This is a genomic window from Terrabacter sp. AAH1 (genome assembly GCF_054456855.1).
Window position 1 is genome coordinate 111174 of sequence record NZ_JBTJJV010000003.1, and the last position, 54399, is coordinate 165572.

The following is a 54399-nucleotide window of genomic DNA, read 5'->3' on the forward strand; positions in this document are numbered from 1 at the left end:
ACGAGACGGACGTCCCACCGCACGTCCGGCAGGGCCGCCGCGGCCAGGGCCTTCTCGACCGCGTCGGAGATGCCGGCCTTGTTGGCTTCCGCGATGTCGTTGTCGAGCGAGTCGACGACGTGGACGACGACGAGATCCGTCCCGCGGTAGGCCGCCTGGCGGGCGCCCTCCTGCAGGGCGAGGTCGCTCGAGCTGCGGGTGTGGTGGGCGACAGCGACGCTCATGACGTCACCCCGCTCACTTCTGCAGCTCGTGCGACAGCTCGGTCAGCTCGTCCCCGCCGGCCATCTGCCGGGTCAGCTCGTCGAGGGCGACCTCGGACCGCTTCTTGTCCAGCACGGCCTGGCCGAGCTTGAGGATGACGAAGTGGTTGCCGACGAGGTACGCGTGGTGCGGGTTGTGCGTGATGAAGACGACGCCGAGGCCGGCGTCACGGGCTGCCGCGGTGTACTTCAGCACGACGCCCGACTGCTTCACGCCGAGGGCGGCGGTGGGCTCGTCGAGGATGAGGACGCGAGCGCCGAAGTAGACGGCGCGGGCGATCGCGACGCACTGGCGCTGGCCGCCCGAGAGCGTGCCGATGGGCTGGTTGATGTCCTTGACGACGACGCCCATCTTGCGCAGCTCCTCGTCGGCGATGCGCTTCATCTCGTTCACCTTCATCGGCGCGAACGGCCAACGGCCGGCAACCAGCTCGGAGCCGAGGAAGAAGTTTCGCCACACCTCCATGAGCGAGACGACGGCCAGGTCCTGGTAGACGGTCGCGATGCCGTGCGAGAGCGACTCTCGTGGCGAGGAGAACGAGACCTCCTTGCCGTCGACCTTCATGGTGCCCTCGTTGTGCGGGTGCAGGCCGGCGATGATCTTGATGAGGGTCGACTTGCCGGCGCCGTTGTCGCCGAGGACGCAGGTCACCTCGCCTGCGTTCACCGTCAGGTTGATGCCCTTGAGGGCGCGGATCGCGCCGTACGTCTTGCCGACGTTGGTCATCTGGACAAGGGGTTCGCCCCGGTGCAGGGTGCTGTCCGCGTGGTCGGCCAGGGTGTCGGTCATGTCAGCCCACCTTCCGGGCGGTCGAAAGCTTCTTGACGTAGAGGTTGACCATCACGGCGAGGAGGAGCATGACGCCGAGGAAGGCCTTGAACCAGTTGGGGTCCCAGCCGGCGTAGACGATGCAGAGGCTCGTCATGCCGAAGATGAACGCGCCCAGAGCCACGCCCAGCGCGTTGCCGTAGCCGCCGGTGAGCAGGGTGCCGCCCACGACCGCGGCGATGATGTAGAGGAACTCGTTGCCGACGCCGTTGCCCGCCTGGAGCGTGTTGAAGTTGTAGAGATAGTGCATCCCGGTGAACCAGCCGAGGAAGGCCACGGTCATGAAGAGGCCGATCTTGACCCGCGTCACGGGCACACCGACCGCTCGGGCCGAGTCGGCATTCCCACCGACGGAGTAGATCCAGTTGCCGATCTTGGTCCGCTGGAGCAGGTAGGCGGACACGCCCGCGAACAGGAACCACCAGATGACCGTGATCGAGAGCGTGACCGAGCCGATCTGCCACTCGTGGGCGAAGACCCAGCTGAGGGAGCCGTAGCCGGCCATCTGGTTGATGTTGGGGCTGGACACCGAGCCGGTGACGAGCTTGGTGACGCCGAGGTTCGCGCCCTGGAGCACGAAGAAGGTGCCGAGGGTGATGAGGAAGCTCGGTATGCCGGTCCGCATCACCAGGTAGCCGTTGAGGAACCCGATGGCGAGGCACAGCACGAGCGACAGGATCGCGCCGACCCAGAGGTTGATCCCGAGCTGGTAGCAGAACATCGCGTTGAAGAGCCCCGCGGTGGTCACCACGACACCGGCCGAGAGGTCGAACTCGCCGCCGATCATCAGCATGCCAACCGCGACGGCGACGATGCCGATCGTCGAGGACTGGTAGAGCACGGTGAAGAAGGACGCCGGGGTGCGGAAGGCCGGCGCGGCGACGAGGAAGAAGATGAAGATGACGATCGCCGCGACGAGGGCGCCGATCTCGGGTCGTGCGAGCAGGCGGTTGGACCAGCCGAGCGTGACCCGGTTGGAGGTCTCGACCGGGGCCGAGGGTGTCGGGTCCGTCTTGACGGGAATGGTGCTCATGACAGCTCCAGTGCTGTTCGGCGGGGGCCGGGCCGCACCCGGGCGAGCCCGGGCGGCCCGGCCCCCTGGAGGCGGTTAGCGAGTGTTCTGCTTGATGAACGGGAGGACCTGCGCGATGTTCGTCTTGTCGACGAAGGAGGGGCCGGTCAGCACGGGCTGGCCGCCACCGAGGACGTTGCCGTTCTTCTTGAAGAGGTAGAGCTGCGTGACTGCCATGTAGCCCTGGAGGTACGGCTGCTGGTCGATGAACCACTCGATCTTGCCGTCGCTGACCGCCTGTGCTGCATCAGGGTTGGTGTCGAAGGTCCCGACCTTGACGGTGGCACCGGCGGTCTGTGCCGCCTTGACCGTGTCGAGGGCCTGCGGTGCGCCGAGGGTGATGACCCAGTTGATCGACTTGTCCTGGGTCAGCTTCGCCTGGATCGCGCTGGTGACCGCCGCGTCGTCGGCGCCGTTGACCTGCAGGTTCTCGGTGTTCGGGAAGGAGTCCTTGACGCCCGCACAGCGGTCCTCGAGGGCCACGGATCCGGTCTGCTGAATGGTGCAGAGGATCTTCGTGGCGCCCGCGGCTGCGGCCCGCTTGCCCGCCTGCTGGCCGGCCAGCTTCTCGTTGGACGCGAAGTGCGTCAGGGCGCCCGCCTTCTGGAAGAAGTCGATGCCCGAGTTGAACGTGTCCACGGGGATGCCGGCGTCGACGGCCTTCTTGATGGTCGGGATGAGCGCGTCGGGCGTGACCAGCGTGGTCGCGATGCCGTCGACCTTGGAGTCGATCGCGTTCTGGATGAGGACCGCCTGCTTGCTGGCCTCCGGGTCCGACGAGTACTTGAGCGTGGCGCCGGTGTCCTTGGCGGCCTGCTGCGCGCCGGCCTTGATGCGGTCCCAGAAGGTGTCGCCAGGGGTCTCGTGCGTGATCATCGCGAAGGTGTAGCCGCTGTTGCCGCCACCACCGCCGCCGCCTCCAGTGGACGTGGTGGCGGGAGCGCCGCCGCCACTGCAGGCGGCGAGGACGAAGGCGGCGGCCGTGACCGTGCCGGTGGCGGCGATCAGTCTCTTCCGAGTCCGAGTCGGAGTCATCGTTGATTCCTTTCGTTGCGTCGCGTGGCCCGGTCGCCGGAGTGACGCGACGATCTGTGACGGGGGCTCCCGTCGATCAGAGCTCTGTTGTCCCGCCGGCGGTGCGGCGGGCTCTCGGGGGCGAGATGTCGCCCAGCGATTGGAGGATGCCCCCGCCAGCAGCGTCATGTCAAGAGATTGATCAAACATCAGAATGTCCTAACATTTGCTTGACATGACGACGGTCGGCGCTGGACGATCGGTGTCACCAAGCCGAGACACCCAAGGGAGTGTGCACATGCGCATCGGACTGGCCGGAGTCGGCCGCATCGGGGCGTTCCACGCCGAGACCCTCCGCGACCTCCCCGAGGTCGACGAGGTCGTCGTCGCAGACCTGGACGCCGACGCAGCCCGGGCGGTCGCCGAACGGCTGGGCATCGCGTATGCCGCCTCGCCGGCCGAGCTGCTCGCCCAGGGTGTCGACGGCTTTGCCATCGCCACCGCGACTCCTGGCCACGCGCCACTCCTGCGCCTCGGCCTCGAGGCAGGTGTGCCGACCTTCTGCGAGAAGCCCGTCGCCGCCACGCTCGACGAGACGATGGACCTCGCCAAGCTCGTCTCGCAGTCGAGGACGCCCGTGCACGTCGGCTTCCAGCGCCGCTTCGACCGCGGCTACCAGCGGGTCCAGCAGGCTGTGGCCGCCGGCGAGCTCGGCTTCCTGCACAGCATCCGCGCGCAGACGCACGACCAGGCGCCGCCGCACGCGGCCTACATCCCGACGAGCGGCGGACTGTTCCGCGACTGCTCGATCCACGACTTCGACATCATCCGGTTCGTCACCGGCCGCGAGGTCGCCTCGGTCTACGCCACCGGCGCCAACAAGGGTGCGCAGTTCTTCACCGAGGCCGGCGACGTCGACACCGCCGCCGCGGTGCTGACGCTCGACGACGGCACGCTCGTGTCCCTCTCGGCGACGCGCTACAACGGCGCCGGCCACGACGTACGCATGGAGGTCCTCGGCAGCGAGGGCACCCTCGGCGTCGGCTACGACGACTCCCTGGCCGTCACCTCCGCAGAGCCCGGCGCCACCTACCCGTCGGGCCCGCGCCACTGGTCGTTCATGGAGCGCTTCCTGCCCGCCTACCGCGCCGAGCTGACCGCCTTCGCGGCCGTCGCCCGCGGCGCCCTGGCCTCGCCCTGCACCGTGGGCGACGCGCTCCAGGCGTTCCGGGTCGCGGAGGCGTGCGAGCTGTCGCGCCACGAGGGCCGGCCCGTGTCCCTCGACGAGATCCCGAACCTGTGAGGACGTCGCACCGATGAGCACCCAGCCCCCCACCTCGACGGGCGCGGCAGCCTCGACCGGCGACGCGGCATACGACGTCGTCGCCATCGGTCGCACAGGCGTCGACATCTACCCGCTCCAGCACGGCGTCGGCCTCGAGAAGGTGCGCACCTTCGAGAAGTTCCTCGGCGGCAGCGCCACCAACGTGACCGTCGCCGCCGCGCGCCACGGCCACCGCGTCGCCCTCATCACGCGCACCGGCAAGGACGCGTTCGGCCGCTACATCCACGAGGCGCTGCAGGACTTCGGCGTCGACGACCGCTTCGTCAGCGCCGTCGACGGGCCGCCGACGCCCGTCACCTTCTGCGAGGTCTTCCCGCCCGACGACTTCCCGCTCTACTTCTACCGCTACCCGACCGCCCCCGACCTGCTCGTCGAGGCCGACGAGATGCCGCTCGAGGCGATCCGCAGCGCCGGCGTCTACTGGTCGACGGTCACCGGTCTGTCGCAGGAGCCGAGCCGCGCCGCCCACTTCCGCGGCTGGGAGGTGCGGGCACGCCGCACCCACACGGTGCTCGACCTCGACTACCGCCCGATGTTCTGGAACGACCCCGCCGAGGCGAGCGAGCAGGTCGGCCGCGCCCTCGAGCACGTCACGGTCGCCGTCGGCAACCGCGAGGAGTGCGAGGTCGCCGTCGGCGAGACCGACCCGCAGCGGGCCGCCGACGCGCTGCTGGAGCGCGGCGTCGAGCTCGCCGTGGTGAAGCAGGGCCCCAAGGGTGTCCTGGCCGCGACCCGCGACGAGCGTGTCGAGGTCCCTCCGTTCCCCGTCGAGGTCGTCAACGGTCTCGGGGCCGGGGACGCCTTCGGCGGTGCCCTCTGCCACGGCCTCCTCGAGGGCTGGGACCTGCGCCGGGTCCTCGAGTTCGCCAACGTGGCCGGCGCGATCGTCGCCGGCAAGCTCGAGTGCTCGACCGCCATGCCGACCTCGGGCGAGGTCGAGGAGCGCCTCGCCGGCGCCCACTCGCACGCCAACCCGTTCGCCGCCGTCGCCGAGGAGGCACGATGACCACCACGCACCCGCCCACGAGTCCCGGCCTCGGTGCGGGAGTCGCGGTCGCCGACCTCACCGAGATCCGGGTGCGCGAGCCCGGCCGCATCGCCGCGGCGTGGGCCGCCCGCGAGCACCGCCCGCTCGTGCGCGAGGACGGTCGCATGCTGCTCGTCGCCGCCGACCATCCCGCTCGAGGGGCTCTCGGTGTGCGCGGCGCCGGTGCCGCGATGGCCAGCCGTAGCGACCTGCTCGAGCGCCTCGTGACCGCGCTCGGCCGTCCGGGCGTCGACGGCGTGCTCGGCACCCCGGACGTGCTGGACGACCTGCTGCTCCTCGGCGCGCTCGAGGGCAAGGTCGCGATCGGCTCGATGAACCGCGGCGGCCTCCAGGGCGCCAGCTTCGAGCTCGACGACCGCTTCACCGCCTACACCGCCGCCGAGATCGCGCGGCGTGGGCTCGACGGCGGCAAGATGCTGACGCGCATCTGCCTCGACGACCCGGGCACCGTCGCGACGCTCGAGGCGAGCGCCCGCGCCGTCACCGAGCTCGCCGAGAGGGAGCTCATGGCGATGGTTGAGCCCTTCCTCTCGACGCGCGAGGGTGGGCGGGTGGTCAACCAGCTCGACCCCGACTCGACGATCAAGTCCGTCCACATCGCCGCAGGACTCGGCGCCTCGAGCGCGCACACGTGGCTCAAGCTGCCCGTGGTCGACGAGCTCGACCGGGTCATGGACGCCACGACCCTGCCGACCCTGCTGCTCGGCGGCGACCCGCAGGGCGATCCCCAGGACACGTACGCGTCGTGGGGCCGCGCGCTCGACCTGCCCGCCGTGCGCGGCCTGGTCGTGGGCCGTGCCTTGCTCTTCCCGCCCGGCGGCGACGTCGCCGCGGCGGTCGACATCGCAGCCGGCCTCGTCCACGACAGGGGGGCGGCATGAGCTGGCACCACCCCTTCGGAAGCACGTCGCGCGACGGCTGGGACGTCGTCGTCGAGCCGGACTCGTCCGGCTGGGAGCACACGGGGATGTATGCCGGCCGCCTGGCCGACGGCGACACCCGCACTCTCGAGGCCGGGCACCGCGAGCACGTCGTCGTTCCCCTCGCCGGCTCGGTGCACGTCGCCGTCGCGGGCGCGTCGGGTGAGCACGAGGCGAAGCTCGCCGGCCGCCCGTCGGTCTTCGCCGGAGCCTCCGACGTCGCCTACGTCCCGGCCGGTTCGTCGCTCACGGTGACGGCGGCGGGCGATGCGCGGGTCGCGGTGGTCTTCGCGGTCACCGAGACCGCTGAGGCGCGTTTCCCCTTCCGCCACGTCGCCGCCGACGAGGTGCCCGTCGAGCTGCGGGGCGCGGGCATCGCATCTCGCGAGGTGCGCAACTTCGGCATCCCGGGGGTGCTCGAGGCCGACTCGATCATCGCGTGCGAGGTCATCACGCCGGGTGGCAACTGGAGCTCGTGGCCACCGCACAAGCACGACGAGGAGCGGGCCGGCGAGGAGACCGCACTCGAGGAGATCTACTACTTCGAGGTCGCCCCCTCGGCCGGTTCGCCGGCCGCCGCCGGCACCGACCCCATCGGCTACCAGCGGGTCTACGGCACGGAGCACCGCCCCATCGACGTGCTCGCCGAGGTGCGTGACGGCGACGTCGTGCTCGTGCCGCACGGCTGGCACGGCCCGGCCATCGCCGCCCCGGGCTACGACATGTACTACCTCAACGTCATGGCCGGTCCCGGCGAGGAGCGGGCCTGGCTCATCTGCGACGACCCGGCCCACGGCTGGGTGCGTGAGACCTGGGCGGACCAGCCCGTCGACCCCCGACTTCCCCTTGGAGGCACCCGATGACGCGCGCGCAGACCGACACGACGGCGAACGGAGAGACGGTGCGGCTCACCGTGGCGCAGGCCGTCGTGCGCTTCCTCGCCAACCAGTGGAGCGAGCGTGACGGTGAGCGGCAGAAGCTCTTCGCCGGATGCTTCGGCATCTTCGGTCACGGCAACGTCGCCGGACTCGGTCAGGCGCTGCTGCAGAACGAGCTTGCCGATGGGGAGGAACATCTTCCGTACGTCCTCGCCCGCAATGAGCAGGCGATGGTGCACACGTCGGTGGCGTACGCGCGCCAGAAGGACCGCCTCCAGACGTGGGCCTGCACGGCCTCCGTCGGCCCCGGCTCGACGAACATGCTCACCGGCGCCGCGCTCGCGACGATCAACCGACTGCCCGTGCTGCTGCTGCCCTCCGGCACCTTCGCGACGCGCGTCAGCGCACCAGTGCTCCAGGAGCTCGAGCTGCCGTATGCCGCCGACGTGACGGTCAACGACGCCTTCCGCCCGCTGTCGAAGTTCTTCGACCGCGTCAGCCGGCCCGAGCAGCTGCCCTCGGCGCTGCTCGGTGCGATGCGCGTGCTCACCGACCCGGTCGAGACGGGTGCGGTGACGATCTCACTGCCGCAGGACGTGCAGGCCGAGGCCCACGACTGGCCGGTCGAGCTCTTCGCACCGCGGACGTGGCGAGTCGCGCGTCCGCTGCCCGAGGCCGTCGACGTCGCCGACGCCGCAGCCGTCATCCGCTCGGCGAAGCGGCCGCTCGTGGTCGCCGGCGGCGGCCTGCACTACTCCGGTGCCGAGGAGGCCCTGCTGGCCTTCTGCGAGGCCACCGGCATACCGGTGGGGGAGTCGCAGGCCGGCAAGGGCTCCCTGCCGCACGGCCACCCGCAGGAGATGGGGGCCATCGGCTCGACCGGCACGAACGCCGCCAATGCCCTCGCAGCCGAGGCCGACGTCGTCATCGGCATCGGCACCCGCTGGAGCGACTTCACGACCGCATCGCGAACGGCCTTCCAGGACGGCGGTGTCCGCTTCGTCAACATCAACGTCGCCCGCTTCGACGCGGGCAAGCACTCAGGGCTCTCGGTCGTCGCGGACGCCCGTGAGGCACTCGTCGCGCTGACCGCGGCGCTCGACGGGTTTGCCGTCGACGACGCCTACCGGTCCCGCCAGGCCTCGCTGTGGTCCGACTGGGACGCCTCGGTCGAGGCGGCCTTCCACCCGGCGCCCGAGGTGACCGACCGGCTGGCGGACGGACTGCTCACCCAGGGGCAGGTGCTCGGCGCGGTCAACGAGCTGACCGACCCCCGCGACGTCGTGCTGTGCGCGGCCGGCTCGATGCCCGGCGACATTCACAAGCTGTGGCGGGTGCGGGACCGCAAGGCGTACCACGTCGAGTACGGCTACTCCTGCATGGGCTACGAGGTGCCGGCGTCCATCGGCATCCGGCTCGCCGACGAGACGCGCGACGTCTTCGCGATGGTCGGCGACGGTGGCTACCTCATGATGCCGACCGAGCTCGTCACCGCCGTGCAGGAGCGCGTCAAGGTCGTCGTCGTGCTCGTGCAGAACCACGGCTTCCACTCGATCGGCTCGCTGTCGGAGTCCTTGGGATCGCAGCGATTCGGCACGTCCTACCGGTTCCGTGGCGAGCAGTCCGGTCGCCTCGACGGCGACGTGCTGCCCGTCGACCTCGCCGCCAACGCCCGCAGCCTCGGGGCCCACGTCATCGAGGTGCACTCGCTCGACGAGCTGCACCAGGCGATCAAGGAGGCCAAGGCGTGGCCGTCCGACGGCGGTCCCGTCGTCATCCACGTCGAGACCGACCCGCTGGTGCACGCACCCGACAGTGCGTCGTGGTGGGACGTCCCGGTCTCGGCGGTCAGCGACCTCGAGTCGACGCAGACGGCATACGGCGAGTACCTCGACCACAAGGCCACCCAGCGCCACCTGCTCTCTCCGCCCCGCGCGGACTGAAACCCCTGGCCGACAAAGGAGTTCGCCCCTCATGAAGCTCGCCATCGACCCCTACATGTTCCGCGAGGCTCCCCTGCTCGAGCTGCCCGGCCTCGTCGCCGACCTCGGCTACGAGTGGATCGAGCTGTCGCCGCGCGACGACTTCATCCCGTTCTTCAACCACCCCCGTGTGGACGACGCCGGCGTGGCCGCGTTCCGCAGGGAGCTGACGGCTGCCGGCGTCGGTGTCTCGTCGGTGCTGCCGCTCTTCAGGTGGAGCGGCCCCGACGAGGAGGACCGGCAGGCAGCCGTGCGCTACTGGAAGCGCGCCATCCAGATCGCGTCCGACCTCGGCGTCGACACGATGAACTCCGAGTTCAACGGCAACCCGCGTGAGGCGGCGGCCTGCGAGCGGCAGTTCTGGAAGTCGATGGACGAGCTGCTGCCGGTCTTCGAGAAGGAGGGCATCCGCCTCGTCCTCGAGCCGCACCCGGACGACTGGGAGGAGGACGGCAAGCGCGCCGTCGACCTCATCAAGGGGATCAACAGCCCGAACGTCAGCTTCCTCTACTGCGCGCCCCACACGTTCCACCAGGGCAACGACTGCGACGGGATCATGGACAAGGCCGGCGACCTGCTGACGATGGTCCACGTCGCCGACGCCTACGACCACACGGCGTCGTCAGGGCTGCGCTACATCGTCAACCCGCCCGGCTCGCAGGTCACGGTGCACCAGCACCTCGACATCGGACAGGGCGAGGTCGACTTCGAGCAGTTCTTCCGCGGGCTCGAGCGCATCGGTTTCGACGGCATCGTCACCTCGTGCGTCTTCGCCTGGGAGGACCGCGCCCGCGAGTCGAGCGAGTACATGCGCGACACCATCCGCTCCTACCTCGACAAGTGGTCGACGCCGCCCACCTTCGTCTCCCCCTGACCGCACACCCTGTCTCACCCGAAGGACCCACCATGAGCACGACCACCCGTATCACCCACCTCATCGACGGCCAGTCGTGGACCGGCACCGCCGAGCGCACGTCGCCCGTCTTCAACCCCGCGACCGGTGAGCAGACCGGCGTGCTCGACCTCGCCTCCGCGGCCCTCGTCGACGAGGTCGTGAAGTCGGCCGCCTCGGCCTGGGAGTCGTGGGCCGACGCCTCGCTCGCCAAGCGCGCCCAGGTGCTCTTCGCGTTCCGTGAGCTGCTCAACTCCCGCAAGGACGAGATCGGCGCGCTCATCACCGCCGAGCACGGCAAGGTGCTGAGCGACGCCGTCGGCGAGGTGACGCGCGGCCTCGAGGTCGCCGAGTTCGCCTGCGGCATCCCGCACCTGCTCAAGGGTGGCTTCAGCGAGAACGCCTCGACGAACGTCGACGTCTACTCGATCCGCCAGGCCGTCGGTGTCGTCGCCGTCATCTCGCCGTTCAACTTCCCGGCCATGGTGCCGCTGTGGTTCATCCCGATCGCCATCGCCTGCGGCAACTCCGTCGTGCTCAAGCCGTCCGAGAAGGACCCGTCGGCGGCGCTCGCCATCGCCGCCCTCTGGAAGGAGGCCGGCCTGCCCGACGGCGTCATGCAGGTCGTGCACGGCGACAAGGAGGCCGTCGACGCGTTGCTGACGCACCCGGACGTCAAGTCGGTGTCGTTCGTCGGCTCGACGCCGATCGCGAAGTACGTCTACGAGACGGGCACCGCGCACGGCAAGCGGGTGCAGGCCCTCGGCGGCGCGAAGAACCACATGCTCGTGCTGCCCGACGCCGACCTCGACCTCGCCGCCGACGCCGCCGTCAACGCCGGCTTCGGCTCGGCGGGCGAGCGGTGCATGGCCATCTCGGCTCTCGTCGCCGTCGAGCCGATCGCCGACGAGCTCGTCTCGAAGATCCGCGACCGCATGGGCAAGCTCGTCACCGGCGACGGCACGCGTGGCGCCGACATGGGCCCGCTCGTGACCAAGCAGCACCGCGACAAGGTCGCCGGCTACCTCGACTCCGGGGTGGCGGACGGTGCGACGCTCGTCGTCGACGGCCGTGAGAGCGACTTCGACGCCGACGGTGACGGCTACTTCCTCGCCCCGACACTCTTCGACAACGTCAAGCCCGGCATGTCGGTCTACGACGACGAGATCTTCGGTCCGGTGCTGTCGGTCGTTCGTGTCCACTCCTACGACGACGGTTTGAAGCTCATCAACTCCAACCCGTACGGCAACGGCACCGCGATCTTCACCAACGACGGCGGCGCGGCCCGCAAGTTCCAGCGCCAGGTCGAGGTCGGCATGGTCGGCGTCAACGTGCCGATCCCCGTGCCTGTCTCCTACTACTCCTTCGGCGGCTGGAAGAACTCCCTCTTCGGCGACACCCACGCCCACGGCATGGAGGGCGTGCACTTCTTCACCCGCGGCAAGGTCGTCACCTCGCGCTGGCTCGACCCGAGCCACGGCGGTCTCAACCTCGGCTTCCCCCAGAACGACTGACCCCCAGCCGAGCCTCACGCGTACGTACGCGTTCACCGCACTTCCCCTCGAAAGGACCCCGAACGATGGCCGAGTCCAAGGCCCGCAACACCGACGAGCGTTACAGCAAGCTGACGATCGGCGTGTGTCCCGACCAGTGGGGCGTGTGGTTCCCCAATGATGACAAGCAGATCCACTGGGAGACCGCGCTCGACGAGATGGCCGAGGCCGGCTTCTCGGTCATGGAGACGGGCCCCTTCGGCTACTTCCCGAAGGACGCCGCGCGCCTCAAGGAGGAGATGGACAAGCGCGGCTTCCGTGTGGTCGCCGGCACAGGCTGGGGCATCCTGCACAAGCCGGAGGCGTGGGCCGACACCGAGAAGACGTTCCGCGAGATCGCCGAGACGCACGCAGCGGTCGGCGCGGAGTACATCGTGCACCTGCCACCCCTCTTCCGTGACGACAAGACGTGGGAGTTCACCGACGACCGCACGCTGTCGACCGAGGCGTGGAATGCGTACATCGCCAACGCCGACAGGCTCGGTCGCATCATGAAGGAGGACTACGGCCTCAAGATGGTGCTGCACCCGCACGGTGACAGCCACATCGAGACCCCCGAGGACATCGACCGCATCTTCCAGGCGACCGACCCGGAGTACGTGGGCTTCTGCCTCGACACCGGCCACGTCGTCTACGGCGGGGGCGACCCGGTCGAGCTGTGCCGCAAGTACCCCGAGCGCATCTCCTACGTCCACATCAAGGCGATGGACGAGGGGCTCGTGAAGCAGGCCCACGACGAGGACTGGCCGTTCGGCCTCGCTGTCGCCAAGGGCTGCTCGGTGCGCCCGCCGGCCGGTGCGCCCGAGATGCCGCCGCTCATCGAGGCCCTCGCCGACCTCGGCAAGGAGCTCTACGTCGTGTGCGAGCAGGACATGTACCCGTGCGACCCGTCCTACCCCCTGCCCAACGCGATCCAGACCCGCGAGTACCTCGCCTCCATCGGCCTCGGCCAGCTCTGAGCCTCGCGGCTCGGGCCTCACTGACGAAGGAGTCAGACGAATGACTGTACGTATCGGGATGATCGGCCCCGGTGGCATGGGCCAGGCCCACATCGACCGCATCCACACCGTCATCGCCGGCGGTCGTGTCGTCGCCGTGGCCGACGTCGACGAGGTGCGCGCGAAGGAGGTGGCCGCGCGGATCGACGGGACGGCATACGCGACCTCCGCAGAGCTCATCGCGTCTGACGAGGTCGACGCCGTCATGATCTGCAGCTACGGGCCGGCGCACGAGGTCGACGTCCTCGCGGCGATCGCCGCGGGCAAGCCGGTCTTCTGCGAGAAGCCGCTGACGCCGACCGCCGAGGCCGCGCTGCGGATCATGGAGGCCGAGCAGGCAGCCGGGCGCCGTTTGGTGACAGTCGGTTTCATGCGTCGCTTCGACCGCAGCTACCGCCAGATGAAGGCGCTGCTCGACTCGGGCGAGCTCGGTGAGACGCTCATGGTGCACTGCGCGCACCGCAACCCGACCGTGCCCGAGCACTACACGTGGGACATGGCGATCAACGACACCGCCATCCACGAGGTCGACACGATGCGCTGGCTCCTCGGCGAGGAGTTCGTGTCGGCGCGTGTCGACAAGCCGAAGAAGACGTCGCTGCGCTTCGAGCACCTGCAGGACCCGTTGGTCCTCATCCTCGAGACGGAGTCGGGGGTGCGCGTCGACGACGAGATCTTCGTCAACTGCCAGTTCGGCTACGACATCCGCTGTGAGGCCGTCGCCGAGAAGGGCACGGTGTCGCTGGCCGACCAGAACGCCGTAGAGGTGCGCGACGGCTCCGGCCACCGCAACTCGATCGCGCGCGACCACAACGACCGCTTCTGGGGAGCGTTCGTCACCGAGGTCCAGGAGTGGATCTCCGCCGTGGCTCGCGGCGAGCACACCGGGTCGACGTCGTGGGACGGGTATGCCGCCGCCTGCGTCTGCGACGCCGGCGTCCGCGCGCTCACGGACGACGGGGTCGTCAAGGTCGAGATGATCGCGAAGCCCGACTTCTACTCCTGACGAGGTGCCCCCGCGGCCGTCCCCCAACGTTCGACTCGCGTGGACAGATGGTCCGGGCGTGGATACTTTGGGCAGATCGTCGCGGGGGCGGTCAGCCTCCGCGGTCCGATCGAGAGGGCCGTCCCATGTCTCGTCACGTGAACCCTTGTCCCTCAGTCCCGTCGGACCGGTCGGCCTGACGTGGCCGGTGCGGGCCCGGAGCTGAAGCGGGCGCTCAACCAGCGGCAGCTGACGATGATCGCCATGGGCGGCGTCATCGGCGCGGGCCTGTTCGTCGGGTCCGGGACCGTCATCCACGACACCGGTCCGGGCGCGTTCATCACCTACGCCCTCTGCGGAGTCCTCATCATCATGGTGATGCGGATGCTCGCGGAGATGGCGGTGGCCAACCCCTCGACCGGATCGTTCGCCGACTACTCCCGCAAGGCCCTCGGCGACTGGGCCGGCTTCTCCGTCGGGTGGCTCTACTGGTACTTCTGGGTCATCGTCGTGGGCTTCGAGGCGGTGGCGGGAGCCAAGGTCATCAACTTCTGGCTCCCGGGCGTGCCGACGTGGGTGCTCAGCCTCGTGCTCATGCTCCTCATGACGGGCACCAACCTCATCTCGGTCTCGTCCTTCGGGGAGTTCGAGTTCTGGTTCGCCGGGATCAAGGTCGCGGCCATCATCGTCTTCCTCTTCTGCGGCGCACTGTTCGTCCTCGGGATCTGGCCCGACGCCGACCTCGACTTCGGCAACCTCACCGCGCACGGCGGCTTCTTCCCCAACGGTGGACTGGCGGTCACGGCGGGCGTCGTGACGGTGATCTTCTCGATGGTGGGGGCCGAGATCGCGACCATCGCCGCCGCAGAGTCGGACAACCCGGAGCGGGCGGTCTCCAAGGCCGCGAACTCGGTCATCACCCGCATCGCCATCTTCTTCGTCGGCTCGATCTTCCTGCTCGCGGTGATCCTGCCGTGGAACTCGGCCACCCTCGAGGCGTCGCCCTACGTCGCGGCCTTCCAGCAGATGGGCATCCCGTACGCCGACCACGTGATGAACGCGGTCGTGCTGACCGCCGTGCTCTCGTGCCTCAACTCGGGCCTCTACACCGCCTCCCGGATGCTCTTCGTCCTCGCGGCCCGCAGGGAGGCGCCGGCGTCGATGGTGTCGGTGAACTCCCGGGGCGTGCCGACGGTCGCGATCCTGGCGTCGTCGGTCGTCGGGTTCCTTGCCGTCATCATGGCCGCGGTCTCGCCCGACACCGTCTTCTCGTTCCTGCTCAACTCGTCCGGCGCCGTCATCCTCTTCGTCTACCTGCTCATCGCCGTCTCGCAGATCATCCTGCGCTACCGGGCCGACGCTTCGACGCTCAAGGTGAAGATGTGGCTCTTCCCCGTGCTCTCGGTCATCACGGCACTCGCCATCGTCCTCGTCCTCGTGCAGATGGGGCTGACGGCGGACGTGCGCATCCAGCTCGTGCTGAGCCTCGTGTCGTTCGGCGTCGTCCTCGTCCTCTTCTTCATCAACCGCGCCCGCATCGCGCGCCTGCCCGAGCGGGTCGCGCCCGAGCACACCGGTGAGGCCCGGCGCGTTCTGGTCCTCGCCAACCAGACGCTCGAGTCCGACGAGCTCGTGTCGGAGCTGCAGCGCATCGACGCGCAGGGTGGCGCCACCTACTACGTGTGCGTCCCCGCCAGTCCCGTCGAGACCGGCACGGCCGCGACCCACGGGGCCGTCTCCGTCAAGGATGCGACGACCGAAGCCGCGCAGCGACGGCTCGAGCGCACGCTCCAGACCCTGACGGCCCACCGGCTCGACGCGACCGGCGCCGTCGGTGACCATCGGCCGCTCCGTGCCCTGCGCGCCGCCATCAAGGAGTTCGACCCCGACCAGATCGTCATCGTGACCCTGCCTGCGGCTGAGTCGATCTGGCAGCGGTTCGAGGTGGTCGACCGGGCGTCCGAGCTCGGCCTACCAGTGACCCACGTCGAGGCGGCCTCGCTCGTCGGCGCGGTCTGAGCCATGGCGATCGTCGTCGCCTACACCGCACAGGACAGCGGCGCGTCGGCTCTCGAGCTGGCCGCCGTGTTGTCGCGCTCCACGGGCGAGCCCCTCACGGTGGCTGTCGTCGTGACGACCCCGCAGGCGGCGGGGGCGGTGGAGTTCGTCGACGGCAACTACCTCGGCCCGCTCCGCGACTGGGGCGAGTCCGTGCTCGAGCAGGCGCGGGAGTCGCTGGCTCCTGACGTCCGGGCGACCTTCGTCGTGCGTGCGGCCTCGTCCATCCCTGCCGGGCTGCTCGACCTGGCAGCCGAGGTGAAGGCCTCCGCGCTCGTGCTCGGCTCGTCGAGCAAGGGAGCGCTGGGTCGCATCTCCTTCGGAAGCGTGACGGATCGACTCGCCCACTCCGCGCCCCTTCCGGTGCTTCTCGCTCCACGCGGCTTTCGGCCCGCGCCCGGGTCCCGCATCCGCCGGGTCACCATCGGGTTCGGCGGGTCGTCGGGTGCAGCGCACGTGGCGTCCGCGGGGGCTGGGCTCGCTGCGTCGGTCGGTGCGAGCCTTCGGGCGGTGTCGTTCGCCGTCAGGCCGCCGAAGAGGATCTACGGCAGCGTCGAGGAGTCGGCGGACGACCTCGTCGTCGAACGGTGGCTGGCCCGTACGAGGAGCGCTCTCCGGGCTGAGGTGGGGGCTGTGGACGCTGCCCTGGCCGAGCGTCTCGCGCGGTCGCTCGTGGTCGGTGAAGGCGTCTCCTGGAGCGCGGCGATCTGGGGCGTCGAATGGAACGACGGTGACCTGCTCGTCGTCGGGCCGAGCTCCGCGGCGCCGGCAGCCAGGCTCTTCCTGGGCTCGCGCGCGTCGAAGATCGTGCGTTCGGCACCGGTGCCGGTCTACCTCGTTCCGGCCCCGCGGGGCGGCTGAAGGGACCCAGGACGCTCTTGCGGGTAGGTCACACGTGCCGTTGACCGAGTGAGGGGACCACCACCATGACCGACGACAGCACCAGGCTTGCCGTGCTGATCGATGCCGACAACACCTCTCCGAGGCTTGTCAAGGAGATGTTCGACGAGCTCGCCAGCTACGGGACCATCACGGTGAAGCGCGCCTACGGCGACTGGACCAACCCGCACCTCAGCGGTTGGCGAGAGGTGCTGCTCGGCAACGCGATCTCGCCGCAGCAGCAGTTCGCCTACACCGTCGGCAAGAACGCGACGGACTCGGCCCTCATCATCGACGCCATGGACCTGCTCTACTCCGGCAACGTCGACGGGTTCGCCATCGTGTCCAGCGACAGCGACTTCACACCTCTGGCCACGCGCCTGCGCGAGTCCGGCAAGCGTGTCATCGGCGTCGGGCAGCGCAAGACTCCCAAGGCGTTCGTCGAGGCGTGCGAGCGGTTCCTGTTCCTCGAAGTGCTGGCCAACGGCGGCGCCGCGGACGAGGACGACGCCGACCTCGTCAAGATCGAGCCGACGCGTCCCATCGAGAGCGTGCTGACCCGCGCCCTCCAGAAGGTGGACACGGACGACGACGACTGGGCGCCGCTCAGCGCGCTGGGCAACCACCTGCGCCGCACCGACCCGTCGTTCGACTCACGCAACTACGGGTTCGGCAAGCTCAGCGAGCTCGTCCGGGCCCAGGGCTACGTCGAGACGAAGACGGTGAGCGGCGCCAGCGGGAACGGCCAGCTGTGGGTGCGAGCTCACCGCCGCGCCTCGCACCCTGGGGGAGTCCTGAGCGGTCCCCCGGACGCGGGATCTCGGCCGAAGAGATCGGATCTTGCTCCGCCCAGCGGAGCAAGATCCGATCGCCCGGGTCTCGACGGGCCGACGAGTCGTGAGCGACTTTCGTCGCTGGACTCGTGGGTCAGTCTGCGACCTGGAGGGCCTTCACCTCGTCGCGAGCAGCGACCACTGCCGCGTGCTGGCGGGTCACGACCTCGCGGAAGCCGGCGCTGAGGTCCTGCTCCAGCGCCTTCTCGTACTCCCTGACGGCATGGTCCTCACCCGTGACGGCGGCACCGAGGACGCTGCCCGCGTCGTCACCGGTCAGCGCGTCCTTGAGCGCGATCCACCCGCGGTGCAGGGCCGCCGTGGCGGTCCCGCTGTTGTCGACGTCGTCGCCGTACTCGTGGCCCATCGCGACGATCTCGCGGTGGAAGCCGGCGCGCTGCTCGGAAAAGCGCTGCAGCGTCGTTGCCCACTCGGGTCGATCGTCGTTACGCAGCTTCTCAGCGGCGGAGGCGAACCCACGCTCGCCGTCCTTCAGCGTCTCCACGAGCTCCTTGGCAGCCTTGGCGTCGTCCGACATCTTCACTCCTTCGGTCGATGTGCTGGTCCTTCGGGTCCTACCCGAAGGCGCGACGGTGCAACCAGTGACCGGCGGCGACGCCACCCTGACAGCGAGCTCACCGCAGGTTGTAGAACTCGCGGTGCACGTTGGCCGCACGGACCCCAGCGCGGACGAGGTCCCGCTGCAGCGCGCTCACCATCAGCTCCGGGCCGCAGAGGAAGGCGGATAGACGGTTGGCCTCGACACCGACCGTCTCGAGGATCTGCGCGCTCGTGAGCCGCGGTTGCCTCTCGGTGTCCACGAGGTGCAGGAAGAGCTCCTCGTGGTGGCCCGCCAAGTGGGCGACCTCGGCGGCGAGCGGAGCCGGTCCGCGCGCCGAGAAGAAGAAGTCGACGCGGTGCGGCAACTCACCGGGGGCCGCCGATCGGAGCCAGCTGAGCATCGGCGCCACGCCGATACCTCCCGCGACCCACACCTGGTGCTCGGTGCCCCGCTTGTAGTCGAAATGGCCCTGGGGACTGCTGATCACCGCCGGCATGCCGGGGACGACGACGTCGCCGATGCTCGACGTGAAGTCACCCACGGCTCGCACGGTGACGCGCACCTCCTGCTCGCCGGGGCCGCTGGCGATGGTGAACGGATGACGGTGCCAGCCGTCGCGGGCCTCGAGATTGACGAGGGCGAACTGTCCTGGGCGGAAGGCGAACCGCTGCCCGAGCGGTCGCAGCCAGATCTCGTAGGCGGAGTCGTCGATGGGTGCCACCGACGACACCGCGTAGTCGTGGGTCCGGGCCACCCTGCGAGCGAGCAGCTCGCGGAACAGGTAGAAGCCCAGTCCGACGCCACCGACGACGACGTAGGACCACCGCAACAGCGACGAGCCGAACAGTGTGGTGTCCATGAGGCCGTGCACGAAGCCGAAGGCGAGGAAGACGCCGGTGAGGCGGTGGAAGCCGCGCCACAGGCCGTAGCTGCCCACCCACCGCCCGACGATGCGGACTGGCCCGGTCTGCATGAGGCGCTCGACGGGGCCGCGTAGCGGTCTCGGGGTGATGAAGCGCCAGCGCGGCGCGATGGCCCACACCGTGAGCGCCGCGAGGCCGCTGATGCCGATGGTCCCCAGCGTCGGGCCGAGCTGAGTCGCGTTCGGGTTGCCCGTCGTGGCGATGTGCACCCCGATGAGGGTCGTGCCGGCGAGGGCGACCCGGCGGTGCCAGACGGCGGCCTTGTCGACGCCGTCGAAGAACTGTTCCACCCACCTCAGCGTGCTGATGAGGACCAGTCCCACCGAGAGCAGCAGCACGCCCTCGGCCCCGATGAGCTGGCCGACGAACTGGCCGGGATCGCCGGCCGGCCGGACGAGCAGCCAGAACAGGGCGAACGCGGTGACCAAGGCCCCGATGGTGAGGGGACCGACAAGGCGGGTGATGAGATGCGACCCGCTGTAGGGGCGCCGGTGTCGCACGGGCGTGGTGATGGCCATGCTGGGTCTCTGCTTTCGGTCAGGGCGCACGGCGCTGCGCCACGGTGCCGGTCGTCGGCACCCACCCCGATCAGGTTCTGGGGGACACGTACCCAGCCGCTGCTGCCGATCGGCGCAGTGCAGGCGTTCGGCGCCCGCGCTGAGTCCGGCCGGGCTTGCCGTGCCGGGGCCGCGTGGCCGAAGGTGGACGCCATGGAGACGCGAAGGCTCGGTCGGCTGGGCCACCAGAGCTCGGTGCTCATCTACGGCGCTGCGGCGCTCGCCGACGTGACACAGGACGTGGCCGACGCCTCGATCCAGCAGGCTCTCGACGGCGGGATCAACCACTTCGACGTGGCCGCGAGCTACGGGGAGGCAGAGCTGCGACTCGGGCCGTGGGTGCCGCAGATCCGCGACCGCATCTTCCTCGCCACGAAGACGGGTCGTCGCGACCGCGAGTCGGCCTGGCGGGAGATCAACGCGTCGCTGGAGCGGCTCCAGACCGATCGGGTCGACCTGCTCCAGCTGCACGCGATCGGCGACCTCGACGAGCTGGACCGGGCCACGGGCGCAGGCGGCGCCCTCGAGGCAGCGCTGCGCGCGCAGGACGAGGGCCTGGTCGGCGCTGTCGGAGTGACCGGTCACGGCCAGGAGGCGGCACAGACGCACCTCGAGGCGCTGCGGCGCTACCCCTTCGCCACCGTGCTGACCCCGCTCAACCCGGTGCTGTGGCGCGACGACACGTACCGGACGGCATACCTCGCCCTGGTCGACGAGACCCGGCGTCAGGACGCGGGCCTGATGACGATCAAGACGGTGTCTCGCCGCAACTGGCAGGAGGGCGCCGACCAGACGCACACGACCTGGTACGAGCCTTTCCAGCGCCAGGAGTCGATCACGGCCGCGGTCTCGTGGGTGCTGGCGCACGACGAGGTCGCCGGCATCCCGACGGCGGGTGACGTGAGTCTGCTCGGGATGCTGCTCGAGGCGGAATGCCACCGGATCCCGCCGGACGACGCCGAACGGCACCTCTCGGTCGACGACGCGTACGCGTCGCCCTTCGTCGACATGCCGATCTGACCGCACGCCCGATGACGTACTTCTGGGCTGCTGTCGGCGTGCTGCTCGCCGTCGGGCTCGGCCTGATCATCTGGGGTTCCCTGACCGGGCCCGACCGGGAGGGCCGCGACGTGTCGAGGCAGCGCAACCGTGAGATGCAGGTCGGCGCGGTGCCGGTCGGCATCTCGCTGCTGGTCCTGGTGATCGCCTACCTCACGGCAGACTGGCCGTAGCGCTACGGCTTGAGCACCGGGTAGCGCAGGTGCGTCACACCGACGCCCTCGACGACGGTCGGGCTGCCCAGGGTCGCCGGCGTGCCGGTGAGCCGGTCGAAGAGCCGCACCCCGCCACCCAGCAGGATCGCGGCGACGTCGATCTGCAGGTGGTCGAGCAGGCCCGCGTTGAGGCACTGCTGGATCGTGTCGGCGCCGTGCACCGCGACGGACTTCCCACCGGCGGCCTCCTTGGCCTGCCGCACCGCGCTCTCGATGCCGTCCGTCACGAAGCTCACCGTGGAGCCGGGCCGCGGCCAGCCGGCGGGGATCTCGTGGGTGAGCACGAAGGCCGGTCCCCACGCGTGGTTGCCGCCCCAGCCCTGCGCGGCATCGAAGGTCCGACGTCCGGTGACGAGGGCGCCAAGACCGGACGTGAGGTCACGGAAGTGCTGGGCGCTCGGCTCGGACATGCGGAAGGCCATCGGGTCCGACCCGCCGCCGTCGACCTCGACGTCACCCGACCCGAAGTACCAGCCGAAGACGCCCGTGGGGTCGCCGTCGGGGTCGGCGACGTAGCCGTCGAGCGACATGGACATGATCGCGATGACGTCGGACATGGTGATGGTTCCTCTCCGTCGGTGGCGGCCCGGTGTTCCGTGCCCTCACCGTTGCGTCGAACGGACCGCCCCCGTCTCGACACGGGTGGCGGGACCGCTTTCAGCCGTCGTGGGTTCGCGTCCTCCGCGTCAGAGGGCCCGGCGGCTCGCAGCCGACGCGAAACCCAGCCAGGTGTGACGGTTGCCCGCCCAGCACCAGCCGACCTTCGGGGCGCCGCGCCGCTCGCGCCCGTCGCGGCCGGTGCCGTTGCTGATCCAGAGCGCGGGTGTGCGGGCGTCGAGCCGGCCGTCGGCCTTGCGCAGCCGTGACCCGATGGTCATGAAGCAGTGGTTGCGTTCGAGCACCTCCGGCACCTGGAGCGCCCAGTGGATTCCCTCGACAAGTGTCAGCGGAGTTCGCCCCGCACCGGTGATGTTCGGCAGGGCCTCGTCAGGGCTCCAGTTGGCCATCTCGTCGCCACGGTCGACGCCGCCGACGACGTATGCCGGGCCGCTGGGCAGGTCGACTGCCTCTACGGGGGCGAACGCGTCGACGTCCGTCATGTCCTCGACGACGAAGCCCTCGTGATCACCGAGGCGCAGCAGCGGCGCCAACGCCGACGTCGGGACGACGGTCTCGCTGAGGACGAGGAGATCGCTTGCAGTGGAGGGGGATTCGTCCGCGGCGTACGCCCTCAGCTCAGCGGCCGGCATACCTGCCAGGTCGTGGACGCCGAGCGCGACGAGACGGTCGGCCTGGCTGGTCAGCGGGGGGAGGGTCGGGGTCGCGAGAGTGGCTTCGGGCACGGGTCCTCCAACGCTGGGTGGTTCGGTCGGCCATCGTTCAACGCGCACGTATGCCGTGCCGTTCCCTACCACCTCGACGGAGCGTGCGTGGCGGGTTTAGGAGGGTCTAGTACCAATGTCCGATGGTCGGCCATCCGTGTTCGGGAGAAGGATCGGGCACGCACCGTGACACTCAACGCCGAGGAGCAGGTCATGACAGTGAAGAGACGAGTACTGGGGGTCGTGGGGGCGGTGGCGCTGGCAGCATCCGCGCTGGCCGTCACCACCGTGCCGGCACAGGCCGCGTCGTCCAAGGGTTGCGAGGGCGGTGGCTTCCGTCTCGTCAACCTGTCGACGGGGGTGACCGTCGCCGCAGCCGGGGCAGACCGCATCCGCACCACCATTGCTGCCAACCAGCTCGGAGGCACCTTCGGCGTGCGCGGCCGCTACGCCCAGTTCGACGTCCGCTCAGTGGATTTCGCCGTTCTGAACCAGGCCTTCACCGGCGCGCCGAACGAGCTCGACATGACGGGAGGCCGGTTCACGCCCGTCTTCGCGAGCAAGGTTCCCGACCACCGCGGGCTCGTGCTGAACAGCGGGGTCGCCGTGGAGCTCGACGGCGAGGGACTGTCGCTCCAGCGGACGGGGACGGGCCTGTCGATGACCCTCTCCGCCAAGGACTGTGCGCAGGGCGGCATCTTCCAGATGGAGCCGCAGCGAGGTGACGGCACGAGGACTCGTGTCACCCACACCCTCGCCACGTCGGGCACCGCCGGGCTGACGCCGTTCTACTTCGACAACCCGAACTTCCGGGCGCGTGTCGGCCAGTTCCTGGGCTCGGGCTGCACCAGCGTGCAGACGGGCCCGCCCGGCCAGTTCTGCGTGCAGGTGAGCACCCGCGTCAACATCGCCAACGACCTGTCCCCGCGCTTCGTCGCGCGTGACAGCGCCCAGGTGGCCGACCGCGTGCCGAACCCGGCGTGCAACACCGCCACGCCGGTGACGCCCAGCGTCCGACACTGTGGCGGCGTGTCGGTCTGGGACGTCGCGAGTGGCGGACGGATGGGCTTCGTCACCGGTGGCGACGCCACGGAGGTGGCCAACCCGCCGACCGACTGCGTCTCCAACTGCCAGGCCCAGAACCAGGTGCGCGGCCGGCTCGCGAACCTCGGGTTCCCCTTCCCGGTGCCCGGGGGAAGCCGTCTCGTGCCGAGGTCCGCTCCCTGACCGGGGAGGGGGACGGCGAACCCACTCCACCGCTGGGTGAGGTGGGTTCGCCGGCACCCCGCTCCACGCACACGGCTTCGCGGAGCCCGGGACTCAGGTCGTCCTCGACCCGTCGATGCTGAGCTGCTCCCTGTGGAAGTCGTAGTGCTCCACGGCGTACGCGTAGACCTGGGCGAGCGTCATCGTGTCGCGGAAAAACGGGTCCCACCCGACCGGGAAGTGCATCTGGCGACCGAGGGCCTCCTCGGTCTCGGCGTCGAGGCGTCGGTGCAGGCCGTCGATGGTGCGGTCGAGCCGGGCGGTCAGTCGAGGGCCGTGGAAGACGTGGGCGCCGCCCACGGAGCCGAGGTAGTTGACGTGGTGGAACGGCCGGGTCGCGGCGTCCAGGGCGGCGGCGAAGACGCGGCTGAACCGGTCGGGCAGGCGACCGAACAGCCGCACCAACGGGAGCAACCGGCGTACGACCAGGAAGCCGAACGTCATGTGCCACAGCATCTGACCGTTGGTCCACCTCGTCCCGCGGGTGCGGCGACGCAGGTCGTCAGGCGTCGCGCGCGCGACGAGGTCGCGCAGGTCGGCGCGTGCGCGCTCCAGCTCGTCGTGGATGCGCTGCCGGTCGACGACCGGCAAGCTGTCGGTGGCCACGAGACCAGTGTCGCGCAGTTCGCCGCTCAGCCCTTCCGGAGCTCCTCGGCGAGCATCACGAGGATGCCGCTGGGGCCGCGGACGTACGTGAGCCGGTAGACGTCCTCGTAGGTGGCGACGCCGCGCAGCGGGTGGCACCCGTGCCTCGCCGCGATCGCCAGCGCCTCATCGAGGTCGTCGACGGAGAACGCCACGCGGTGCATGCCGATCTCGTTCGGGAGGGTGGGCTCGGTCTCGATCGCGTCCGGGTGGATGTACTCGAACAGCTCGAGGCGGCCGCTGCCGTCCGGCGTCTGGAGCATGGCGATCTTCGCGTGGTTGCCGTCGAGGCCGACGGCCGTGTCGGTCCACTCGCCGCTCACCGTGTCACGGCCGAGGACGGTGAGGCCGAGATCGGTGAAGAAGGCGATCGTCGCCTCGAGGTCGCGGACCGCGATACCGACGTTCTCGAGCTTGATGGGCATGCAGGCACGCTACCGAGTCAGCGCGCGTGGGCCACTCAGTCCCGCCCGAGACTGGCGGCCACGGCGAGCTGGTCGACGAGGTCGTTCATCTCGTGGCCGGAGTGGCCCTTGACCCACTGGAAGGCGACGTCACCGCGGTCGTTGACGGCTGTCACGAGCGGCTCCCACAGGTCGCGGTTTGCGACCGGCTTCTTCGCCGACGTGGTCCAGCCGCGCTTGAGCCAGCCGTCCCACCACCGGTCGCGGAAGCAGTTGACGACGTACGTCGAGTCGCTCACCACCACGAGCGGTCCACTGATCGCCGTGACGGCCTCGAGCGCCGCGCGGATCTCCATGCGCTGGTTGGTGCTGGGTCGCTCTGCGCCGGAAGCGAACTGGTCGCGGTCGATCGCCCACGCCCAACCGCCGGGTCCGGGATTGCCCGAGCAGGCGCCGTCCGTGTAGACGAACGTCGCGCCGTCGGGGGCCGCCATCGGTGCCTTGGGGGGCTTTGGGGCCTTGGGTGCCTTGGGTGCCCGCGATGTGCTCGCCGTCCTGGCGCGCGCCGCTCCTGCTGCCGGCGGGGCCGCCAGGCCAGGGAGGGCGAGCTCGGAGCCGCAGTCCGCGTGCACCCAGACGTTCGCCTCACCGCGGGAGCCGACGATCTCGTCACCCACCCGGATCGGCTCCAGGCAGCGGGTACAGCGTCCGGGAAACTTGGCCAGCACGGTTCTCCTCATGGCTCGGTCGAGGGCAGCAGCGTAGGCCTGCTCGGCCGAGCAGCCGCGCCGGGGTCCCGGTGGCTGGCCGACGACCGGACCTCGAGCTGTTGCCCTACGCGTGTGTCGCGTGCCCGAGGTCTCCGGCCGTCGCGCTGTGACCGCGGACTCAGCCGGCGGTGTTTCTCGGCTGACACATACCCAGTTTCCCCGACGTTGGGTTGGCGTCGCGCCGCGCTCAGAAGTCTCCTCGAAGCTCTACGGTCCGACCGGTGCCCCCGGTCCTGGCCGAGGGCAAAAGCAGCAACTCACGACCTGTGCCCAAAAGGCCGTCATGATCTGGGGTCTCGGGCGTCTACATCATGACGACGAACTGACAAGGGAGACGTCACACGGAGGTTGGCTGGTTCGTGGAGGGACTGCCGGTATCCGCGCCCATTCCTGAGATGGGCGAAGTGAACAGCCCCGCTCACCCGACGGCGAGCGGGGCTGTTCGTCGCGTGGAGGCGGTGGGCGTGTGGAGAACACCCGGAAAGGCCTGCGTCGCCCTCGCGCGGGGAGGAGAATCGGGACGTGAAGATCTGGCCCCTTTCGTGCCACGTCATGGGGTGGCACCAGTTCCGCAGGAAGCCTGGGGACAAGGAGATGCTGGTCTGCCAGAGGTGCGGCAAGCAAGAGCTCGTGTGGACGAAACGCATGCGTGACAAGGCCGACAACCCCTGGTCCTGACCGTGCTGCGGGCGGCGACGGCCTCGTGCTCTCGCCGCGCAGCGCCATCGTCCGCGCGAGCGCAAGGTGCGGTGCTCACCGAAGGCCCGATGCGGCATACGCGGCCTCGGTCATCGCGGCATTGCCGACCGCCCAGTCGGCGTGTTCGCCGCGAAGCACAGACCCTCGAGCTGGTCGAGCTCCTGGTCCTCGTGCTCGATGTTGACGGGCATGTCCGGGTCGATCCTGTGCAGGGCGCGCAGGAACTCGGTCCAGTACGCCGTGTCGTGGCCGCGCCCGACCGCGACGAAGTCCCACGACGCCGTCCGCGGCCAGCCCGACAGCGTCGAGCCGCCACCGAGCGGCAGGTAGCCCGGCTCGCCCTCGGCGGATCGCGCTCTCAGCCAGGGGTTTCCGCTGTCCGATGGGCTGGCTGCAGGATGCTCCCCGGGTCAGCGTGCGACGTCGGCTGCGGCGAGGACGACGAGCTCGGCGACCTCTTCGGGATGGGTGAAGAGGTTGTTGTGCGACCCGTTCAGCAGCGACGTGCGCACGCTCGGTGCCTGGCGCGCCGAGCGTGCGAGCAGGTCGAGCCAGTCGACCGGTGCGAACGCGTCGTCGACACCCGCGGTGAGCGTCAGCGGGAGACGTAGGTCGGGGATGCGCTGCTCGATGGCGTCGTGCAGCCCTGAGTGGAGCATCGCGACGATGCCCGTGCGGCCGCGGTAGAGCTCGGCGGGGTCGACCTCGTCGGGCCGGTCGTGGCGGTACGCCCGCGGCACGGTCGCCGCGAGCCGGACCAGCCGCCGTTGGTCCGGGGTGAAGGTCGGGCCGGCCATGACGAGGGCGACGTCTCGTCGGCGTGCGCTGAGAGCGAGCGCAGCGGTGAGGGCGGCCTGGGCGCCGGTCGAGTGCCCGAGCACGAGCACCGGGCGGTGTGGCGCCTGCAGCTCGATCCACCGGGCCGCGGTCATCCCGATGGCGTGGACGGTCGGACGCGTCGGCCGCGGCCGGCTGGAGCCGAACCCGGGCAGGTCGAGCACGGTGCACTTCAGACCCCGCGCTGCGACGGTTCGTGCCGTCGGCCGCGTGTAGAACGGCAGGCCGAGTCCGGGGAGGATGACGACGAGCGGACTCGTGTCCGTCAGGTGCTGGCCGAAGGCCATCGAGTGGACGATGCGCCCGCGGACGTCGGAGTGCTGGTCTCTCACGTCTGCGACGACATCGGAGGGCGTCACGAGGCCTCGCCCTGAGGAGGCGCTGCAGTGCTGCGGCGCACGACGAGCTCCGGCTCGACGACCGCGCCGTCCGGCGTGGGGCCCCCCTCCGGCCCGGTCGCACCCTCCAGTCGCGACGTGACGGCCCGCACCGCCTCGGCCCCCAGCCGCGCGGCGTCCTGGCGCACGGTCGTCAACGCGACGTGGGGGTAGGCCGCCTGCTCGATGTCGTCGAAACCGACGACCGAGACGTCCTCGGGGACTCGTAATCCGGCCTGCCGCACGACGTCGACGAACCCCAGCGCGCACCGGTCGTTGAAGGCGGCGACGGCGCTCGGCCGCTCGCCGCCGAGCGCGAGGAAGGCCGTGGCCGCCCGTGCCCCGTCGAGCTCGGTGAGGCCGCCGTCGAGCACGACCTCGTCCAGCCCGGGACTGACCCGCAGTCCGCGCCGATAGCCCTGTCGCCGCTCGGCGGCGCCCGGCGCGCGGCCCCCGTCGAGCAGGGCGATCCGCTGGTGGCCGAGGCCGCGCAGGTGCTCGACGGCGAGCCGCAGCCCGAGCGCGTCGTCGGTGCGCACGACCTCGACCTGCGCCTCGCGCACGGGGCGCAGCAGGCTGACGACGGGCAGACCTTCGCCCAGTCGCCGCAGGTCGGTCGAGGCCAGGCCGCTTCCGACCAGGACGAGCCCCTCGCACCGCTCGGCGAGCAGGGTGTCGACCGCCGCCCGGTCGTCGCGGACCGGGGTGACGCCGCTGAGCACGATCTCGTAGCCCGCCGAGTCGGCCTCGGAGTAGAGGCTGCCCAGGATCTCGCCGTGGAACGCGTGCCCGACGGCGAAGGTCACACCGAGCATCCGGGTGCGCCCACGACCGAGGCGGCTCGCCCGTGTGTCGGGCCGGTAGTCGAGCTCGCGCGCCGCCTCGAGCACCCGGGCCCGCGTCTCGTCGGAGGCACCGGTGACGCCGCGGAAGACGATCGAGACGAGCGCGCGCGAGACGCCCGCCTGCGCAGCGACGTCCTCCATCGTCACCCGTCTCCCCGTCATGGGTCCAGAGTCTAGAGCGCTCCAGAGATTCTGCGCAGAACGCTTGACGAACAGTCGGGCGAGGCTCTTCACTGGACTACTAGAGCGCTCTAGTCAGCGTGAACCGAAGGAGCTTCCATGACCACGCCCGCCCCCGTCCGCATCGGCCTCATCGGCTGCGGCCGCATCGGGACCCACCACGCCACGACCCTCTCGCGCCGGTTGTCCGAGGCCGAGCTCGTCACGGTCGCCGACCCGTTCGAAGCCAACGCCCGACGACTCGGCGACGACCTCGGTGTCGACTGGCTCACCGACCCCCAGGCCCTCATCGACGACGAGCGCATCGAGGCCGTCGCCATCACCTGCGCCAGCACTGCCCACGCCGACCTCGTCGTGGCCGCCGCGCGAGCAGGCAAGGCCGTCTTCGTCGAGAAGCCGATGGCGATGACCCTCGCAGACGCCGACCGCGCGATCGCAGCGGCCGAGGCGGCCGGCATACCTCTGCAGGTCGGTTTCAACCGGAGGTTCGCCCGGGACTTCGCGATGGCCCACGAGGCGGTCGCGGCGGGGCGCATCGGCACGCCCCAGCTGCTGCGCTCGCTCACCCGGGACCCCGGCCTCGCCGACCCCGGGGCGGTGCCGCCGTGGACGATCTTCACGCAGACGCTCATCCACGACTTCGACGCGCTCAACTGGTTCAACGCCGGCGCCCGCGCGGTCGAGGTGAGCGTCATGGCCGACGCGCTCGTCGCGCCGCACTTCAAGGACGCCGGGCTGCTCGACACCGCCGTCGTCACGATCCGCTACGACAACGGCGCTATCGCGGTCGCAGAGGCGAGCTTCTCCGCGGCCTACGGCTACGACGTGCGCGGCGAGGTCTTCGGCTCGGCCGGCATGGTGCAGGCCGGCAGCCCCGCGCACCTGACGACCTCCCTCTGGACGGCCGACGGCGTCGCCGCCCCGACCGCGCGCCAGGACACCGACCTCATGGACGACGCGTATGCCGCCGAGCTCGCCGCGTTCTGTCGCGCCGTCCGCGCGGGCGGGCCCACGCTCGTCGGCGGACAGGATGCCCGCGCCGCGCTGCGGGTCGCGCTCGCCTGCATCGAGGCCTGCGAGACCGGCTCGACGGTCGCCGTGCGCGACGCCGACCGTGAGGTCGTCGCATGAGCGCCCCTGCGCCACAGTCCGGTTCTCCCTTCACGCTGGCCGTCAGCTCGGAGATGGTCTTCGTCGACCTGCCCGTGGTCGAGCGGGTGCGCCGCATCCACGAGCTCGGCTTCGCTGTCGAGATCTGGGACTGGACCACGCACGACATCGACGCGCTCGTGGCTTTGCGTGACGAAGGCGTCGTCTACTCGTCCATGACGGGCTACGTGCGCGGACGCCTCGCCGACCGTGAGGGCGCCGACGAGCTGCTTGCGACCGCTGCCGAGTCGGTGCCGGTCGCCCAGCGCCTCGGCATCCCCCGGCTCAACCTGCACGGCACCGGCCTCGACGGCCGCGGCCTGCCCGTCGTGCCGTCCGCCGAGGTGACCGGGCCGATGTGGCTCCGGGCCCGCGAGACGCTGGGCCGGATCGCCGACCTGGGGGAGCGCGAAGGGGTGCAGTTCGTGCTCGAGAACCTCAACACCGAGGTCGACCACCCCGGCACGCCGTTCGCGCGGGCGACCGACTGCCTCGCGCTCGTCGAGTCGGTCGACAGCCCGCACCTTCGCCTGATGCTCGACCTCTACCACGCCCAGATCGGCGAGGGGAACCTCATCGAGCTGTGCCGCCGGGCCCTGCCGTGGATCGGCGAGATCCAGGTCGCGGACGTGCCCGGGCGATGCGAGCCCGGCACCGGCGAGATCGCCTACCCCGCGGTCGCCCGCGCGCTCGCCGACATGGGCTACCGCGGCACCGTCGGCCTCGAGGCCTGGGCTTCGGGCGACCCGGAGCTGGCGCTCACGCGTTTCCGCGACGCCTTCACCCTCTGACCCCGCCTGCCGTTCGAGGTGTCTCCGCGTCACATCTGACGCGCACATACCTCGAACGGGGCTGGGGTCGGGGGTCAGTGCGTGCGGCGTGCCTCGGCCTGGGCCTCGAGCCGTCGGTGCAGCTCGTCCGCGCTCGTCCCGTCGGCCAGGGCTGCCAGCACCACGTCGGCCTGGCTCGGCGGTGCGAGGCCGCCGATCGGCTGGTCGCGGTCGAGGTTCGTCGGGAACGCGTAGCCCTCGGCGCTCGCCGCCACGACGTTCGCGACCTCCGCCCCGGTGAGGCGTCCTGCCCGGGCCGCCACCAGCGGCGGGAACACCGCCTCGACGACGCGCTGCCGGTCGACGCTCTCCATGGCGCGCCCGAACGCCGACGAGATCTGGAGCAGGTTCGCCATGCGGCGGATGTCGCGGGAGTGGTTGGAGCCGGCGGCGTGGAAGAGCGCCGGGTTGAAGAAGACGGCGTCGCCTTTGGCGAGCGGCAGCTGCACGTGGTGCTCGACGAAGTACGCCTGGAACTCGGGGCGCTGGTACGCGACGTAGCCGTGCGCGTACTTCTGGCTGTGCGGCAGGTAGAGCGTCGGCCCCGACTCGACGGGCATGTCGCAGTGGGCCACGGCTCCCTGCAGCGTCAGCACCTGTGACAGGGCGTGCACGTGCGACGGGTAGCGGGCGCACACCTCGTCGCTCTGGAAGCCGAGGTGGTAGTCGCGGTGCACGGTCTGGCCGGCGCCTCCCGGGTTGACGACGTTGACCTGCGACGTGACCTGGTAGCCGGGGCCGAGCCACGCGGTCGCCGCGAGGGCCACGACGTCGTTGGCGTAGTAGTCGACGAAGGCCTCGGGGTCGGTGACGGCGAGCTTCTCGAGCGCGTTCCAGACGCGGTCGTTGGCGCCGGGCTTGCCGAAGTGGTCACCGGACTGCATTCCGGCAGAGCGCTGCTCGGCGATCATCCCCTCGAAGGCCGCGGTGACCCGGTCGACCGTCCCGGCGGTGAAGGCGTGTTCGAAGACGACGATGCCCGGCCCGTCCGAGAGGGCGCGGGCCAGCTCCGCGAGCAGGTCACGCCGCGCTGCCGCGTCATGGCGTATGCCGTCGAGCCCGGTCATGTCGTAGACGACCACGTCGCGCTCGAGCCGGGTCGCGTGCGGGTAGTCGCCGGGTCGCGTGCGGTCTGCGAGGACCGCGAGCAGGTCCTCGAGGCGACAGTGCTCGGGGAGCAGCCAGTGCGGGCTGTGGCGGCTGGTGGTGGTCACGACGTCCTCCTCGACGGGTGCGGGCCCGGTGGTGGGCCTGCTCCCAGCATGCGAGTCAGGTGCTGGCCTGCGGTCGCGAGAACCCATCAAAAACCCATCAGGCGCCATAGCCTCGGCTCATGGCCCCACGTCCGTCCCGACCTCACCGCGTGCGCGACATCGCAGAGCAGGCGGGCCTGTCCGAGGCGACGGTCGACCGGGTGCTCAACGGCCGAGGCACCGCGAGCGTCCGCGCGGTGCGCTCCGTCGAGCAGGCGCTCCTCGACCTCGACCGGCAGCAGTCGCAGGTGCGCGTCGCGGCGAGGACCTTCATCGTCGACGTTGTGATGCAGGCGCCGGAGCGCTTCTCGGCAGCCGTCAGGGCGGCGCTCGAAGCCGAGCTGTCGGGCGCGCGGCCCGCAGTCCTGCGGGCCCGGTTCGACCTGCGCGAGAGCGCCGACCCGGCGGCAGCGGTCGCCTCGCTCGATGCCGTCGGACGCCGGGGCCGCCTCTCGCACGGCGTGCTGCTCAAGGCGCCGGACGACCCGGACGTCGCCGCCGCGGCCCGCCGGGTGGCAGCCCGTGGCATCCCCGTCGTCACTCTGGTCACCGACGTGCACGACTCCGGGAGGGCGGCCTACGTCGGGCTGGACAACGCCGCCGCGGGCCGGACGGCCGCCTACCTCGTCGCACGCTGGACCGGGCGCTCGCGCGGGACGGTGCTCGTGACGATGAGCCGGTCGTCGTTCTACGGCGAGCGCGAGCGTGTCGAGGCGTTCGTCGGTCAGCTTGCTCGGGAGGTGCCGACGCTGCGGACCACCGTCGTCAGCGACACCGACGGCCTCGACGCGACGCTGGCGGGGGCGGTCCGGGAGGCGCTCGCCCGGGATCCGCGTCTCTGCGCCGTCTACTCCGTCGGCGGCGGAAACCGAGCCATCGCAGCCGAGTTCGAGCGCATCGGTCGTGAGTACCGGGTGTTCGTGGCGCACGACCTCGATGTCGACAACGTGGACCTGCTGGCCGGCGGGATGCTGCACGCCGTGCTGCACCACGACCTCCGCGCCGACATGCGCCGGGCCCTGCGCCAGGTGCTCCGGGCCCACCGGGTGCTTCCCGGTGCGCCGACCTCGGTGGCGGCGAACGTCGAGGTGGTGACACCGCACAACCTGCCGGCGCGTCTGCTGCCGACGTGACCGGTCAGGCCGTCCGCGCCAGGGCGACCGCGACGCGTTGGGCGGCCTCGCGGATGGCCTCGTCGGAGACGTTCGGCAGCACGTCCTCCCAGAGGGGCAGCAGGGGGCCGCTCGCGTCGAGCATCCCGAGCGGTCTCGGGCTCGCCATCCAGACCGTGCCGGGCAGGCTGGCGCCGACCGGCGGGTGCAGGGTCCAGTGCTCGTCGCTCCACACGGCGCTCGTCGAGTGGCCGTCGCACACGCCGCACGGCTCGCCGCCGACCTCGCCTCGTCGGGGCGGCTCGGGCACGACGCGGGGCGCCGGCGTCCGGGACGCGAGTGGTGGTGCCCACGGCAGCGTGTCGAAGCTCGTCGGCGCGAGGCTGCTCGTCGGGACGGTGGTCTCGGTGTCGTTGCCCATACCTCGAGCATCGAGCCGGGCGCACGAGCCGCACTTGATCGTTCTCGCCCTCTCGCAGACCCGGCGCGAGGGCTCAGCGGACGACGAGGGCGATGGCAGAGACGACGGTCGCGGCGAGCACCGCCTGGTCGAACCGGCTCTGGCTGAGGCGCCGCGCCGTGTGCAGCCCCAGCCAGGTCCCCACGAGCACGAAGGGAACCAGCAGGGCGGTGCGCCGCACCGTGTCGGCATCGAACAGCCCGAGCCCGGCGCTGAAGGGGAGCTTGCACAGGTTGACGCCGAAGAAGAAGAGCGCGCTCGTGCCGAGGAACCGCAGCTTCTCGACCCCCTGTGCGACGAGGTAGAGCGTCATCACCGGCCCCGCGGCGTTCGCCGTCATCGTGGCGAACCCGGCCGCGGCCCCCGTGCCGATGGCCGCGGCGCGTGAGGCTCCCACCCTCGAGGTGTCGGTCGAGCGCCAGGTGAGCACGAGCTGCAGGGCGGCGAGCACGAGCAGGAGCACCCCGATCGAGCGCCGCAACATCGTGTCGTCCACCCAGGCGAGGAAGAGGGCGCCCAGCGCGAGCCCGGGCAGCACGGCGGGCACGAGCTGCCGGATGAGCCGCCAGTCGGCGTCGTGTCGGTAGTGCCACACCGCGACGGCGTCGCCGACGATGAGCAGCAGCAGGATCGCGGCGGTCGACTCCCGCGTGGGCAGCACGAACGCGAAGATCGCGACCGCGATGCTGGCGACGCCCCCGATCGCGGTCTTGGCGAAGCCCACGAGCAGCGCGGCCACCGCGAGCAGCACCAGCGCCGACACCGTCATGGCACGCGAGCGTATGCCGCCCTGCCGTCCTCGCGCGGCGCCGTCCACTCCTGGAGGTGGCCTTGCGGCGACGGTCCGGCCGTCACACCCCGAGGGGTGCGCCGAGCTTGGCGAGCAGCCTCGCCAGCGTCTCGCGCTCGGTCTCGGTGAGGGGCTCGAGCAGGCGGGCCTCGTTCGCGAAGTGCTCGGGCGCGGCCCGGTCGATGAGCTCGCGGCCCTTGTCGGTGAGCACGACGATGCGGCTGCGCCGGTCGTCCTGGGCGACCCGCCGCGAGACGAGGCCGGCGCCCTCGAGCCGGTCGAGCCGCTTCGTCACGGCGCCGGAGGTCACCATCGTCTGGTCCATGAGCCCGGACGGGGTGAGCTCGTACGGCTCGCCCGTGCGCCTCAGGGTCGCGAGCACGTCGAAGTCGCCCTCGCCGAGGCCGTGCGCGTTGTAGACCTTCACGAGCTCGGTGGTCAGGGCCAGTGCCACCCGGTGGAGCCGCCCGATGACGAGGACCGGGCTCGCGTCGAGGTCGGGCCGCACCGCCGCCCACTGATCGACGACGTGCTGGGCGTGGTCCGCGGCGGGTGGGGCTGTGGCTCGCATGGCTGGAATATATCTTCTCTGGAAGGTATTTTATCTTCCATGGAAGACAGTCGCGTGGGCTGGGGCACCGTCGCCCTCACCGCTCTGCCCGCCGCCATCTGGGGCTCGACGTATGCCGTCACACAGCAGTGGCTGCCGCCGGGACGCCCGCTCTTCGCCGCGACGGTGCGAGCGCTCCCGGTCGGTCTGCTCATGCTCGTGTGGCTGCGCCGCCTGCCCCGCCGGGACTGGTGGTGGCGCTCGCTCGTGCTCGGCTCGCTCAACATCGGCCTCTTCTACGCGCTGCTCTTCGTCGCCGCCTACCGCCTCCCGAGCGGTCTGGGCGCGACGCTCGTCGCCACCGCCCCCATGGTCACCATGGCGGTCGCCCGACTCGTGCTGGCCAGCCGTCCGGCGCGGATCTCGTTGGCCGCCGGTCTCGTCGGGCTGTTCGGTGTGGCGCTGCTCGTCCTGCAGAACGGCCTCGACAGACCCCTCGACCCGGTGGGGCTCGCAGCCGGACTGCTCGCCGTCGTGCTCTCGTCGTTCGGCTTCGTCCTGACGAAGAAGTGGGCGCCGCCGGCCGACGTCGTGACGGTGACCTCGTGGCAGCTCGTCGGGGGCGGACTCGTGCTGCTGCCCATCGGACTCGCGGTCGAGGGCGCGCCACCGGCACTCGACCTCGCTGTGGTCGGCGCGCTGCTCTACCTCGGGCTCGTCGGCAGCGGGCTCGCCTACGTGCTGTGGTTCCGCGGCCTGACCGTCCTCGGTCCGACCGCAGCCTCGATCATCGGCCTCGTCAACCCCGTCGTCGGTGTGCTGCTCGGCGTCGTGCTGCTCGGTGAGCACTTCGGTGCCGTCCACCTCGGCGGGTTGGTGCTCGTCGTCGCCAGCGTCGTCGCCGCCCAGGACCCCGTGAGGGCCCGCCTCGCCCGCCTGGCGCACCGACCGGCATACGGCCGGGGACTGGCCAGCGCGACACGACCGGGTAAGGCTGAGGCATGGCCACGGACTCCGACCACACCTTCGACGTCATCGTCATCGGCCTCGGCCCCGGTGGTGAACACGTGGCAGGCACCCTGGCCCAACGCGGCCAGCGGGTGCTCGGCGTCGACAACCGCCTCGTCGGCGGTGAGTGCCCCTACTGGGGCTGCATCCCGTCGAAGATGATCATCCGGGCCGCCGACGCGCTGGCGGAGGCCCGGCGGGTCGACGGCCTCGCCGGCACCGTGGGCGCGGTCGCCCCCGACTGGTCGGTGGTCGCGACCCGCATCCGCGACGAGGCCACCGACGACTGGGACGACCAGGTCGCGGTCGACCGGCTCACCGGCAAGGGCGCGACCTTCGTCCGTGGCACCGGCACCATCGCCGGCCCCGGTCGGGTCGATGTCGACGGCACGACCTACACCGCCACCCGCGGCATCGTCGTCAACACCGGCACGAAGACGGCCCTCCCGCCGGTCGAAGGGCTGGCCGACACTCCCTACTGGAGCAACCACGAGATCATCGAGGCCAAGGAGCTGCCGGGCTCGCTCGTGATCCTCGGTGGCGGCGCCATCGGCTGCGAGCTCGGCCAGGCCGTGGCCCGCTTCGGCGTCGAGGTCACGATCGTCGAGGCCGCCGACCGCATCGTCGCCCGTGAGGAGCCCGAGGCGTCGGACGCGCTGCGCCAGGCGCTCGAGGCAGACGGGGTCACGGTCCGCGAGGGTGTCGGCGCCGAGAAGGTCACCCACGACGGGTCGACGTTCACCCTCACACTCGCCGACGGCTCGACCCTCACGTCGGACGAGCTGCTCGTGGCCGCCGGCCGGAGCGCCGACCCCGCCGACGTCGGTCTCGACCGCGTCGGCGTCGCGAAGGACGCGCGCACCGCACCCGTCGACGACCGCTGTCGCGTCGCCGACGGGGTCTGGGCCGTCGGCGACATCACGGGCAAGGGCGCGTTCACACACGTCTCGATGTACCAGGCCGGAGTCGTCATCCGTGACGTCCTGGGGGAGGGCGGACCCCCCGCCGAGTACGCGGCTCTTCCGCGCGTCACGTTCACCGACCCCGAGCTGGGCGCCGTCGGCCTGACGGAGGCGCAGGCCCGTGACGAGCTCTCGAACGTCGAGGTCGGGCTGACCCCGCTCGGCGAGACCACGCGCGGCTGGATCGCCAAGGCCGACGGGCTGATCAAGGTCGTGGCCGACGCCGACCGCGGAGTGCTCGTCGGCGCGACGGTCGTGGGTCCGGCCGGCGGCGAGGTGCTCGGCGCGCTGGCCGTCGCAGTGCACGGGCAGGTGCCGATCGACCGGCTGCGCTCGATGATCTACGCCTACCCGACCCTGCACCGTGGCATCGAGGACGCCCTCGGGCGCCTGGCCTGACGGCGCACGCCGCGTCACTGTCGCGCCCGACGGAACGGTGACGCGGTGTCCGGCGCGTGACGTGTCGGTGCCGGCGGGTGACGGGCGGGTGACGAGGGCCCCCGGGCCGTGAGAGCGCCACGAACCGGGCGATACGGTGAGCGCATGGCTCAGCGACTGCTCGCCCTCGACCTCGACGGCACCACCCTCAACCACATGGGCGAGCTGTCCGACCGTGTGCGTGACGCGGTGCGCGCCCTGCCCGACGACGTCGCGGTCGTCGTCGCCACCGGCCGCTCGATCATCGCGACCACCCCGGTGCTGGAGGCGCTCGGCCTGCGCCAGGGCTACGCCGTCTGCTCCAACGGCGCGCTGACCCTCCAGCTCGATCCCTCATCGCCGCAGGGCTACTCGATCATCGACATGGTGACCTTCGACCCCCGCGCGGTGCTCGAGAAGATGCGCGTCGCACTGCCCGACGCGCTCATCGCCGTCGAGGAGCCCGGCGTCGGCTTCAAGGTGAGCAAGCACTTCCCCGACGGCGAGCTGATGGGCGAGTCCCGTGAGGTCGACTGGGACGAGCTCATCGCGCACCCCGTCACCCGCGTCACGCTGCGCCAGCCCGAGGCGACCGCCGAGGAGTTCATGGAGCTCGTCGAGCGCGCCGGCCTGCACGGGGTGTCCTACGCCGTCGGCTGGTCCGCGTGGCTCGACATCAACCCCGAGGGCGTCTCCAAGGCCAGTGCCCTCGAGCTCGTGCGGCGGCACCTGCAGGTCGAGCCGATCCACACCGTCGCCTGCGGAGACCAGCGCAACGACCTCGAGATGCTCCACTGGGCCGCCTGGGGCGTCGCCATGGGCAACGCCCCCGACCAGGTCAAGGCCATCGCCGACGAGGTCGCGGGACACGTCGACGACGACGGTCTGGCCCCCGTCCTCGAGGCCGTCGGCCAGGCCGCGCGCGACGGCGTGCCGTTCCGCGACGGCGTGCAGTCCGCCGCCACGGCTCGGCTCGAGCTCTAGCCAGGACAGGGGCGTACGCGTGCCGATCGTCTTCGTCCACGGCGTGGCCGTGCGCGACGTCGACGAGCAGCCGCCCGAGCTCGCCCGCGCCACCAGGGCATTCGGTGAGGTGGCCTGGCCCACGATCCAGGGCCACCTCCGCGAGCACGTGGCGCCGGCGATCTCCAGCGACCCCGCCGGCGTGCCGATCATGCGCGTCTACTGGGGCGACCTCGGCGCGCAGTTCGCCTTCGGCGGCCGGTCCCTCGTCTCGCGCCCCCAGGACCTGCCGGACGCCGCGGTGGAGGCGGTCGAGGAGGGGCTCGAGGCGGTTGCCGGGAACGAGCCACGCGGCATCCGTCGCCTGCGCGACATGGCCACGACGCTGCGTCGCCCCGTGGAGGACTTCGTCCCGGTCTTCCTCGGCGACGTCATGACCTACGTCGCGACGCGCGGCACGGCGCAGGCCCCCGGGCCCATCGTCGAGCGCGTCCTCGCCGGGCTCGAGGCCGCAGCGTTCGCCGCCGAGAGCCGCGAGGAGCCCCTCGTCGTGCTGACGCACAGCATGGGCGGGCAGGTCGTCTACGACATCGTCACCCACTTCCTGCCGCGGATGCCCGAGCACCACGGCGTGCGCATCGACTTCTGGTGTGCGGCGGCGTCGCAGGTCGGCTACTTCGAGGAGCTCGGGCTCTTCCTCGAGAGCGCGACCGACCGCGGACCCGGCCCGACGGCCTACCCGCCCTCGCAGCACCTCGGCGGCTGGTGGAACGTGTGGGACCACGCCGACCTGCTCAGCTTCCGCGCCGAGGGCATCATCGAGGGTGTCGACGACTCGGCCTTCTTCGCGGCGGGCACCCTGGCGACCGACCACTACCGCTACCTGCGGAACGTCGACTTCTATCGCACCCTCGCGGGAAAGCTGAGAGCCGTGTCGAAGCAGGGCTGAGCCGTTCGACGTAGGGGTGACGCGGGAATGGTCCCGCACCGACGGAGGAGTACACCGTGCGCTTCATGATCATCGTCCCGTCCAACGGCGAGACCGAGCAGGGCCTCAGCGGGTCCGAGCAGCAGTTCGCCGACATGCAGGCCTACAACGAGGAGATGCTCAAGGCCGGCGTCTTCGTCGACGGGCAGGGACTGCACCCGTCGGCCAAGGGTGCCCGGGTCACCTACGAGGACGGGGACTGGGTCGTCACCGACGGGCCGTTCGCCGAGGCCAAGGAGCTCATCGCCGGCTTCACGATCATCGACGTCAGCTCGCGCGAGGAGGCGCTCGAGTGGCTCAAGAAGTGGCCCGTCTCGTGCGCTCCCGACGCGGGGCAGGCGCTCGAGCTGCGCCAGGTCTACGCCCCCGAGGACTTCGCCGACGTGCTCACGCCCGAGATGATCGAGCGCGAGGAGCAGATGCGCGCCGAGGCGGCCCGCAACGCCGCTGCCGGCTGAACGAGGCGACCCGCCACCCCGGCGCTCACGAGGCGTGCCAGAGTGGCGGGGTGTCGACCGAGGCCATCCCTGACGACCCCTCCGCGCCCACCGAGGCGAAGGCGTACGCCGTCTCTCCCGACGACGTGCAGCGCACGCTCGCCGCTGTCTGGCGCATGGAGGCGGCCAAGGTGACGGCCGTCGTCGCCCGCGTCGTCGGAGACGTGGGCCTGGCTGAGGACCTCGCGCAGGACGCCTTCGTGCAGGCCCTCGAGCAGTGGCCGCGCGACGGCATCCCGAGCAAGCCCGGCGCCTGGCTCACGTCGACGGCGCGGCGGCGGGCCATCGACCGCATCCGTCGCGACGTCAACCTCGCGGGCAAGCTGCAGCAGGTGGGGCACATGGAGGAGCTGAGGGTCGCCGACCTGGCCGAGGCCGACTTCGACGCTGCCCTCGAGGACATCGACGACGACGTGCTCGGTCTCGTCTTCGCCGCCTGCCACCCCGCGCTGACGGCCCAGGCGCGGATCTCTCTGACGCTGAGGATGATCGGCGGACTCACCACCCGTGAGATCGCCAGGGCGTTCCTCACCAGCGAGCCGACGATCGGGCAGCGCATCTCGCGGGCGAAGAAGACGCTGAGTCAGGACGGCGTCACCATCGAGGTGCCGTCCGGCGCCGACCTCGCACCCCGCTTGGCCTCGGTGCTCGAGGTCGTCTACCTCATCTTCAACGAGGGCTATGCCGCCACGTCGGGCCGCGACTGGGTGCGCGGCGACCTGATGGAGGAGGCGATCCGCCTTGGTCGGGTGCTGGCCGCGCTCGCGCCCGGCGAGCCGGAGGTGCACGGGCTGCTCGCGCTCATGGAGATCCAGGCGTCACGCACGCGTGCCCGCATCGGGCGCGACGGCGAGCCGGTGCTGCTCCTCGACCAGGACCGCACGAGGTGGGACTGGGGACTCATCCGGCACGCCCTCGCGGGCCTCGACCGCGCGTCGTCGCTCGTCGCCGCAGCCGGGTCGGCCCCCGGCCCGTACCTGCTCCAGGCGGCCATCGCGGCGGTGCACGCCCGCGCTCGCACCGCCGAGGAGACCGACTGGTCGGAGATCGTGGCGCTCTACGAGCGGCTCGGCACGGTGCGACCCTCGCCCGTCGTCGACCTCAACCGCGCGGTGGCGATGTCGTATGCCGACGGACCGGCCGACGCGCTCGTCGTCGTCGATGCGCTGGTCGCGACCAACGCCCTCGAGGGCTACCACCTGCTGCCGAGCGTGCGCGGCGACCTGCTCGCGCGGCTCGGGCGTGACGAGGAGGCCCGGGCCGAGTTCGCCCGGGCCGCAGAGATGGCCCAGAACGACGCGGAGAAGGCGCTGCTGCTGAGGAGGGCTGCCGGCGAGGCCTGACGGAGCGGGCCCGAACACGATCCGAACACGACCCGGACCGGGCCTTCACCTGCGTGCGCGAGCGTAGGCGTCATGAACACCGACATCCGCCGGACCACCGGCCTCAAGCGTTCCACCACCGCCCTCGGTGCGGCCGTCCTCGTGCTCGCGAGCCTGGCGCTCGGTGCGTGCTCGAAGACCGACGCCACCGGCACGGCGAGCAGCGCCATCGGTGCGGCGGTCGAGCCCGGCGCGGCACCTGCCGGCCAGGCGGCCGCCGACGGCGACACCATCGACCTCGTCAGCGCCACGCTCGAGACCCCGGCGACGACAGACGGTGCCCGGGCTTCGGGCGACCGGAAGGGTCTGCGCGCCAAGCTCCTTCGCGCCCTCCACGCCAGCTGGGTGACGGACGGGGCGAGCGGTCCCGTCACGCACCAGGCCGTGCGGGGTGAGGTCACCGCGGTCTCCCCGACCTCGATCACGGTCAAGGCGAAGGACGGCTTCTCCCTCACGTACTCGGTCGCCAAGGACACTGTCGTGCGCGAACGGGCGAAGGGCCACGGGTCGGCGTCGTCGATCGGTGGCGTGAAGGTGGGCGCCAAGGCGCTCGTCGCCGGTGTCGGTGCGACGAACCCGGCGGCACGCGTCGTCGTCTTCAGGATTACGACCGCCACGCCCGCCGCGTCCCCCACCCCGAGCGCGACGAGCTGAGGCCGCCGCACCCGGCCCGTGACGGGCCGGGTGCGGGTCGCTGGGCGTTCAGTGGCTCGTGACCTCGGCGGGCTCGTCGTCGTGGTCGCCGGAACCGTCGCTTCGCCGGTTCGAGACGAGGCTCGTCACCGTCACGACGGCGAGGATGCCGACGATGACTCCCAGCGAGAGCAACGTCGGGATCTCCGGCACGCCCGGCCAGACGCCGTGCGCCCAGTGCAGCACGAGCTTGACGCCGATGAACGCGAGGATGAGCGACAGGCCGTGGCCGAGGTGCACGAGCTTGGCGAGCGCGCCCTCGAGCACGAAGTAGAGCGCCCGCAGGCCGAGCAGGGCGAACGCGTTGGTCGCGAAGACGAGGTACGGGTCTCCGGTGATGCCGTAGACCGCGGGCACCGAGTCGATGGCGAAGACGATGTCGGTGCCGAGGATGGCCACGGCGACGAGCGCCAGCGGGGTCAGGGCCCGCCGACCGTCACGCTGGACGGTGAGGTTCGTGCCGGCATACGCGTCGGTGACGGGGTAGAAGCGGCGGATCAGCGTGACGCTGCGCAGCCGGTCGACGTCGATGCTGTGGTCGGCGTGCGAGAGCGCGTCGCGGCCGACCTTGATCGCGGTGGCGAGCAGGATCGCGCCGAAGAGCAGGAACGTCCAGGAGAAGCTGGCGATCATCTGCGCGCCGAGGGCGATGAAGATGCCACGCAGCACCAGGGCCCCGGCGACGCCGATGAGCAGCACCCGCTGGCGCAGCTCGCGCGGCACGGCGAACGCCGACAGCAGGATGATGAAGACGAAGAGGTTGTCGACCGAGAGTGACTTCTCGACGATGTAGCCGGTGTAGTACTCGACTCCCTGCTGCGAGCCGTACTGCCACCAGAGCCAGCCGCCGAAGAGCAGGGGGATGGCGATGTAGAAGGCCGACCACCCGAGCGCCTCGCGCATGCTCGGGTCGTGCGGGCGGCGGGTGATGAGGAAGTCGACGACGAAGAGGGCGAGCACGCCGGCGATCGTCGCGATCCAGAGGGTGGGTGAGCCGATGGACTCGGTGGGGGCCACGGGTGCAGTGGCGGCGGGCGCCAGGGCAGTGAGCATGGGTCTCCTCAGAACGATGAACGTCTGAGGTCTCCTTCACCGGCGATGCCGGCCGCGGACCGGGGCAGCCATGGGACCGCCGTACTGACCGGAACGCGCGAGGAAGTACTCCCCTCGGCGCCCAGTCTAGGTGCCCTCCGGCCGGCGCCCAAATACCTTGTCCAGGGTGGTCGCTCAGGCCTCGCGGGTGGCCTGCGCAGCGAGCCCGGCGAGCTCGTCCCCTGCCACCCGGCGTGCGCCGGCGGCCCAGTCGTTCGCGTCGAGGGCGTACTGCGTGCCGTACGCCGGCTGCCCGGGCTGCGTGCGCCATCCCTCGGCGAGCGGGCCGAGGTCGAGCGTGTCGTAGCCGAGCGCGTCGAGCGCTCGGCGCACGGTGTCCTTGGCCGCGGGGTCGTCGCCCGCGACCGCGAGGGTGCTGCGCTCGTCGGAGCCCGCCGCGTCCCCGGGTCGGGCGAGGTCGCGCAGGTGCTGGAAGAAGATGTTGTTGAAGCCCTTGACCACGTGCGAGTCCGGCAGGTGGGCCTGGAGCAGCTCGGAGCTCGTGGTGGAGCCGTCGTCGAGGGCGTCGATGTGGCCGTCGCGCTGCGGGTAGTAGTTCATCGTGTCGACGACGACCTTGCCGGCGAGCTCGTCGACGGGCACCTCGCGGTAGGCCTTGAGCGGGATCGTCACGACGACGATGTCGCCGGCGCTCGCCGCCTGTCGCGCTGTCGCGGCCCTGGCGCCGGGGCCGAGCTCTGCGACGAGGTCGGCGAGGGTCTCGGGGCCACGGCTGTTGCTGAGCACGACGTCGTGTCCGGCCGCGACCGCGAGCCGGGCCACCGTGCTGCCGATGTTGCCGCTTCCGATGAATCCCCAGGTGGTCATGGGGTGGTCAACCGTCGAGGCGTGGTCGACATTCCGCGGGATCGGCCGGAGGGCCTTCTGGCGTATGCCGTCTGCCGCGTCCGCGACGGTGAGCCGTCAGAGGGTGGTCGGGTGGGGGAGGCGCAGGGTGAAACGGGCGCCGCCCTCGGCTGCGTGCCCGGCCTCGACGGTGCCGCCGAGCACCTCGGCCAGCCGACCGACGATGGCGAGGCCGAGTCCGGTGCCGACCGGCCGCACCCCGCGGTAGCGCTCGTGCAGCACCGACGGCTCGAAGGCGACGGTGAGGTCGTCGTCGGTGAGGCCCGGGCCCCCGTCGCGCACCTCGACGACGTAGGCCTGCGGTTCGGCCCGCACCTCGACGACGATCGGCCGTCCGGTCGGGGTGACACGCAGGGAGTTCTCGAGCAGGCCGTCGACGAGCTGGCGCACGCGTGCAGGGTCGGTGACGGTCCAGACGGCGGGGGCGCCGGCGACGAGGGTGAACGGCACCCCGACGGCGCCGCACCGGCGCCCCCAGACCGACTCGACCTCACGCCCGAGGGCGACGAGGTCGGTGCGCTCCGGGGCCACGCTCGGCTGGTCCGCGCCGAGGCGGGCGAGGTCGAGCAGGTCGCCGACCAGCCGCTCGAGCCGCTTCGCCTCGGTGAGCACCACGCCGCCGACCCTGGCCGTGTCGTCCGGCGGGACCACCCCGCTCGCGAGCGACTCCGCGTAGCCGCTGATGCCGGTGAGCGGCGTGCGCAGGTCGTGCGAGACGGAGAGGAGGAAGTCGCGCTGCCGGGCCTCGGAACGCGACAGCGACCCGGACAGGGTGTTGAGGGCGCTCGCGACCTCTGCGACCTCGTCCGGGCCCTCGACCGGCACCCGGACCTCTCGCTGCCCGGCGGCCAGCGCGTGGGCGGCGTCGGCGGTGCGCCGCAGTGGCCTCGACAGGCGCCGCGCGATGGCGACGCTGACCACGACGGCGACGACCACGGCGATGACGAGGGCCAGGAGCACCCGACGCACGAGCCGGTCGGAGTCGGCGGTGGCGTCGCTGCGCCGCTGGACGAGCACGATCCCGCCGGCGTCGGTCGGCCGGCCTTCGACGAGGACGGCCGTGCCGTCGATGTCGTCGCGAGCCGACACCCGCCCCCCTGCGAGGAGCTGCTGCTGCCGCGCCGGTGTCAGCGCCTGCCTGGCGATCCGGCTCGTCGAGGTGACGGCTCCACCGCGCCCGACGCTCGCCGACTCGATGCCGAGGACTCCGAGGGTGCGCACCGTGCGGGCCTGCGAGGTGCGCGCCACGACACCGGCGTCGGCGCGGTCGGCAGCGGCGTCGGCGATCTGTGCCAGCGTGCGCCGGGCGCTGTCGTCGGCCGACGTGCGCGTGAGCCCCACGGCCAGCAGGCCCGCGAGCAGAGCCGTGAGGACGGCGATCCCCACCGCCAGCAGGACGATCCGCCGCGACAGCGACCCGCCGGGCCGCCCGGGCCGCCCGGGCTGTGCGTGCTGTCCTTGGATGCTCACGACGTGCCCGACCGGGCACCCGGGCCACCGTCCCGGGGTGGCCGCTCGGCGGCATACCCGACGGAGCGGACGGTGCGGATCGGGCTGGCGTCGCCGAGCTTGGCTCGGACCTGCGCGACGTGGACGTCGACGGTGCGCCCACCCGCGGTGGCGGCATAGCCCCACACGTCGCTGAGCAGCTGCTCGCGCGTGAAGACGACGCCCGGCCGTCGCATCAGGTGTGCGAGCAGGTCGAACTCCGTGGCGGTGAGGGCGATCTCTCGACCGGCGGCGCGCACCTCGTGGCTGGTCAGGTCGACGGTGAGGTCACCTGTTCGAAGCACGTCCGGCGCACCGGCATCCCCTCGCGTCCGCCTGAGGACGCCGCCCAGTCGGGCCACGAGCTCACGCGGCGAGAACGGCTTCGTGATGTAGTCGTCGGCGCCGAGCTCGAGGCCGAGGATGCGGTCGACCTCGTCGTCGCGGGCCGTCACGAAGAGCACCGGGGTCCAGTCGCCCCGGCCCCGCAGCTGCCGGCACACCTCGATGCCGTCGAGGGTCGGCAGGCCGATGTCGAGCACGAGGGCGCTCGGCCGGAGGGTGCGGGTCGCCTCGAGCGCGGCGGCCCCGTCACCGACGACCTCGACGCCGTAGCCGGCGGCGCGCAGGTTGAGGCGCAGCACGTCGGCGATCGCGGGCTCGTCCTCGACGACGAGCACGAGGCCGCGGCCGGGATCGGCGCTCGGGCCGGGCACGCTGGGCACGTCTCGCAGCGTAGTGAGGCGGACCTCTCGCCGAGTCACACCGGCGTCACGCGCACGTCAGGATCGTGTGAGGACGCGCGCCGGCGCCGGACCGCGACCCAGACGACCACACCGACGAGTGCGAGCGCGACCAGCGCGACGCCCCACCACGAGCCCGCCTCGGCCGCGAGCCAGGCCTGCACGACGGCCAGCCCGACCGTCGCGTAGAGCACCGCCCACACGACGGAGCCGACGACCGCCGCCGGCACGTACCAACGCAGCGGCATCCGCATGACGCCGGCCGTCAGGTGGATCGCGGTCTGGATGCCGACGGTGAGGTAGGAGAGGGTGACCGCGGCCGGCCCGAGCCGGCGCAGCAACGCCTCGGCGCGCGCCGTCGGCTCGCCGTGCGCGCCGCGGTAGCGCCGCCAGCTCGCGATCGCGCCACGGCCGACCCAGTAGGTGCCGTTGGAGCGCACCATGGCGCTCGCGAACAGCGCGAGGAACGCCTGCCAGAAGGGCAGCTCGGCCAGCCTGTCGAGCATGCCCACACCCTAGGCCGGACCGTTCACCCGTCGGGCACCGAGGTGCCTGCCTCGCTCACCCGCCCCGACGCGTACCGAAGTCGACCTCGGCCGCCGGCGTCACGTCGCCCTTGCGACCGGGAGCCTCGGACCAGCTCCAGTACGTGTTGGTGTGCGCGATGACCTGCTCGGGGCTGACGGGCACGCCCCACTGCCGGAGGTCCTCGGTGGTGTGAGCGTCCTCGACGAGCGTCGCGTCGTAGCCCCGGACGAGCGCGCCGTGCAGCGTCGAGCGGATGCAGGCGTCGGTCTGCGCCCCGGTGACGACGACGCGGCCGACCTCGTGCCGCGCGAGCAGCGACTCGAGGTTGGTGTCCTCGAACGAGTCACCGAAGCGCTTGTGCACGACCGGCTCGGACTCCTCGCGTGCCAGCTCGGGGACGTACTGCCAGCCGTCGGAGTCGACGGGCATGTTCTCGTCGGAGTGCTGCACCCAGATGACGGGCACGTGCTCGTTGCGCGCCTTCTCGACGAGCGAGCCGATGCGGGCGATGACGCCGTCGCGGTCCCACGCGTCGGCGACGACCTGGTTCTGCACGTCGATGACGAGGAGCGCGGTGTTGGGTCGTCCTTCGAGGGTCGTCATGGTCCGACGCTACGCCGCGGCACCGACACCGCGGCGGCGCAGCAGACCGAGGGTTCAGCGGGCGCCGGGTCAGCGAGTGCCGGGTTCAGCCGGCGACGAGCAGGCAGAACGGGTGCCCCGCCGGATCGGCGAGCACGACGAGTGCCTCGTCGGGGTCAGCCGTGCGGTCGAGCCGCAGCTCGGCGCCCAGGGCCAGCGCCCGGTCGCGGTGCCACTCGAGCTCGGCGAAGGTCGGCACCGCGTAGTCGACGTGCAGCTGCATCGGCACGTCGTGCGCGGGCCACGTCGCGCGCGGTAGCGGTGCGTCGACCTGCTGGAACGCCAGCCGTCGCACCCCGTCGGCGTCGAGCAGCACCAGCCAGTCCGAGTCGTCGTCGCTGCCGTCGGGCGGCGGCTCGTCGCCCGGCCGGTAGTGCAGCCCGAGCAGCTCGCGGTAGAACTCCGCCAGGCCACGGGCGTCCTCGGTGTCGAGCGCCGTGTGCATGAGCCGTGGGTAGCCCTCTTCGGTCATCGACGCTCCTCGCTCGAGCCGGCCGTACGCGGACGCGTCCAGCCTAGGAGCCCGTACCGGCTCGACCGGGTTACCGTGCCGTTGTGGAGCCCCTGACCGACCGCACGGTCTCGTGGCGGCCCGCGGTCGCGGGCGTCGCGGAGGTCTTCCACGCGCAGTGGCACGACCACGCCTACCCGGGTCACACCCACGACACGTGGACGCTGCTCGTCGTCGACGACGGCGTCATCGGCTACGACCTCGACCGGCACGACCACACTGCGGTCCGCTCGGGTGTCACGCTGCTGCCACCGCACGTGGTGCACGACGGCCGGGCCCTGACCGCCGGCGGCTTCCGCAAGCGCGTCGTCTACCTCGAGGAGGACGTCATCGCACCGGCCCTCGTGGGCCGCGCCGTCGACGCGCCGCTCGTGCCGGACGCCGACCTGCGGCACGCGGTGTCACTGCTCGACCGGGCCCTCGTCGCCCGCGACGACCTCGAGGCCGAGTCGCGCCTGGCCCTCGTCGTCGAGCGGCTCACCACCCATCTCGTATGCCGGGCGCCTGAGCCTGCGTCCCCCGCGGCGTCCCTCTCGGCGTCCGCGCGCGGCGCGCGTACCGGCCGCGTGGCGGCACTCGCGCGAGAGGCGTTCGACGCCGACCCGGTGGGCACCGACGGTGTGGCAGCCGTGGCTGCCTCCCTCGGGGTCACGACAGCACACCTCGTGCGCTCCTTCGTGAACGCGTACGGCATCGCACCGCACCAGTACGTCGTCGGTCGCCGGCTCGACCTCGCACGTCGCCGGCTGCGCGACGGGGTGCCCGCGGCCCTCGTCGCGACCGAGGCCGGCTTCTACGACCAGGCCCATCTGACGCGCCACTTCAAACGGTTCCTCGGCATGACGCCGGCCCGCTACCAACGCAGCGCCTGACGCCACGGGCGTCGAGGACCCTGCCGTGCGGCATACGGGCTCGGGCGTGTGATCGGGCGCTCGCTGGCGTGAGACGACTCCACCTGCGCGATCTCGTGACCGATCTGGCATGACATCAACGACGTACAAGACGCGACCCTGCCCCGGCCGGACGATCGAGGCATGAGTGACCTGCTGACCCCGCCGTTCGACACCAAGATCGCCGTCATCGTGCGCGACGACCTCGAGGCCTGGCAGCGCCTCAACGTCACCGCGTTCCTCGTCAGCGGCGTGACGGCGGCGCACCCCGAGCTCGTCGGCGAGCCGTACGCCGACGCCGACGGCCGCACCTACCTGCCCCTGCTCGGCATGCCGGTGCTCGTCTTCGAGGGCGACGCCGCAGCCGTCACCGCCTCGCACGAGCGTGCCCTGCGCCGCGGCACCCCGGTGGCCGTCTACACGCGCGACATGTTCGCCACCGGCCACGACGCGGACAACCGCGCGGCCGTCGCCGCCGTGCCGACCGCCCACCTCGACCTCGTGGGCCTCGCGCTGCACGGCCCGAAGAACGCCGTCGACCGCATCCTCAAGGGCTCGCGCCTGCACCCCTGACGTGCGGGCGGATGCGATGCTGGGCCTGCCATGACGAACCCGACCCACCCCTCCCGCGAGCTGACCATCACGTCGGCCGCCAACCCCCGCCTCAAGGGCCTGCTCGGCCTGCGCCGCCGCCGCACCCGCGAGGAGACGGGGCAGACCCTCGTCGAGGGCTACGAGGAGATCGGCCTCGCCCTGTCTGCCGGGGTGCGACCGGGCACCGTCTACGTCTGCGAGGAGCTCTTCAGCCCCGCGGGCCGCGCCGGCAGCCAGGACATCGGTCACCAGACCGACCTGCTCGCCCGGCTGCGAGACGACCGCGTCGAGGTCGTGCACCTGAGCCGTGGCGCCTTCGAGAAGGTCAGCTACCGCGAGGGGCCCGACGGTCTGCTCGCCGTGGTCGACCGCGTCGGCGTCACGCTCGACGACCTGCGTGTCGACGGACCCGACCACCTCACCCTGCTCAGCCAGGGCGTCGAGAAGCCCGGCAACCTCGGCGCCATGCTCCGCACCGCCGACGCGGCCGGGGTCGACGCCGTCGTCGCGGCCGACCCCGTCACCGACTGGGGCAACCCCAACGTCGTGCGCGCGAGCAAGGGAACGGTCTTCGCCGTGCCCGCCGCGAGCGCGACGACCGCCGACGCCGTCGCATGGCTCGAGGTCAACGACATCCGCCTCGTCGTCACGACCCCCGAGACCGACCTGCTCCACACCGACGTCGACTACACGGGCCGCGTCGCGGTCGCCGTCGGCAGCGAGAAGCACGGCGCCGACCGCACCCTCCTCGAGGCTGCCACGCACCGGGTGCGGATCCCCATGCACGGCAAGGCCAACAGCCTCAACGTCGCAGCCTCCGCCGCCATCGTGCTCTACGAGGCGGTGCGCCAGCGCGACCTGCGCTGACCCTCCCGAGGTGGCGTGACGGCGTACGCGATGACGGCCGGGTTACGCGCGTGTGACGCGTGAGGTGGGCGTCGAGGGGCAGGGGAGGGGTGGTCAAGAGCACCCCTTGGCGTGTGTCACGATGTCTTGTATGCGAGTTGACCACGTCTCCTATGCAGCAGAGGCCGGTGGCCTCAAGGCCACCGCCGACCGGCTGTCGAAGCTCATCGGCGTCCCCGCGGTCGACGGCGGGGTGCACCCCCGTTTCGGCACGCGCAACGTGATCTTCCCCCTGGCCAAGGACCACTACCTCGAGGTCGTCGAGGTGCTCGACCACCCGGCGTCCGACAAGGCCCCGTTCGGCCAGGCCGTGCGCGCTGCGTCCGAGGCCGGCGGCGGCTGGCTCGGGTGGGTCGTCGCGGTCGACGACATCTCCGTCGTCGAGCAGCGCCTCGGCCGCGAGTCGGTCCCGGGCAACCGGCACCGCCCCGACGGCACCGAGCTCAAGTGGCGCCAGCTCGGCATCAAGGGCCTCATGGCCGACCCGCAGGTGCCCTACTTCATCGAGTGGGACGACATGACGGTCCACCCGTCGGCGGGTGCCGACACGGCCGTCTCGATCGACAACCTCCAGATCGCCGGTGACCCCAAGCGCGTGCGCGAGTGGCTCGGCCCGGAGGACACCTTCGACAAGGGCGGCATCGACTTCACGTTCGTCGCGCCGCACGGCACGCCCGGCCTGCTGTCGGTCACCTTCGACACCCCCGACGGCAAGGTCACCATCTGACCCAGCCCCTCAGCTCGCACGCGACGGCGGTCACCCCACGGGGGTGGCCGCCGTTCGTCGTTGCGAGACGACCCGGCAGGGCGGACGCCGGTCAGCGGGGCCAGCGCTTGAGGCGCAGCGAGTTCGTGACGACCAGGACGGACGAGAGAGCCATCGCAGCGCCGGCGACCATCGGGTTGAGCAGCCCGAAGGCGGCGAGCGGGATCGCAGCCGTGTTGTAGCCGAACGCCCAGGCGAGGTTCTGCTTGATGACGCGCAGCGTCTGCCGCGAGAGACCGATGGCGTCTGCGACCGCGTCGAGGTCGGTGCGCACGAGCACGATGTCGGCGGAGTCCATCGCGACGTCGGTGCCCGAGCCCATGGCGAGCCCGAGGTCGGCCTGCGCGAGCGCGGCGGCGTCGTTGACGCCGTCGCCGACCATCGCGACCACCTGGTGCTGCTGCTGCAGCTCGGTGACGATCCGGTGCTTGTCGGCGGGCATCACGTCGGAGCGCACGTGGGAGGACGGGATGCCGACCTGCTCGGCGACGCTGCGCGCGTTGGAGGCGCTGTCGCCGGTCAGCAGGTAGGGGGTCAGGCCGAGCGCGCGCAGGCGGTCGATGGCGGCCTTCGACGTGTCGCGCACGGTGTCCTCGACCGTGAGGGCGGCCTGGGCGACGCCGTCCCAGCCGACGAAGACGGTGGTGCCGGCCTGGCGCGAGGCGTGCTCGACGAGCGCGGGGTCGACGCTCTCGAAGAGTGCTGCCTTGCCCACCGTCACCTCGGTGTCCTTGATGCGGGCGCTCGCGCCCTCGCCGGGGTTGGACTGGAAGTCGCGGATGCGCGGCAGGTCGATGCGGGCCAGTGCCGCGCCGTCGACGATCGCCCGGGCGATGGGGTGCTCGCTGCCCTGCTCGACCGCCGCCGCAGCAGTGAGGGCGGCCTTCTTCGAAAGCCGGCCGCGCACCGCGATGCGGCGCAGCCGCAGCTCACCGGTGGTGACGGTGCCCGTCTTGTCGAGCACGACCGTGTCGACGCGGCGGGTGTCCTCGAGCACCTGGGGACCCTTGATGAGGGTGCCGAGCTGCGCGCCGCGGCCGGTGCCGACGAGCAGCGCGGTCGGCGTCGCGAGCCCGAGCGCGCAGGGGCAGGCGATGATGAGCACGGTCACGGCGACGGCGAGCGACCGCGAGAGGTCGTGGCCGGTCGCCAGCCAGGCGACGAACGTGACGAGCGCGATGGCGAGGACGGCCGGGACGAAGACGGCCGACACGCGGTCGGCGAGCCGCTGCACCTTGGCCTTGCCCGTCTGCGCGGTCTCGACGAGCCGCTGGATGCCGGCGAGCATCGTCTCGGAACCGACCCGGCGGGCCTCGACGACGATGCGCCCGGTGGTGTTGACGGAACCGCCCGTGACGGCGTCGCCCGGGCCGACGTCGACGGGGGTGGACTCGCCCGTGACCAGGCTGGCGTCGACGGCGCTGGACCCGTCGAGCACGACACCGTCGGTCGCGACCTTCTCGCCGGGGCGCACGATGAACTGGTCGCCGACGACGAGCTGCTCGACGGGCACCCGGGTCTCGCTCGTGGTGCGGGTCTGCGGGTCGATGCGCAGCACCGCGACGTCCTTGGCGCCGAGGTCGAGCAGCGAGCGCAGGGCGTCCTTGCCGGAGTCCTTGGCGCGCGCCTCGAGGAAGCGGCCGGCGAGCAGGAACGTCGTCACGACGGCGGCCACCTCGAAGTAGAGGTGCGTCTCGTCGCCGGTGCCCGTCAGCAGCTCGACGACGGAGTAGCCGTAGGCCGCCGCGACCCCGAGCGACACCAGGGTGTCCATCGTCGAGGCAAGGTGGCGGGCGTTGACGGCGGCGGCGCGGTGGAACGGCCAGGCGCACCAGAGCACCACCGGCGTCGACAGGAGCAGCTGCAGCCACGGGCTCGCGGCGAGCGAGGGCAGGAAGGTCGCGAGCACCAGCACCGGAACGGTGAGCGCCACCGCGGCGACGAGGCGCGGCCGGATGACGTCCTGGGCCGGGGTGTGCTCGAGGTGGTCGGCGGGGTCTTGCGCGTCGTGCCGCTCGTGCCCGTCGTGGTCGTGGCGGCCTCCGCCGTCGGGAGCGGAACCCGACGGGCTGCCGGGCGCGGCGTGCGGCCCGCGCGCGTTCGTCGTGGTCGTCCTGGCGGGCCGGTCGGGGCGGACCTTCTGCCGCGCCAGCTCCTGGGCGCGCAGCTTCTCGAGCAAGGCACCCGCCGCTGGGCGCGCGGTCTCGGACGGGGCGGCATACGGGCTCGGGGACGTGGCGGCACCGACGACGGTGGCGCCGTAGCCGGTCTTCTGCACCTCGGCGACGATCTGGTCGACGGTGACCGGTGCCGAGAAGGAGACGAGGGCCTTCTCGGTGGCGAGGTTGACGGTCGCGGACTCGACGCCGGCGACCTTGGACAGCTTGCGCTCGATGCGCGCGGAGCAGGAGGCGCAGGTCATGCCGGTGATGGCGAGCCGGACCTCCTCAGGGGGCCGCTCGTCGGGCGTCACCGGTGCCCGCCCCTCGGTCATCGGACGCTGTAACCCGCCTCGGCGACGGCGTCGGCGACGACCACCGGGTCGAGGGGGGCCTCGCTCGTGATGGTGACGGGAGAGTCCTCGCCGGGGTGCAGGTCGACCGCGACCGCCATGACGCCGGGCAGGGCCGACAGCTCCTGGCTGACCGCTGCGCTGCAGTGCCCGCACGTCATGCCTGCGACGGTGATCTCGGTCTGGGTGCTCATCGGGTGCCTCCTCGGCGGTCGGGCTCGGTTCTGGGGTGCCTCAGCTGCGGACGAGGCGGGCGATGGCGTCGGCGGCCTCTCGCACCTTCTCCTGGGCGGCCTCGTCGGACTCGCGGGCGGCGTCGACGACGCAGTGGGACACGTGGTCCTCGAGCAGGCCGAGGCTGACGGCCTGGAGCGCCTTGGTGATGGCGCTGACCTGGGTCAGGATGTCGATGCAGTACGTGTCGGTGTCGACCATCTTCTGCACGCCGCGCACCTGCCCCTCGATGCGGCGCAGCCGCTTCAGGTAGTCGTCCTTGCTGCCGGTGTATCCGGGCACGTCGCCACCTCCTCTCCGTCGACAACAGCATACCCAGGTGGGGTATTCCGCACCACGTCGCGACTCACCTCTGCTCCTCGGTGAGGGTGGCGGCGAGCCGCTTCGGCGCCTTGGTGAGCCAGGCGTCCGTGAGCACCTCGCGCAGCTCGGCCACGGTCACCTTCGGCAGGTCGCGCTCGAGGAGGAGCACGGCGTTGTAGCCGTTCCAGTGCGCGGTCGTGAACCACGGGCTCGCGTCGTCACCCACCATGGCCTCCTTGTCCTCCGCCGTGCACGAGAAGGCCAGCACGTCGTCGTAGAGCTCGCCGGTCTCGGGGTCGAAGGCGTCCTTGCGGGGGCCTCTGGCGAACGCGAACGTCCTGCCCCTGACCTGGTATGCCGGCCGGCCGCCCTTGGGTGGGTCGCGCGTGACCTCGGGCAGGGAGAGGGCGATCTCGTCGAGATCGGCCAACCGGGCCCTGCGGGATGGCGCCATGCCACAGCACGGTAGCCGGGAGCGCACGCGCGCGACAGGAGCGACGCGGCCTGCCGTCGGGCCGAAGGCCCCCAGATACCCCTGGCGGGTATGCGCGGCATGGGTTATGGTGACATCGAGATACCCCCCGCGGGTATCGAAACAGAAACCTCATCGCAGCCGGAAGGACCACCACCATGAGCCAGACCACCAGCACCTGGACCGTCGTCGGGATGACGTGCGGCCACTGCGTCTCGTCCGTCTCGGAGGAGGTCGGTGCTCTCGCCGGGGTCGAGCGCGTCGAGGTCGACCTCGAGACCGGCCGGCTCACCCTGACCTCCGTCGGCGTCGTCGACGAGGCGGACGTGCGCGCCGCCGTCGAGGAGGCCGGCTACGAGCTCGCGGGTGCGTCATGAGCGTCGGCGAGCGAGTCGCCCGGCTGGGCACGCCGTCCCGGGTCGCCGGCTTCGTGCTCGGCCTGGGCGCGCTCTTCGGCGGGGCCCTTGCGGTCGGCTCGGCCGTCGGGCCCACCGATGCCACGACTACTGCTGCTCCCCATGCAGCGGGCGGGCACGGCGCCGCCTCGACCACCGGTCACGGCTCGGCCGGCTCCGAGCCCGGGTCGC

59 protein-coding genes and 1 pseudogene (2 of these 60 running past the window's edge) are annotated in these 54399 nt (G+C 71.5%); 31 read left to right on the forward strand and 29 right to left on the reverse strand.

Annotated elements, in window-relative coordinates; all coding sequences use genetic code 11:
• The 4 genes from ACXR8F_RS06575 to ACXR8F_RS06590 form a co-directional block, all read right to left on the reverse strand.
• Positions 1 to 224: the 5' portion of a universal stress protein gene (locus ACXR8F_RS06575; RefSeq protein WP_052677508.1), read on the reverse strand. Its footprint begins 190 nt before the window's first position; only the first 224 of its 414 coding nucleotides appear in the window; it begins with the start codon at positions 222 to 224; its stop codon lies beyond the left edge, outside the window.
• Between the two features lie 13 nt (positions 225 to 237).
• Positions 238 to 1053 (reverse strand): ATP-binding cassette domain-containing protein, encoded by an 816-nt coding sequence (locus ACXR8F_RS06580; protein WP_045192980.1) that lies wholly within the window; start codon positions 1051 to 1053, stop codon positions 238 to 240.
• Between the two features lies 1 nt (position 1054).
• Positions 1055 to 2125 carry an ABC transporter permease gene (locus tag ACXR8F_RS06585; protein ID WP_458799261.1) on the reverse strand — a complete coding sequence of 357 codons (1071 nt, stop codon included), beginning with the start codon at positions 2123 to 2125 and terminating at the stop codon, positions 1055 to 1057.
• A 75-nt stretch (positions 2126 to 2200) separates the two neighbouring features.
• The gene (locus ACXR8F_RS06590) at positions 2201 to 3199 is read right to left on the reverse strand and encodes a substrate-binding domain-containing protein (RefSeq protein WP_045192981.1); all 999 of its coding nucleotides are present in this window, start codon (positions 3197 to 3199) and stop codon (positions 2201 to 2203) included.
• 277 nt (positions 3200 to 3476) lie between these two features.
• Here ACXR8F_RS06590 and ACXR8F_RS06595 point away from each other — a divergent pair, with 277 nt between their 5' ends.
• The 12 genes from ACXR8F_RS06595 (at position 3477) to ACXR8F_RS06650 (ending at position 17735) form a co-directional block, all read left to right on the forward strand.
• A complete protein-coding gene (locus tag ACXR8F_RS06595; protein WP_458799262.1) occupies positions 3477 to 4481 on the forward strand; it encodes a Gfo/Idh/MocA family protein in 1005 nt (334 codons plus the stop codon).
• A 13-nt stretch (positions 4482 to 4494) separates the two neighbouring features.
• Positions 4495 to 5529: a 5-dehydro-2-deoxygluconokinase gene (iolC, locus tag ACXR8F_RS06600; RefSeq protein WP_458799263.1), complete on the forward strand. Its 1035-nt coding sequence runs from the start codon at positions 4495 to 4497 to the stop codon at positions 5527 to 5529.
• Entirely contained in the window at positions 5526 to 6452 is a 927-nt protein-coding gene (locus ACXR8F_RS06605; RefSeq protein ID WP_458799264.1) for a Cgl0159 family (beta/alpha)8-fold protein, read from the forward strand. The genes iolC and ACXR8F_RS06605 overlap by 4 nt, the downstream gene beginning before the upstream one ends.
• Positions 6449 to 7354, forward strand: coding sequence for a 5-deoxy-glucuronate isomerase (iolB, locus tag ACXR8F_RS06610; protein ID WP_458799265.1), 906 nt, complete (start codon positions 6449 to 6451; stop codon positions 7352 to 7354). Before ACXR8F_RS06605 ends, iolB begins: the two co-directional genes overlap by 4 nt.
• On the forward strand, positions 7351 to 9312 hold the full coding sequence (iolD, locus tag ACXR8F_RS06615; protein ID WP_458799266.1) for a 3D-(3,5/4)-trihydroxycyclohexane-1,2-dione acylhydrolase (decyclizing): 1962 nt from the start codon (positions 7351 to 7353) through the stop codon (positions 9310 to 9312). The genes iolB and iolD overlap by 4 nt, the downstream gene beginning before the upstream one ends.
• A gap of 31 nt (positions 9313 to 9343) precedes the next feature.
• Entirely contained in the window at positions 9344 to 10225 is an 882-nt protein-coding gene (locus tag ACXR8F_RS06620; protein ID WP_045192989.1) for a sugar phosphate isomerase/epimerase family protein, read from the forward strand.
• A gap of 32 nt (positions 10226 to 10257) precedes the next feature.
• Positions 10258 to 11757 (forward strand): CoA-acylating methylmalonate-semialdehyde dehydrogenase, encoded by a 1500-nt coding sequence (locus tag ACXR8F_RS06625; RefSeq protein WP_045192990.1) that lies wholly within the window; start codon positions 10258 to 10260, stop codon positions 11755 to 11757.
• A 65-nt stretch (positions 11758 to 11822) separates the two neighbouring features.
• Positions 11823 to 12755 carry a TIM barrel protein gene (locus ACXR8F_RS06630; protein WP_045192991.1) on the forward strand — a complete coding sequence of 311 codons (933 nt, stop codon included), beginning with the start codon at positions 11823 to 11825 and terminating at the stop codon, positions 12753 to 12755.
• Positions 12756 to 12795: 40 nt separating this feature from the next.
• Entirely contained in the window at positions 12796 to 13800 is a 1005-nt protein-coding gene (locus tag ACXR8F_RS06635; protein ID WP_045192992.1) for a Gfo/Idh/MocA family protein, read from the forward strand.
• Between the two features lie 180 nt (positions 13801 to 13980).
• Entirely contained in the window at positions 13981 to 15798 is a 1818-nt protein-coding gene (locus ACXR8F_RS06640) for an amino acid permease (protein ID WP_458799267.1), read from the forward strand.
• A 3-nt stretch (positions 15799 to 15801) separates the two neighbouring features.
• Positions 15802 to 16698 carry a universal stress protein gene (locus ACXR8F_RS06645; RefSeq protein WP_458799268.1) on the forward strand — a complete coding sequence of 299 codons (897 nt, stop codon included), beginning with the start codon at positions 15802 to 15804 and terminating at the stop codon, positions 16696 to 16698.
• A 65-nt stretch (positions 16699 to 16763) separates the two neighbouring features.
• Positions 16764 to 17735, forward strand: coding sequence for an NYN domain-containing protein (locus ACXR8F_RS06650; protein ID WP_458799269.1), 972 nt, complete (start codon positions 16764 to 16766; stop codon positions 17733 to 17735).
• Here the strand turns inward: ACXR8F_RS06650 and ACXR8F_RS06655 are convergent.
• Positions 17644 to 18087, reverse strand: a complete 444-nt coding sequence (locus tag ACXR8F_RS06655) for a ferritin-like domain-containing protein (protein WP_045192994.1) — start codon at positions 18085 to 18087, stop codon at positions 17644 to 17646. The two genes, ACXR8F_RS06650 and ACXR8F_RS06655, sit on opposite strands and share 92 nt — an antisense overlap.
• A gap of 97 nt (positions 18088 to 18184) precedes the next feature.
• The gene (locus tag ACXR8F_RS06660; RefSeq protein ID WP_458799270.1) at positions 18185 to 19552 is read right to left on the reverse strand and encodes a ferredoxin reductase family protein; all 1368 of its coding nucleotides are present in this window, start codon (positions 19550 to 19552) and stop codon (positions 18185 to 18187) included.
• A gap of 192 nt (positions 19553 to 19744) precedes the next feature.
• Between ACXR8F_RS06660 and ACXR8F_RS06665 the strand changes: the two genes are divergently transcribed.
• Both ACXR8F_RS06665 and ACXR8F_RS06670 read left to right on the forward strand, forming a co-directional pair.
• Positions 19745 to 20611 (forward strand): aldo/keto reductase, encoded by an 867-nt coding sequence (locus ACXR8F_RS06665; protein ID WP_458799271.1) that lies wholly within the window; start codon positions 19745 to 19747, stop codon positions 20609 to 20611.
• An 11-nt stretch (positions 20612 to 20622) separates the two neighbouring features.
• Entirely contained in the window at positions 20623 to 20823 is a 201-nt protein-coding gene (locus ACXR8F_RS06670) for a hypothetical protein (RefSeq protein ID WP_458799272.1), read from the forward strand.
• Positions 20824 to 20825: 2 nt separating this feature from the next.
• Here ACXR8F_RS06670 and ACXR8F_RS06675 read toward each other — a convergent pair whose 3' ends face one another.
• Positions 20826 to 21422: a dihydrofolate reductase family protein gene (locus tag ACXR8F_RS06675; RefSeq protein WP_458799273.1), complete on the reverse strand. Its 597-nt coding sequence runs from the start codon at positions 21420 to 21422 to the stop codon at positions 20826 to 20828.
• A 129-nt stretch (positions 21423 to 21551) separates the two neighbouring features.
• The gene (locus ACXR8F_RS06680) at positions 21552 to 22208 is read right to left on the reverse strand and encodes a DUF5701 family protein (protein ID WP_458799274.1); all 657 of its coding nucleotides are present in this window, start codon (positions 22206 to 22208) and stop codon (positions 21552 to 21554) included.
• Between the two features lie 192 nt (positions 22209 to 22400).
• Here ACXR8F_RS06680 and ACXR8F_RS06685 point away from each other — a divergent pair, with 192 nt between their 5' ends.
• Positions 22401 to 23414 carry a hypothetical protein gene (locus tag ACXR8F_RS06685; RefSeq protein ID WP_458799275.1) on the forward strand — a complete coding sequence of 338 codons (1014 nt, stop codon included), beginning with the start codon at positions 22401 to 22403 and terminating at the stop codon, positions 23412 to 23414.
• 93 nt (positions 23415 to 23507) lie between these two features.
• On the opposite strand, the gene ACXR8F_RS06690 is transcribed toward ACXR8F_RS06685, so the two are convergent.
• The 6 genes and pseudogenes from ACXR8F_RS06690 to ACXR8F_RS06715 form a co-directional block, all read right to left on the reverse strand.
• Positions 23508 to 24059, reverse strand: a complete 552-nt coding sequence (locus ACXR8F_RS06690) for a DinB family protein (protein WP_458799276.1) — start codon at positions 24057 to 24059, stop codon at positions 23508 to 23510.
• Between the two features lie 26 nt (positions 24060 to 24085).
• Positions 24086 to 24523, reverse strand: a complete 438-nt coding sequence (locus ACXR8F_RS06695; RefSeq protein WP_458799277.1) for a VOC family protein — start codon at positions 24521 to 24523, stop codon at positions 24086 to 24088.
• Between the two features lie 35 nt (positions 24524 to 24558).
• On the reverse strand, positions 24559 to 25179 hold the full coding sequence (locus ACXR8F_RS06700; protein ID WP_458799278.1) for a ribonuclease H family protein: 621 nt from the start codon (positions 25177 to 25179) through the stop codon (positions 24559 to 24561).
• Between the two features lie 881 nt (positions 25180 to 26060).
• Positions 26061 to 26291, reverse strand: a pseudogene (locus tag ACXR8F_RS06705) (hypothetical protein); the annotation flags it as partial.
• Between the two features lie 90 nt (positions 26292 to 26381).
• Positions 26382 to 27140: an alpha/beta fold hydrolase gene (locus tag ACXR8F_RS06710; RefSeq protein WP_458799279.1), complete on the reverse strand. Its 759-nt coding sequence runs from the start codon at positions 27138 to 27140 to the stop codon at positions 26382 to 26384.
• Between the two features lie 23 nt (positions 27141 to 27163).
• Positions 27164 to 28192: a LacI family DNA-binding transcriptional regulator gene (locus tag ACXR8F_RS06715; RefSeq protein WP_458799280.1), complete on the reverse strand. Its 1029-nt coding sequence runs from the start codon at positions 28190 to 28192 to the stop codon at positions 27164 to 27166.
• Positions 28193 to 28309: 117 nt separating this feature from the next.
• Between ACXR8F_RS06715 and ACXR8F_RS06720 the strand changes: the two genes are divergently transcribed.
• Positions 28310 to 29341, forward strand: a complete 1032-nt coding sequence (locus tag ACXR8F_RS06720) for a Gfo/Idh/MocA family oxidoreductase (RefSeq protein ID WP_458799281.1) — start codon at positions 28310 to 28312, stop codon at positions 29339 to 29341.
• Complete coding sequence (locus ACXR8F_RS06725; protein ID WP_458799282.1) at positions 29338 to 30150, forward strand: TIM barrel protein; 813 nt, start codon at positions 29338 to 29340, stop codon at positions 30148 to 30150. Before ACXR8F_RS06720 ends, ACXR8F_RS06725 begins: the two co-directional genes overlap by 4 nt.
• Before the next feature lie 74 nt (positions 30151 to 30224).
• Here the strand turns inward: ACXR8F_RS06725 and ACXR8F_RS06730 are convergent, their stop codons facing one another.
• On the reverse strand, positions 30225 to 31403 hold the full coding sequence (locus ACXR8F_RS06730) for a phytanoyl-CoA dioxygenase family protein (RefSeq protein WP_458799283.1): 1179 nt from the start codon (positions 31401 to 31403) through the stop codon (positions 30225 to 30227).
• Positions 31404 to 31522: 119 nt separating this feature from the next.
• Between ACXR8F_RS06730 and ACXR8F_RS06735 the strand changes: the two genes are divergently transcribed.
• The gene (locus ACXR8F_RS06735) at positions 31523 to 32575 is read left to right on the forward strand and encodes a LacI family DNA-binding transcriptional regulator (RefSeq protein WP_458799284.1); all 1053 of its coding nucleotides are present in this window, start codon (positions 31523 to 31525) and stop codon (positions 32573 to 32575) included.
• A 4-nt stretch (positions 32576 to 32579) separates the two neighbouring features.
• Here ACXR8F_RS06735 and ACXR8F_RS06740 read toward each other — a convergent pair whose 3' ends face one another.
• From ACXR8F_RS06740 to ACXR8F_RS06750, 3 genes are all read right to left on the reverse strand, one after another.
• Complete coding sequence (locus ACXR8F_RS06740; protein WP_458799285.1) at positions 32580 to 32975, reverse strand: hypothetical protein; 396 nt, start codon at positions 32973 to 32975, stop codon at positions 32580 to 32582.
• 73 nt (positions 32976 to 33048) lie between these two features.
• The gene (locus tag ACXR8F_RS06745; RefSeq protein ID WP_458799286.1) at positions 33049 to 33783 is read right to left on the reverse strand and encodes a sulfite exporter TauE/SafE family protein; all 735 of its coding nucleotides are present in this window, start codon (positions 33781 to 33783) and stop codon (positions 33049 to 33051) included.
• Between the two features lie 82 nt (positions 33784 to 33865).
• On the reverse strand, positions 33866 to 34375 hold the full coding sequence (locus ACXR8F_RS06750; protein ID WP_458799288.1) for a MarR family winged helix-turn-helix transcriptional regulator: 510 nt from the start codon (positions 34373 to 34375) through the stop codon (positions 33866 to 33868).
• Between the two features lie 39 nt (positions 34376 to 34414).
• On the opposite strand from ACXR8F_RS06750, the gene ACXR8F_RS06755 reads away from it, so the two are divergent.
• From ACXR8F_RS06755 to ACXR8F_RS06785, 7 genes are all read left to right on the forward strand, one after another.
• A complete protein-coding gene (locus tag ACXR8F_RS06755) occupies positions 34415 to 35524 on the forward strand; it encodes an EamA family transporter (RefSeq protein ID WP_458799289.1) in 1110 nt (369 codons plus the stop codon).
• Positions 35422 to 36723: a dihydrolipoyl dehydrogenase family protein gene (locus ACXR8F_RS06760; RefSeq protein WP_458799559.1), complete on the forward strand. Its 1302-nt coding sequence runs from the start codon at positions 35422 to 35424 to the stop codon at positions 36721 to 36723. The genes ACXR8F_RS06755 and ACXR8F_RS06760 overlap by 103 nt, the downstream gene beginning before the upstream one ends.
• A 144-nt stretch (positions 36724 to 36867) precedes the next feature.
• Positions 36868 to 37725 carry an HAD family hydrolase gene (locus ACXR8F_RS06765; RefSeq protein WP_045189667.1) on the forward strand — a complete coding sequence of 286 codons (858 nt, stop codon included), beginning with the start codon at positions 36868 to 36870 and terminating at the stop codon, positions 37723 to 37725.
• Between the two features lie 19 nt (positions 37726 to 37744).
• Entirely contained in the window at positions 37745 to 38653 is a 909-nt protein-coding gene (locus ACXR8F_RS06770; protein ID WP_052677171.1) for a hypothetical protein, read from the forward strand.
• Positions 38654 to 38718: 65 nt separating this feature from the next.
• Positions 38719 to 39150 carry a YciI family protein gene (locus tag ACXR8F_RS06775; RefSeq protein WP_458799561.1) on the forward strand — a complete coding sequence of 144 codons (432 nt, stop codon included), beginning with the start codon at positions 38719 to 38721 and terminating at the stop codon, positions 39148 to 39150.
• A 155-nt stretch (positions 39151 to 39305) separates the two neighbouring features.
• A complete protein-coding gene (locus ACXR8F_RS06780; protein WP_458799563.1) occupies positions 39306 to 40532 on the forward strand; it encodes an RNA polymerase sigma factor in 1227 nt (408 codons plus the stop codon).
• Positions 40533 to 40604: 72 nt separating this feature from the next.
• Positions 40605 to 41225 (forward strand): hypothetical protein, encoded by a 621-nt coding sequence (locus ACXR8F_RS06785; RefSeq protein ID WP_458799290.1) that lies wholly within the window; start codon positions 40605 to 40607, stop codon positions 41223 to 41225.
• A gap of 48 nt (positions 41226 to 41273) precedes the next feature.
• Here the strand turns inward: ACXR8F_RS06785 and ACXR8F_RS06790 are convergent, their stop codons facing one another.
• From ACXR8F_RS06790 to ACXR8F_RS06820, 7 genes are all read right to left on the reverse strand, one after another.
• Positions 41274 to 42317, reverse strand: a complete 1044-nt coding sequence (locus ACXR8F_RS06790; protein ID WP_458799291.1) for a TerC family protein — start codon at positions 42315 to 42317, stop codon at positions 41274 to 41276.
• 174 nt (positions 42318 to 42491) lie between these two features.
• Entirely contained in the window at positions 42492 to 43226 is a 735-nt protein-coding gene (locus ACXR8F_RS06795; RefSeq protein ID WP_458799565.1) for an NADPH-dependent F420 reductase, read from the reverse strand.
• 54 nt (positions 43227 to 43280) lie between these two features.
• On the reverse strand, positions 43281 to 44693 hold the full coding sequence (locus ACXR8F_RS06800; RefSeq protein ID WP_458799292.1) for a HAMP domain-containing sensor histidine kinase: 1413 nt from the start codon (positions 44691 to 44693) through the stop codon (positions 43281 to 43283).
• Positions 44690 to 45436: a response regulator transcription factor gene (locus tag ACXR8F_RS06805; protein ID WP_458799293.1), complete on the reverse strand. Its 747-nt coding sequence runs from the start codon at positions 45434 to 45436 to the stop codon at positions 44690 to 44692. The genes ACXR8F_RS06800 and ACXR8F_RS06805 overlap by 4 nt, the downstream gene beginning before the upstream one ends.
• Before the next feature lie 35 nt (positions 45437 to 45471).
• On the reverse strand, positions 45472 to 45960 hold the full coding sequence (locus ACXR8F_RS06810) for a DedA family protein (RefSeq protein WP_458799294.1): 489 nt from the start codon (positions 45958 to 45960) through the stop codon (positions 45472 to 45474).
• 55 nt (positions 45961 to 46015) lie between these two features.
• Positions 46016 to 46585: a cysteine hydrolase family protein gene (locus ACXR8F_RS06815; RefSeq protein WP_458799295.1), complete on the reverse strand. Its 570-nt coding sequence runs from the start codon at positions 46583 to 46585 to the stop codon at positions 46016 to 46018.
• Positions 46586 to 46670: 85 nt separating this feature from the next.
• On the reverse strand, positions 46671 to 47096 hold the full coding sequence (locus ACXR8F_RS06820; RefSeq protein WP_458799296.1) for a VOC family protein: 426 nt from the start codon (positions 47094 to 47096) through the stop codon (positions 46671 to 46673).
• A gap of 83 nt (positions 47097 to 47179) precedes the next feature.
• On the opposite strand from ACXR8F_RS06820, the gene ACXR8F_RS06825 reads away from it, so the two are divergent.
• The 4 genes from ACXR8F_RS06825 (at position 47180) to ACXR8F_RS06840 (ending at position 50252) form a co-directional block, all read left to right on the forward strand.
• Positions 47180 to 48007: an AraC family transcriptional regulator gene (locus tag ACXR8F_RS06825; RefSeq protein WP_458799297.1), complete on the forward strand. Its 828-nt coding sequence runs from the start codon at positions 47180 to 47182 to the stop codon at positions 48005 to 48007.
• Positions 48008 to 48169: 162 nt separating this feature from the next.
• On the forward strand, positions 48170 to 48598 hold the full coding sequence (locus tag ACXR8F_RS06830) for a DUF2000 family protein (protein WP_458799298.1): 429 nt from the start codon (positions 48170 to 48172) through the stop codon (positions 48596 to 48598).
• Between the two features lie 30 nt (positions 48599 to 48628).
• The gene (locus tag ACXR8F_RS06835) at positions 48629 to 49486 is read left to right on the forward strand and encodes a TrmH family RNA methyltransferase (protein ID WP_458799299.1); all 858 of its coding nucleotides are present in this window, start codon (positions 48629 to 48631) and stop codon (positions 49484 to 49486) included.
• 130 nt (positions 49487 to 49616) lie between these two features.
• Positions 49617 to 50252, forward strand: coding sequence for a VOC family protein (locus ACXR8F_RS06840; RefSeq protein WP_045189646.1), 636 nt, complete (start codon positions 49617 to 49619; stop codon positions 50250 to 50252).
• 91 nt (positions 50253 to 50343) lie between these two features.
• Here ACXR8F_RS06840 and ACXR8F_RS06845 read toward each other — a convergent pair whose 3' ends face one another.
• From ACXR8F_RS06845 to ACXR8F_RS06860, 4 genes are all read right to left on the reverse strand, one after another.
• Complete coding sequence (locus tag ACXR8F_RS06845; protein ID WP_458799300.1) at positions 50344 to 52785, reverse strand: heavy metal translocating P-type ATPase; 2442 nt, start codon at positions 52783 to 52785, stop codon at positions 50344 to 50346.
• On the reverse strand, positions 52782 to 52997 hold the full coding sequence (locus tag ACXR8F_RS06850) for a heavy-metal-associated domain-containing protein (protein ID WP_045189642.1): 216 nt from the start codon (positions 52995 to 52997) through the stop codon (positions 52782 to 52784). The genes ACXR8F_RS06845 and ACXR8F_RS06850 overlap by 4 nt, the downstream gene beginning before the upstream one ends.
• 40 nt (positions 52998 to 53037) lie before the next feature.
• Positions 53038 to 53319, reverse strand: a complete 282-nt coding sequence (locus tag ACXR8F_RS06855) for a metal-sensitive transcriptional regulator (protein ID WP_386054373.1) — start codon at positions 53317 to 53319, stop codon at positions 53038 to 53040.
• Positions 53320 to 53383: 64 nt separating this feature from the next.
• Positions 53384 to 53794, reverse strand: a complete 411-nt coding sequence (locus tag ACXR8F_RS06860) for an MmcQ/YjbR family DNA-binding protein (RefSeq protein WP_458799301.1) — start codon at positions 53792 to 53794, stop codon at positions 53384 to 53386.
• Between the two features lie 176 nt (positions 53795 to 53970).
• Here ACXR8F_RS06860 and ACXR8F_RS06865 point away from each other — a divergent pair, with 176 nt between their 5' ends.
• Both ACXR8F_RS06865 and ACXR8F_RS06870 read left to right on the forward strand, forming a co-directional pair.
• On the forward strand, positions 53971 to 54189 hold the full coding sequence (locus ACXR8F_RS06865; RefSeq protein WP_045189636.1) for a heavy-metal-associated domain-containing protein: 219 nt from the start codon (positions 53971 to 53973) through the stop codon (positions 54187 to 54189).
• Positions 54186 to 54399 carry the start of a hypothetical protein gene (locus tag ACXR8F_RS06870; protein WP_458799302.1) on the forward strand. Its footprint extends 818 nt past the window's final position, so 214 of the gene's 1032 nt are visible here — the first part of the coding sequence; the start codon lies at positions 54186 to 54188; the stop codon falls past the right edge of the window. The genes ACXR8F_RS06865 and ACXR8F_RS06870 overlap by 4 nt, the downstream gene beginning before the upstream one ends.

Excerpts from the sequence above, each read along its gene's own strand:
- ACXR8F_RS06585 (WP_458799261.1), bottom strand. The coding sequence starts at position 2,125 with ATGAGCACCATTCCCGTCAAGACGGACCCGACACCCTCGGCCCCGGTC.
- iolB (WP_458799265.1), top strand. The coding sequence starts at position 6,449 with ATGAGCTGGCACCACCCCTTCGGAAGCACGTCGCGCGACGGCTGGGAC.
- ACXR8F_RS06815 (WP_458799295.1), bottom strand. The coding sequence starts at position 46,585 with ATGACGACCCTCGAAGGACGACCCAACACCGCGCTCCTCGTCATCGAC.
- ACXR8F_RS06830 (WP_458799298.1), top strand. The coding sequence starts at position 48,170 with ATGAGTGACCTGCTGACCCCGCCGTTCGACACCAAGATCGCCGTCATC.
- ACXR8F_RS06840 (WP_045189646.1), top strand. The coding sequence starts at position 49,617 with ATGCGAGTTGACCACGTCTCCTATGCAGCAGAGGCCGGTGGCCTCAAG.
- ACXR8F_RS06685 (WP_458799275.1), top strand. The coding sequence starts at position 22,401 with ATGACAGTGAAGAGACGAGTACTGGGGGTCGTGGGGGCGGTGGCGCTG.
- ACXR8F_RS06625 (WP_045192990.1), top strand. The coding sequence starts at position 10,258 with ATGAGCACGACCACCCGTATCACCCACCTCATCGACGGCCAGTCGTGG.
- ACXR8F_RS06740 (WP_458799285.1), bottom strand. The coding sequence starts at position 32,975 with ATGGGCAACGACACCGAGACCACCGTCCCGACGAGCAGCCTCGCGCCG.
- ACXR8F_RS06820 (WP_458799296.1), bottom strand. The coding sequence starts at position 47,096 with ATGACCGAAGAGGGCTACCCACGGCTCATGCACACGGCGCTCGACACC.
- ACXR8F_RS06765 (WP_045189667.1), top strand. The coding sequence starts at position 36,868 with ATGGCTCAGCGACTGCTCGCCCTCGACCTCGACGGCACCACCCTCAAC.
- ACXR8F_RS06865 (WP_045189636.1), top strand. The coding sequence starts at position 53,971 with ATGAGCCAGACCACCAGCACCTGGACCGTCGTCGGGATGACGTGCGGC.
- ACXR8F_RS06745 (WP_458799286.1), bottom strand. The coding sequence starts at position 33,783 with ATGACGGTGTCGGCGCTGGTGCTGCTCGCGGTGGCCGCGCTGCTCGTG.
- ACXR8F_RS06595 (WP_458799262.1), top strand. The coding sequence starts at position 3,477 with ATGCGCATCGGACTGGCCGGAGTCGGCCGCATCGGGGCGTTCCACGCC.
- ACXR8F_RS06750 (WP_458799288.1), bottom strand. The coding sequence starts at position 34,375 with ATGCGAGCCACAGCCCCACCCGCCGCGGACCACGCCCAGCACGTCGTC.
- ACXR8F_RS06850 (WP_045189642.1), bottom strand. The coding sequence starts at position 52,997 with ATGAGCACCCAGACCGAGATCACCGTCGCAGGCATGACGTGCGGGCAC.
- ACXR8F_RS06775 (WP_458799561.1), top strand. The coding sequence starts at position 38,719 with ATGATCATCGTCCCGTCCAACGGCGAGACCGAGCAGGGCCTCAGCGGG.
- ACXR8F_RS06735 (WP_458799284.1), top strand. The coding sequence starts at position 31,523 with ATGGCCCCACGTCCGTCCCGACCTCACCGCGTGCGCGACATCGCAGAG.
- ACXR8F_RS06725 (WP_458799282.1), top strand. The coding sequence starts at position 29,338 with ATGAGCGCCCCTGCGCCACAGTCCGGTTCTCCCTTCACGCTGGCCGTC.
- ACXR8F_RS06785 (WP_458799290.1), top strand. The coding sequence starts at position 40,605 with ATGAACACCGACATCCGCCGGACCACCGGCCTCAAGCGTTCCACCACC.
- ACXR8F_RS06660 (WP_458799270.1), bottom strand. The coding sequence starts at position 19,552 with ATGGCCATCACCACGCCCGTGCGACACCGGCGCCCCTACAGCGGGTCG.
- ACXR8F_RS06695 (WP_458799277.1), bottom strand. The coding sequence starts at position 24,523 with ATGCCCATCAAGCTCGAGAACGTCGGTATCGCGGTCCGCGACCTCGAG.
- ACXR8F_RS06635 (WP_045192992.1), top strand. The coding sequence starts at position 12,796 with ATGACTGTACGTATCGGGATGATCGGCCCCGGTGGCATGGGCCAGGCC.
- ACXR8F_RS06755 (WP_458799289.1), top strand. The coding sequence starts at position 34,415 with ATGGAAGACAGTCGCGTGGGCTGGGGCACCGTCGCCCTCACCGCTCTG.
- ACXR8F_RS06835 (WP_458799299.1), top strand. The coding sequence starts at position 48,629 with ATGACGAACCCGACCCACCCCTCCCGCGAGCTGACCATCACGTCGGCC.
- iolC (WP_458799263.1), top strand. The coding sequence starts at position 4,495 with ATGAGCACCCAGCCCCCCACCTCGACGGGCGCGGCAGCCTCGACCGGC.
- ACXR8F_RS06780 (WP_458799563.1), top strand. The coding sequence starts at position 39,306 with ATGGAGGCGGCCAAGGTGACGGCCGTCGTCGCCCGCGTCGTCGGAGAC.
- ACXR8F_RS06675 (WP_458799273.1), bottom strand. The coding sequence starts at position 21,422 with ATGTCCGACGTCATCGCGATCATGTCCATGTCGCTCGACGGCTACGTC.
- ACXR8F_RS06650 (WP_458799269.1), top strand. The coding sequence starts at position 16,764 with ATGACCGACGACAGCACCAGGCTTGCCGTGCTGATCGATGCCGACAAC.
- ACXR8F_RS06580 (WP_045192980.1), bottom strand. The coding sequence starts at position 1,053 with ATGACCGACACCCTGGCCGACCACGCGGACAGCACCCTGCACCGGGGC.
- ACXR8F_RS06605 (WP_458799264.1), top strand. The coding sequence starts at position 5,526 with ATGACCACCACGCACCCGCCCACGAGTCCCGGCCTCGGTGCGGGAGTC.
- ACXR8F_RS06860 (WP_458799301.1), bottom strand. The coding sequence starts at position 53,794 with ATGGCGCCATCCCGCAGGGCCCGGTTGGCCGATCTCGACGAGATCGCC.
- ACXR8F_RS06845 (WP_458799300.1), bottom strand. The coding sequence starts at position 52,785 with ATGACCGAGGGGCGGGCACCGGTGACGCCCGACGAGCGGCCCCCTGAG.
- ACXR8F_RS06670 (WP_458799272.1), top strand. The coding sequence starts at position 20,623 with ATGACGTACTTCTGGGCTGCTGTCGGCGTGCTGCTCGCCGTCGGGCTC.
- ACXR8F_RS06655 (WP_045192994.1), bottom strand. The coding sequence starts at position 18,087 with ATGTCGGACGACGCCAAGGCTGCCAAGGAGCTCGTGGAGACGCTGAAG.
- ACXR8F_RS06665 (WP_458799271.1), top strand. The coding sequence starts at position 19,745 with ATGGAGACGCGAAGGCTCGGTCGGCTGGGCCACCAGAGCTCGGTGCTC.
- ACXR8F_RS06715 (WP_458799280.1), bottom strand. The coding sequence starts at position 28,192 with ATGACGGGGAGACGGGTGACGATGGAGGACGTCGCTGCGCAGGCGGGC.
- iolD (WP_458799266.1), top strand. The coding sequence starts at position 7,351 with ATGACGCGCGCGCAGACCGACACGACGGCGAACGGAGAGACGGTGCGG.
- ACXR8F_RS06590 (WP_045192981.1), bottom strand. The coding sequence starts at position 3,199 with ATGACTCCGACTCGGACTCGGAAGAGACTGATCGCCGCCACCGGCACG.
- ACXR8F_RS06630 (WP_045192991.1), top strand. The coding sequence starts at position 11,823 with ATGGCCGAGTCCAAGGCCCGCAACACCGACGAGCGTTACAGCAAGCTG.
- ACXR8F_RS06645 (WP_458799268.1), top strand. The coding sequence starts at position 15,802 with ATGGCGATCGTCGTCGCCTACACCGCACAGGACAGCGGCGCGTCGGCT.
- ACXR8F_RS06810 (WP_458799294.1), bottom strand. The coding sequence starts at position 45,960 with ATGCTCGACAGGCTGGCCGAGCTGCCCTTCTGGCAGGCGTTCCTCGCG.
- ACXR8F_RS06720 (WP_458799281.1), top strand. The coding sequence starts at position 28,310 with ATGACCACGCCCGCCCCCGTCCGCATCGGCCTCATCGGCTGCGGCCGC.
- ACXR8F_RS06620 (WP_045192989.1), top strand. The coding sequence starts at position 9,344 with ATGAAGCTCGCCATCGACCCCTACATGTTCCGCGAGGCTCCCCTGCTC.
- ACXR8F_RS06790 (WP_458799291.1), bottom strand. The coding sequence starts at position 42,317 with ATGCTCACTGCCCTGGCGCCCGCCGCCACTGCACCCGTGGCCCCCACC.